This is a genomic window from Mycobacterium sp. UM_WGJ (assembly GCF_000455125.1).
Classification (GTDB): Bacteria; Actinomycetota; Actinomycetes; order Mycobacteriales; family Mycobacteriaceae; genus Mycobacterium.
In genome coordinates this window covers 1-57,671 of record NZ_AUWR01000020.1, presented here as the reverse complement: position 1 = coordinate 57,671, position 57,671 = coordinate 1, and the positions used below count along the sequence as shown (strand labels likewise).

46 protein-coding genes and 1 riboswitch (1 of these 47 running past the window's edge) are annotated in these 57,671 nt (G+C 67.3%); of the genes, 24 read left to right on the top strand and 22 right to left on the bottom strand.

Going from position 1 to position 57,671, the window contains the following annotated elements:
• Window positions 1–312: the 5' portion of a TetR/AcrR family transcriptional regulator gene (locus tag N416_RS0108370; RefSeq protein WP_231384016.1), read on the bottom strand. The gene continues 306 nt to the left of window position 1, outside the view; only the first 312 of its 618 coding nucleotides appear in the window; the start codon lies at window positions 310–312; its stop codon lies off the left edge, out of view.
• Window positions 313–435: 123 nt separating this feature from the next.
• On the opposite strand from N416_RS0108370, the gene N416_RS0108365 reads away from it, so the two are divergent.
• The 3 genes from N416_RS0108365 (at window position 436) to N416_RS0108355 (ending at window position 4,642) form a co-directional block, all read left to right on the top strand.
• Window positions 436–882, top strand: a complete 447-nt coding sequence (locus tag N416_RS0108365) for an MmpS family transport accessory protein (RefSeq protein ID WP_231384015.1) — start codon at window positions 436–438, stop codon at window positions 880–882.
• Window positions 879–3,839, top strand: a complete 2,961-nt coding sequence (locus N416_RS0108360) for an RND family transporter (RefSeq protein WP_024441660.1) — start codon at window positions 879–881, stop codon at window positions 3,837–3,839. The genes N416_RS0108365 and N416_RS0108360 overlap by 4 nt, the downstream gene beginning before the upstream one ends.
• Window positions 3,840–3,970: 131 nt before the next feature.
• Window positions 3,971–4,642, top strand: coding sequence for a maleylpyruvate isomerase family mycothiol-dependent enzyme (locus N416_RS0108355; protein ID WP_024441659.1), 672 nt, complete (start codon window positions 3,971–3,973; stop codon window positions 4,640–4,642).
• Between the two features lies 1 nt (window position 4,643).
• On the opposite strand, the gene N416_RS21460 is transcribed toward N416_RS0108355, so the two are convergent.
• Window positions 4,644–5,207, bottom strand: a complete 564-nt coding sequence (locus N416_RS21460; protein ID WP_231384014.1) for a hypothetical protein — start codon at window positions 5,205–5,207, stop codon at window positions 4,644–4,646.
• A gap of 130 nt (window positions 5,208–5,337) precedes the next feature.
• Between N416_RS21460 and N416_RS21455 the strand changes: the two genes are divergently transcribed.
• A complete protein-coding gene (locus N416_RS21455; protein ID WP_036457550.1) occupies window positions 5,338–7,386 on the top strand; it encodes an MMPL family transporter in 2,049 nt (682 codons plus the stop codon).
• Window positions 7,387–7,389: 3 nt separating this feature from the next.
• Here N416_RS21455 and N416_RS0108340 read toward each other — a convergent pair whose 3' ends face one another.
• Window positions 7,390–8,847: an aldehyde dehydrogenase gene (locus N416_RS0108340; protein ID WP_024441658.1), complete on the bottom strand. Its 1,458-nt coding sequence runs from the start codon at window positions 8,845–8,847 to the stop codon at window positions 7,390–7,392.
• A 140-nt stretch (window positions 8,848–8,987) separates the two neighbouring features.
• Here N416_RS0108340 and N416_RS0108335 point away from each other — a divergent pair, with 140 nt between their 5' ends.
• Window positions 8,988–9,608, top strand: a complete 621-nt coding sequence (locus tag N416_RS0108335; protein ID WP_024441657.1) for a TetR/AcrR family transcriptional regulator — start codon at window positions 8,988–8,990, stop codon at window positions 9,606–9,608.
• On the opposite strand, the gene N416_RS0108330 is transcribed toward N416_RS0108335, so the two are convergent.
• From N416_RS0108330 to N416_RS0108320, 3 genes are read right to left on the bottom strand one after another with little or no spacing between them, the layout of a single operon-like run.
• Window positions 9,577–10,521: an oxidoreductase gene (locus tag N416_RS0108330; protein WP_024441656.1), complete on the bottom strand. Its 945-nt coding sequence runs from the start codon at window positions 10,519–10,521 to the stop codon at window positions 9,577–9,579. The genes N416_RS0108335 and N416_RS0108330 overlap by 32 nt on opposite strands.
• A complete protein-coding gene (locus N416_RS0108325) occupies window positions 10,522–11,025 on the bottom strand; it encodes an SRPBCC family protein (RefSeq protein WP_024441655.1) in 504 nt (167 codons plus the stop codon).
• Between the two features lie 36 nt (window positions 11,026–11,061).
• A complete protein-coding gene (locus tag N416_RS0108320) occupies window positions 11,062–12,825 on the bottom strand; it encodes an amidohydrolase family protein (protein WP_024441654.1) in 1,764 nt (587 codons plus the stop codon).
• Window positions 12,826–12,905: 80 nt separating this feature from the next.
• Between N416_RS0108320 and N416_RS0108315 the strand changes: the two genes are divergently transcribed.
• Both N416_RS0108315 and N416_RS0108310 read left to right on the top strand, forming a co-directional pair.
• A complete protein-coding gene (locus tag N416_RS0108315; protein ID WP_036457549.1) occupies window positions 12,906–13,508 on the top strand; it encodes a TetR/AcrR family transcriptional regulator in 603 nt (200 codons plus the stop codon).
• Window positions 13,495–14,634, top strand: a complete 1,140-nt coding sequence (locus N416_RS0108310; protein WP_024441652.1) for an epoxide hydrolase family protein — start codon at window positions 13,495–13,497, stop codon at window positions 14,632–14,634. Before N416_RS0108315 ends, N416_RS0108310 begins: the two co-directional genes overlap by 14 nt.
• 4 nt (window positions 14,635–14,638) lie before the next feature.
• Here the strand turns inward: N416_RS0108310 and N416_RS0108305 are convergent, their stop codons facing one another.
• Entirely contained in the window at window positions 14,639–15,811 is a 1,173-nt protein-coding gene (locus tag N416_RS0108305; protein WP_024441651.1) for an aromatic ring-hydroxylating dioxygenase subunit alpha, read from the bottom strand.
• A gap of 92 nt (window positions 15,812–15,903) precedes the next feature.
• On the opposite strand from N416_RS0108305, the gene N416_RS0108300 reads away from it, so the two are divergent.
• Window positions 15,904–16,500 (top strand): TetR/AcrR family transcriptional regulator, encoded by a 597-nt coding sequence (locus N416_RS0108300; RefSeq protein ID WP_024441650.1) that lies wholly within the window; start codon window positions 15,904–15,906, stop codon window positions 16,498–16,500.
• On the opposite strand, the gene N416_RS0108295 is transcribed toward N416_RS0108300, so the two are convergent.
• The 3 genes from N416_RS0108295 to N416_RS0108285 are packed head-to-tail and all read right to left on the bottom strand — an operon-like array spanning window position 16,487 to window position 20,219.
• Window positions 16,487–19,321, bottom strand: coding sequence for an RND family transporter (locus N416_RS0108295; RefSeq protein ID WP_036457548.1), 2,835 nt, complete (start codon window positions 19,319–19,321; stop codon window positions 16,487–16,489). The genes N416_RS0108300 and N416_RS0108295 overlap by 14 nt on opposite strands.
• Window positions 19,318–19,761 carry an MmpS family transport accessory protein gene (locus N416_RS0108290; protein ID WP_024441648.1) on the bottom strand — a complete coding sequence of 148 codons (444 nt, stop codon included), beginning with the start codon at window positions 19,759–19,761 and terminating at the stop codon, window positions 19,318–19,320. The genes N416_RS0108295 and N416_RS0108290 overlap by 4 nt, the downstream gene beginning before the upstream one ends.
• Window positions 19,758–20,219 (bottom strand): hypothetical protein, encoded by a 462-nt coding sequence (locus N416_RS0108285; protein WP_024441647.1) that lies wholly within the window; start codon window positions 20,217–20,219, stop codon window positions 19,758–19,760. Before N416_RS0108285 ends, N416_RS0108290 begins: the two co-directional genes overlap by 4 nt.
• A 148-nt stretch (window positions 20,220–20,367) precedes the next feature.
• On the opposite strand from N416_RS0108285, the gene N416_RS0108280 reads away from it, so the two are divergent.
• The 10 genes from N416_RS0108280 to N416_RS21450 all read left to right on the top strand — a co-directional run bounded on the left by N416_RS0108280 (window position 20,368) and on the right by N416_RS21450 (window position 32,753).
• Window positions 20,368–20,940, top strand: a complete 573-nt coding sequence (locus N416_RS0108280; protein ID WP_024441646.1) for a TetR/AcrR family transcriptional regulator — start codon at window positions 20,368–20,370, stop codon at window positions 20,938–20,940.
• 115 nt (window positions 20,941–21,055) lie between these two features.
• Window positions 21,056–22,525, top strand: a complete 1,470-nt coding sequence (locus N416_RS0108275; RefSeq protein WP_024441645.1) for a cytochrome ubiquinol oxidase subunit I — start codon at window positions 21,056–21,058, stop codon at window positions 22,523–22,525.
• Window positions 22,526–22,545: 20 nt separating this feature from the next.
• The gene (gene cydB / locus N416_RS0108270; protein ID WP_024441644.1) at window positions 22,546–23,589 is read left to right on the top strand and encodes a cytochrome d ubiquinol oxidase subunit II; all 1,044 of its coding nucleotides are present in this window, start codon (window positions 22,546–22,548) and stop codon (window positions 23,587–23,589) included.
• Window positions 23,590–23,645: 56 nt separating this feature from the next.
• The gene (gene cydD / locus N416_RS0108265; RefSeq protein ID WP_024441643.1) at window positions 23,646–25,259 is read left to right on the top strand and encodes a thiol reductant ABC exporter subunit CydD; all 1,614 of its coding nucleotides are present in this window, start codon (window positions 23,646–23,648) and stop codon (window positions 25,257–25,259) included.
• Complete coding sequence (gene cydC / locus N416_RS0108260) at window positions 25,246–26,952, top strand: thiol reductant ABC exporter subunit CydC (protein WP_024441642.1); 1,707 nt, start codon at window positions 25,246–25,248, stop codon at window positions 26,950–26,952. The genes cydD and cydC overlap by 14 nt, the downstream gene beginning before the upstream one ends.
• Window positions 26,953–27,005: 53 nt before the next feature.
• Window positions 27,006–28,034, top strand: coding sequence for a fused (3R)-hydroxyacyl-ACP dehydratase subunits HadA/HadB (locus N416_RS0108255; protein WP_024441641.1), 1,029 nt, complete (start codon window positions 27,006–27,008; stop codon window positions 28,032–28,034).
• A 473-nt stretch (window positions 28,035–28,507) separates the two neighbouring features.
• A complete protein-coding gene (locus N416_RS0108250; protein ID WP_024441640.1) occupies window positions 28,508–29,776 on the top strand; it encodes a PPE family protein in 1,269 nt (422 codons plus the stop codon).
• Window positions 29,777–29,844: 68 nt separating this feature from the next.
• A complete protein-coding gene (locus tag N416_RS0108245; RefSeq protein WP_024441639.1) occupies window positions 29,845–31,173 on the top strand; it encodes a PPE family protein in 1,329 nt (442 codons plus the stop codon).
• A gap of 51 nt (window positions 31,174–31,224) precedes the next feature.
• Complete coding sequence (locus tag N416_RS0108240; RefSeq protein ID WP_024441638.1) at window positions 31,225–32,400, top strand: sodium-dependent bicarbonate transport family permease; 1,176 nt, start codon at window positions 31,225–31,227, stop codon at window positions 32,398–32,400.
• Between the two features lie 35 nt (window positions 32,401–32,435).
• Window positions 32,436–32,753: a DUF732 domain-containing protein gene (locus N416_RS21450; protein ID WP_036457547.1), complete on the top strand. Its 318-nt coding sequence runs from the start codon at window positions 32,436–32,438 to the stop codon at window positions 32,751–32,753.
• 5 nt (window positions 32,754–32,758) lie between these two features.
• Here N416_RS21450 and N416_RS0108230 read toward each other — a convergent pair whose 3' ends face one another.
• From N416_RS0108230 to N416_RS0108215, 4 genes are all read right to left on the bottom strand, one after another.
• Window positions 32,759–33,883, bottom strand: coding sequence for an acyl-CoA dehydrogenase family protein (locus tag N416_RS0108230; protein ID WP_024441637.1), 1,125 nt, complete (start codon window positions 33,881–33,883; stop codon window positions 32,759–32,761).
• Complete coding sequence (locus tag N416_RS0108225) at window positions 33,883–35,115, bottom strand: acyl-CoA dehydrogenase family protein (RefSeq protein WP_024441636.1); 1,233 nt, start codon at window positions 35,113–35,115, stop codon at window positions 33,883–33,885. Before N416_RS0108225 ends, N416_RS0108230 begins: the two co-directional genes overlap by 1 nt.
• Window positions 35,116–35,219: 104 nt before the next feature.
• Window positions 35,220–35,714, bottom strand: a complete 495-nt coding sequence (locus N416_RS0108220) for a nuclear transport factor 2 family protein (RefSeq protein WP_024441635.1) — start codon at window positions 35,712–35,714, stop codon at window positions 35,220–35,222.
• Entirely contained in the window at window positions 35,711–36,577 is an 867-nt protein-coding gene (locus N416_RS0108215) for an LLM class F420-dependent oxidoreductase (protein WP_024441634.1), read from the bottom strand. The genes N416_RS0108220 and N416_RS0108215 overlap by 4 nt, the downstream gene beginning before the upstream one ends.
• A gap of 120 nt (window positions 36,578–36,697) precedes the next feature.
• Between N416_RS0108215 and N416_RS0108210 the strand changes: the two genes are divergently transcribed.
• Entirely contained in the window at window positions 36,698–37,537 is an 840-nt protein-coding gene (locus N416_RS0108210) for an SDR family oxidoreductase (RefSeq protein WP_024441633.1), read from the top strand.
• Window positions 37,518–38,135 carry a TetR family transcriptional regulator gene (locus N416_RS0108205; RefSeq protein WP_024441632.1) on the top strand — a complete coding sequence of 206 codons (618 nt, stop codon included), beginning with the start codon at window positions 37,518–37,520 and terminating at the stop codon, window positions 38,133–38,135. The genes N416_RS0108210 and N416_RS0108205 overlap by 20 nt, the downstream gene beginning before the upstream one ends.
• On the opposite strand, the gene N416_RS21445 is transcribed toward N416_RS0108205, so the two are convergent.
• Genes N416_RS21445 through N416_RS0108180 form a run of 5 tightly spaced genes read right to left on the bottom strand, consistent with a single transcriptional unit; the run spans window position 38,085 to window position 42,382 of the window.
• Entirely contained in the window at window positions 38,085–38,816 is a 732-nt protein-coding gene (locus N416_RS21445; RefSeq protein ID WP_024441631.1) for a hypothetical protein, read from the bottom strand. The genes N416_RS0108205 and N416_RS21445 overlap by 51 nt on opposite strands.
• Window positions 38,813–39,613, bottom strand: coding sequence for a DUF1906 domain-containing protein (locus N416_RS0108195; protein WP_081654504.1), 801 nt, complete (start codon window positions 39,611–39,613; stop codon window positions 38,813–38,815). The genes N416_RS21445 and N416_RS0108195 overlap by 4 nt, the downstream gene beginning before the upstream one ends.
• Window positions 39,614–39,641: 28 nt before the next feature.
• On the bottom strand, window positions 39,642–40,562 hold the full coding sequence (locus N416_RS0108190) for an LLM class F420-dependent oxidoreductase (RefSeq protein ID WP_024441629.1): 921 nt from the start codon (window positions 40,560–40,562) through the stop codon (window positions 39,642–39,644).
• Window positions 40,563–40,586: 24 nt separating this feature from the next.
• On the bottom strand, window positions 40,587–41,408 hold the full coding sequence (locus N416_RS0108185) for an SDR family NAD(P)-dependent oxidoreductase (protein WP_024441628.1): 822 nt from the start codon (window positions 41,406–41,408) through the stop codon (window positions 40,587–40,589).
• Entirely contained in the window at window positions 41,408–42,382 is a 975-nt protein-coding gene (locus tag N416_RS0108180; RefSeq protein ID WP_024441627.1) for an acyl-CoA thioesterase II, read from the bottom strand. Before N416_RS0108180 ends, N416_RS0108185 begins: the two co-directional genes overlap by 1 nt.
• 470 nt (window positions 42,383–42,852) lie before the next feature.
• A riboswitch (M-box (ykoK) riboswitch) is annotated at window positions 42,853–43,025 on the top strand.
• Between the two features lie 288 nt (window positions 43,026–43,313).
• Between N416_RS0108180 and N416_RS0108175 the strand changes: the two genes are divergently transcribed.
• Both N416_RS0108175 and N416_RS0108170 read left to right on the top strand, forming a co-directional pair.
• Window positions 43,314–43,613: a PE family protein gene (locus N416_RS0108175; RefSeq protein WP_024441626.1), complete on the top strand. Its 300-nt coding sequence runs from the start codon at window positions 43,314–43,316 to the stop codon at window positions 43,611–43,613.
• Between the two features lie 14 nt (window positions 43,614–43,627).
• The gene (locus N416_RS0108170; RefSeq protein WP_024441625.1) at window positions 43,628–44,836 is read left to right on the top strand and encodes a PPE family protein; all 1,209 of its coding nucleotides are present in this window, start codon (window positions 43,628–43,630) and stop codon (window positions 44,834–44,836) included.
• On the opposite strand, the gene N416_RS0108165 is transcribed toward N416_RS0108170, so the two are convergent.
• Window positions 44,833–45,651, bottom strand: a complete 819-nt coding sequence (locus tag N416_RS0108165) for a carotenoid biosynthesis protein (protein ID WP_196805119.1) — start codon at window positions 45,649–45,651, stop codon at window positions 44,833–44,835. The genes N416_RS0108170 and N416_RS0108165 overlap by 4 nt on opposite strands.
• A 228-nt stretch (window positions 45,652–45,879) precedes the next feature.
• On the opposite strand from N416_RS0108165, the gene N416_RS0108160 reads away from it, so the two are divergent.
• Together N416_RS0108160 and N416_RS0108155 are read left to right on the top strand one after the other, a co-directional pair.
• Complete coding sequence (locus N416_RS0108160) at window positions 45,880–46,674, top strand: DUF1906 domain-containing protein (RefSeq protein WP_046302122.1); 795 nt, start codon at window positions 45,880–45,882, stop codon at window positions 46,672–46,674.
• A gap of 359 nt (window positions 46,675–47,033) precedes the next feature.
• Window positions 47,034–47,948, top strand: coding sequence for an MBL fold metallo-hydrolase (locus N416_RS0108155; protein WP_024441622.1), 915 nt, complete (start codon window positions 47,034–47,036; stop codon window positions 47,946–47,948).
• Here N416_RS0108155 and N416_RS0108150 read toward each other — a convergent pair.
• Window positions 47,942–55,264 (bottom strand): beta-ketoacyl synthase N-terminal-like domain-containing protein, encoded by a 7,323-nt coding sequence (locus tag N416_RS0108150; protein WP_024441621.1) that lies wholly within the window; start codon window positions 55,262–55,264, stop codon window positions 47,942–47,944. The genes N416_RS0108155 and N416_RS0108150 overlap by 7 nt on opposite strands.
• A 21-nt stretch (window positions 55,265–55,285) precedes the next feature.
• A partial coding sequence (locus tag N416_RS0108145; RefSeq protein ID WP_024441620.1) for an SDR family NAD(P)-dependent oxidoreductase occupies window positions 55,286–57,671 on the bottom strand: 2,386 nt, incomplete at its 5' end.

Genomic DNA, 57,671 nt, shown 5'->3' with positions numbered 1-57,671 from the left:
GAACGACACGTACACCCGACACCCGATGAGCAGGCGTTCCCGCGGGTCAGTGGCCTGCTGGACGTATTCGGCGATCTCTTCGGAGACCTGAACCCAGCTCGACTCGGCGACCGACTCGAGGACCCGCTCCAGGTCGTCGAAGTGCGCATACACCGACGGCGCTGCGATGCCGGCCTCCCGGGCAATGCGGCGCAGCGAAACCTCCGCCTCGCTGTCCGCGCTATCGATGACCCGGACAGCGGCGGCCAGGATCTCGTCGCGCAGCAGCGCGCCGTGACCTCGCATATTGCGCCGACGAGGGGGAGTGGGCACGCGGTGATCCTAACGGTCTGTGAGTTGTCCCCACCTGCGTTCCGCATAACATCTTCCGCGCAAGTGTGAGCTGGCACCTTTTAACTTTACACGCGTTTATTTACGGTCGTAAGGTTAAGCGTCATGAGGGCAATGGAAAAGCTGCGCGGTCCGCTCGAGCGGCTGTGGATCGCGCTGGTGATCGTGCCGGTCGCCGCGATCGGCGGACTGGTCATCTACCGGCTCCACGGCGTATTCGGCGCAGACGGAGCGGCGGTTGCCCGTGGCGCCGGTGGCGAGATCGTCTCCACCGTGCCGAAGTACGTCACCTATGAGCTCTACGGACCCGAGTCGACGTCGGGCATGGTCAGCTACGTCGACGAGCGCGCCCAGTCCCGGGAGACCCGGTTCCACTCGCTGCCCTGGTCGCTGACCCTGACCACCACGCAGCCCAGCGTGTTCGCCAACGTCATGGCGCAAGGTGACGGCCACGAATTGGGCTGCCGGATCACCGTCAACGGCGAACTGCGCGACGAGCACCAGTCCGATGGCCACAGCGCCGCGGCGTTCTGCGTGGTGAAAGCGGCATGAGCGGCCTCCACAGCCCGACCGGCCCGGGAGCACCGCGGTTCCCGCGGCTGATCCGCGCGTGCGCCATCCCGATCATCCTGTTCTGGCTTGCCGCGGCCGCCGCGACCAATCTGCTGGTGCCGCAACTGGAGAACGTCGGCGCCCGCAACGCCGTCTCGCTCTCCCCGCAGGACGCGCCGTCGGTGATCGCGATGAAGCACATCGGGGAGAAGTTCGGTGAGTTCACCAGCGACAGCGTGCTGATGATCGTGCTGGAGAGCGACGCCGAGTTAGCAGAAGACGCCCACCGCTACTACGACGAGCTGGTGACGACCCTGCGGGCCGACACCACCCACGTCGAGCACGTGCAGGACTTCTGGGGCGACCGAGTCACCTCGGCGGGCTCGCAGAGCGAGGACGGCCGGGCCGCCTACGTGCAGGTGCATCTGGCGGGCAACCAGGGCTCGGCACAGGGTGTGGAATCGGTGGACGCGGTGCGCAAGATCGTCGAGGACTCCGACCCACCAGCCGGTCTGCGTTCCTACGTGACCGGTCAGGCGGCCCTGGTCGCCGACACCAACGAGGCCGGCGACGCCTCGATGGTGAAGATGACCGGTATCACCATGGCCGTCATCGCGGTGATGCTGCTGGTGGTCTACCGCTCGATCGCGACCACGCTGATCGGGCTGGCAGTGGTTGTCACCGAGATGAGCGTGGCCCGCGGACTGATCGCGGTGTTGAGCGATTCCCACGCATTCGCGATCTCGACATTCGTGGTCAGCATCCTCACCGCGCTGGCCATCGCGGCCGGAACCGACTATTGGATCTTTTTGATCGGGCGCTACCACGAGGCACGCAATGCCGGCGAGGACCGTGAGACCGCCCAGAACACAACGCTGTCCAGCGTCAGCCACGTCATCGCAGGCTCCGGCCTGACCATCGCCGGGGCGATGCTGTGCCTGCACTTCACCCGGCTGAACTACTTCAACACCCTGGCGGTGCCCTGCGCTCTGGGCATGTTCACCATCCTGGCGATGGGCTTGACCTTCGCTCCGGCGGTCCTCGCGATCAGCAGCCGCTTCGGGCTGCTGGACCCCAAGCAGGTCGCCAACACCGGCGGGTGGCGCAAGGTGGGCACCGCCGTGGTGCGATGGCCACTGCCGATCCTGGCCGCTGCCAGTGCCGTTGCCGCCGTGGGCGTCCTGGCGCTGCCCGGGTATAAGACCAGCTACGACAACCGGCACTACATCCCGGCCGACGTACCGTCCAACATCGGCTACGCCGCAGCCGAGAAGCACTTCAGCTCCGCGCGGATGAACCCCGACATGCTGATGGTCGAATCCGATCACGACATGCGCAATCCCCGCGACATGCTGGTGCTGGACCGCATCGCCCGCAACATCTTCCGGGTTCCCGGCATCGAACGGGTGCAGAGCATCACTCGGCCGCTGGGCCCGCCCATGGAACATGGATCGGTGCCGTTCCAGATCAGCGCCCAGGGCGTCACGATGGCCGAGAACCTGCAGTTCTTGCGCGCCCGCCTCGATGACACCCAGACCATGGCCGACCAGCTCTCGTCGATGATCACGGTGATGGACCGGCTGCACGGGCTCACCGTGCGACTCTCCGATGCCACCCACGGCACCGACGAGGCGACCCACGACATGGAAGGCACCATGGCCGAGGTCCGAGACCGCATCGCCGACTTCGACGACCAATTCCGCCCGCTGCGCAACTACTTCTATTGGGAGCCGCACTGCTTCGATATCGGCGTCTGCAACGCGTTCCGAGCGGCGTTCGACGCCACCGACGGCTTCGACAAACTGGCGGAGAACACCGCGGCGCTGGCCCAGCAGATGGACCGGGTCGACGAGATCACCCCGGCAATCGCCGATCAGATCCCGCCGATGATCGCCATCACCACCAACATGCGCGACCTGATGTTGACCATGCACAGCAGCTTCAGCCAGGTGGTGACGCAGCTGGAGCAGATGACCGACACCGCCGCGGTGATGGGCCAGGTATTCGACGACGCCCGCAACGACGACATGTTCTACCTACCGCCGGAAGCGTTCGACAGTCCCGACTTCCAGCGCGGGATGGAGTTGATGATGTCGCCGGACGGCTCGGCGGCCCGCATCCTGATCACCCATGACACCGATCCGGCGACCGTCGACGGCATCTCGCACGTCGGCGCCGAACTGCAAGCCGCCAAGGAAGCCGTCAAGGGCACGCCGCTGGCCAAGGCGAAGTTCTATCTGGGCGGAACCGCAGCCACCTACGCCGATATCGCGACCGGTGCGCACTACGACCTGCTGATCGCGGCGATCGCGGCGATCGTGTTGATCTTCGTGGTGATGCTGCTGATCACCCGGGCGCTGGTGGCCTCGATCGTGATCGTCGGCACCGTGGTGCTCTCGCTGGCCTCCTCGTTCGGGTTGTCAGTGCTGTTGTGGCAGTACGTGTTCGGCATCGAACTGCAGTGGCTGGTGATCGCGATGTCGGTGATCGTGCTGCTGGCGGTGGGGTCGGACTACAACCTGCTGGTGGTCTCGCGGATGAAGGAAGAGATCAACAGCGGCACTGCCACCGGCCTGCGCACCGGGCTGATCCGGGCGATGGGCGCCACCGGCAAGGTGGTGACGGCGGCCGGCATGGTGTTCGCCTTCACCATGATCGCGATGATCGCCAGCGACCTGCGGTCTGTCGGCCAGATCGGCACCACGATCGGATTGGGCCTGTTGTTCGACACGTTCATCGTCCGCAGCCTCATCACCCCGTCGATCGCGGCGCTGCTCGGCCGGTGGTTCTGGTGGCCGATCAACGTGCACCGCCGCCCGACCCCGATCACGGCCGTGTCCGCCGCCCGCGCCGAGCGCGCGGCCACCGTGACTGCCGCCGCCGAACAGGAAGACACCTTCACGCCCGCGCCGAAGCCACCGGCCCCGATGGCACCGCCGGCCGTCCCCGCCGGCTAAGGATCTTACTGTTACGCCAAGATAGTCTTATTTTTCTTAATTTGTCTGTATCGTGGGTCCCATGCGCCACGGAGAGGGGCTTGCGATGGTCAATTCGGGTACGTCTGCGGCGGTGCGGAGAGGAAGCTCCCTTGCTTGACGCCTGCTACCGGGCCGCACGCGCCAGGATCAGCAGCCTGGCGGCCGGGCTCACCGAGGACCAGTTGCAGCTCCCGGTTCCGGCGACACCGGGATGGTCGGTGCACGACGTGTTGGCCCACCTCACCGGTGGCGCCGCGGACGTCTTGGCGCAGCGACTCGATGGCGCGCCGGGTGACTCGTGGACGGCGCGGCACGTTGCCGAACGTCGCGACCGCCCGGTTGAGGAACTGCTCGACGAATGGGAGCGCGCCTCCCCGGCGGTCGAGGCCAGTCTGCCGGAGCGGTTCACCGGGCCCAACCTCGCCGCCGACGCGATCTGCCATGAAGCCGACCTGCGCGAGGCGCTGGTCCTGCCGCGGATCGACCGCGAACACTGGCAGCCGTTTTTGGACGTCCTGGGTTATCTGCCGGGCCGACGCCTGCCCGACACCAGCACCTTGGTGATCAGCGACGAGCTGGGGCAGCAGTGGCGGTGTGGTTCAGGTGAATCCGTCACCGTGTTGCGGGCTGAAGGTTACGAGCTGATGCGCGGGCTGTTCAGCAGGCGCTCCCGCAGTCAGATCGCCGGATGGGACTGGTCGCCCGAGCCGTCGGCGCACCTGATCGACAGCTTCGGGATTTTCGGCCACCGCGACGACGATCAGCCGATACCGGTCTGCTGATTCATACGCCGCAGGAGGCCAACCGCGGCGGGGAGAACGCGACCGAACCGACCCCGCCGTCGACGGCTCCGTTGTTGGCGAGTCGCATCGTCGTGACGTAGGTACAGGTTTGAATCTCGGTGGATGAATTGAGGTAGACCACGTTGTAGGTGTAGGTGAACGTGCGCACCAAGTGCTTGACATCCCAGGGCACATCCAGCACGAATCCGAGCGACGAGTCCATCGTCCGGATCCAGATCGCCCGGTCACCGGTCTCGCCGATCGACGGCACCACCGAGAACGCCGAACCGTCGGGCCTGATGCCGGCGATGCTGAGGCTGTCGATGCGGTAGCCGGTGGCGTCCGCCGGCACCGGCGGACCGGGCTGAATCCTGGTGGTGAACTGGATCGCGTAGTTGGTTCCACCGCCGATCGCCCTGGTGGTGGAGAAGCTGGTCCAGCTGAATTCCTCCGGCAGCTCCACTGCGCAGTTGTCGATCAGCTCGTGCGGATCGCCGCACCCGGGCGAACCCGCCGGCGCCGCCAGCGCGCGCGGGGCGGCGAACGCTAGGCCGAAAACCGGCACCGACTAGGCGGCACCGCGCAGGAAGATGCGGCGCGAGATCGCTGTCTTCGCACGGCCGGGCACGAGCTCACAGTAGGCGATCTGAGGGCATTCGGTTGTTTGGCCGTTGATTCGGTGCCATGCTCGCCGGATGCTGTGGGAGCGCTTGTCCACGGCGGTCAGCGCCCGCCGTTCCTGGCTCGTTGCGCTGGTTCCGATCCTGATCGCCGTCGCACTGATGGCGCTCGGCAACGACAACGCGTCCGCGACACAATCCCCCGAGGCGCTGCCGCCCAGCGCCGAATCCGCCCGTGTCGCCGCGGCGCAGTCCACCTTCGCCGGTGGGGACCAGGCGGCCGCGCTGCTGGTCGCCACCCGCAGCGATGGTGGGCCCCTGACGCCGGCCGACGTCGCAGCGGTCAATGCCGCACGTGACCGTATGACGCAGGTGCCCCAAGTGCTCGACGGCCCGGCACCGCCGGCGATGCTGTCCACCGATCAGCAGGCGGCCCTGGCGACGGTGCCCTTGGCTGCCGACTTGTCCGGCTTCGAGCTCACCGATGCGGTCAAAGCCCTGCGAGCGGCGGCCGCCGACGGCTTGCCTCCGACGCTGTCAACCCACGTCACCGGCGGGCCGGCGTTCGGCGCCGACATCGCCGATGCCTTCACCGGCGCCAACGTGACCCTGTTGGTGGTCACCGCGCTGGTGGTGGCACTGCTGTTGATCGTCACCTACCGGTCGCCGGTGTTGTGGCTGGTACCGCTGCTGGTGATCGCGTTCGCCGATCGGGTGGCCACCGTAGTGGGCTCCGATGTCGCACGCGCCGCGGGCGTGACCTTTGACGGCTCCACCGCAGGCATCACCAGCGTCCTGGTCTTCGGGGCCGGCACCAACTATGCGCTGCTGCTGATTTCGCGCTACCGCGAAGAACTGCGCTCACAGCCCGACCATCGGACCGCGCTGCGCCGGGCGGTGGCCGCCGCCGCCCCGGCGATCCTGGCCAGTAACGCGACCGTGGTGCTGGCTCTGCTGACGTTGATCTTGGCGGTGACCCCGAGTACCCGCAGCCTGGGGATCTGCGCCAGTTGCGGGCTGGTGGTGGCCGCCGTATTCGTGCTGTTGGTTTTACCCCCGTTGCTGGCGTTGGTCGGCCGGAAGGTGTTCTGGCCGTTCATTCCCCGGGCTGTCGACAATGGAGCCACCCCGGCCGGCCCGTGGTACCGCGTCGCCGCGGCCGTCTCGCGCCGCCCGGCCGTGGTGTGCACGGCGGCGATCGCCGTCCTGGCGGTGTCGGCCACCGGCCTGCTGGGCGCCGGTATCGGGTTGTCGCAGACCGAGCAGTTCCGGTTACAGGCCGACTCGGTGACCGGATTCGACACGCTGGCAGCGCACTTTCCGGACGGTGCGGTCAGTCCGACCGTCGTGATCGGCCCCACCGCCCGGTCGCAGCAGCTCAAGCGGGCGATCACCGCGGTTCCGGGCGTCGTCTCGGTGGTCCAGACGGGTATGTCCGAGACCGGCCGAACCATGTGGTCTGCGGTGCTCGACGCCGCCCCGGCAACCGAAGCCGCCTTTAACACCGTTGCCGGACTTCGAGATTCGGTCGGCGCGGTAGACACCCGCGCGATGGTGGGTGGCGCCGACGCGCAGGCCCTCGATGTGCGCGACGCGGCCGTGCGCGACCGCGCGGTGCTGATCCCGCTGATCCTGCTGGTGGTGCTCACCGTGTTGTTCGTGCTGCTTCGGGCCGTGTTGGCCCCGCCGGTCCTGGTTGCGGCGACGGTGCTCAGCGCGGTCGCCGCGCTCGGGTTGGGCTGCTGGGCCAGTCTGCACCTGTTCGGATTTCCGGCGCTGGACAACAGCACTCCCCTGTTCGCTTTCCTGTTCCTGGTGGCGCTGGGCGTGGACTACACGATCTTCCTGGTGACCCGCGCCCGCGAAGAGACGCCCGCACACGGCACCCGCGACGGCATGGTGCGCGCGGTGTCAGCCACCGGCGGAGTCATCACCAGCGCCGGCATCGTGCTGGCTGCGGTGTTCTGCGTGCTCGGGGTGCTGCCGTTGATCGTGCTGACTCAGCTGGGCATCATCGTGGGCTTGGGAATCCTGTTGGACACCTTCGTCGTTCGCACCCTGGTGATTCCGGCGTTGTTCGCACTGATCGGCGGCCGGGTCTGGTGGCCCAATCAGCCACGCTGACCGCTACAGGGCCGCCCAGATCGATTTGGTCTTGAGGTAGCCGTCGATGCCCTCGTAGCCGAACTCGTGGCCCATGCCGGACTGCTTGTAGCCGCCGAACGGCACATTGTGGTCGAAGACCAGCTGACAGTTCAACGTTACGGTGCCGGCCTGCAGGCGCTTGCCCAGGTTATGCGCGCGTGCCAGGTTAGTGGTCCACGCCGTGGCCGCCAGACCGTAGCTGGTGTCATTGGCCATCGCCACGGCTTCGTCGTCGTCATCGAACGGCAAAACCGTGACGACCGGTCCGAAGATCTCTTCCCGGTACAGCCGACTGGTGGCCGGGTCGACACCGGTCAGCACGGTCGGCTTCACGAAGTAACCCTTACGGTCCACCCGGTAACCGCCCGACACCACCTCGACACCGTCCTTGCGTCCCTGGTCGATGTAGCCCATGACGCGCGCGAGCTGCTTGGCGCTGACCAGTGGGCTGATCATGGCGCCGTCGTCCTTGGGCCCGCCGAGCACCAAGTTCTCCCCGATCATCGCGATGCCGGCGACCACTCGCTCATAGACGCTGCGCTCCACGAAGATCCGCGAACCGCAGACACAGCCCTGACCCGAATGCACGAAGATGCCCATCGCGGCCATCATGATCGCCATGTCCAGGTCTGCATCGGCATAGATCAGCACCGGGGACTTCCCGCCCAGCTCCAGCGTCACCTTCTTCAGGTTGTCCGCGGAGTTGCGCATGATCTCCTTGCCGACATCGGTCGAGCCGGTGAAGGCGACTTTCTCCACATCGGGGTGGGCGGTGATCGCCGCGCCGGCGGTGGCGCCGTAGCCGATGACGAAGTTGGTGACACCGTCGGGAACCCCGGCCTGCGCGATCAGCCGCTCCAGCAGCACCGCCGACAGCGGCGTCTCCTCCGCCGGCTTGACGACGCTGCTGCAGCCGGCCGCCAGCGCCGGGGCGACCTTGGCGCAGGCGTTGAACAACGGGCCGTTCCACGGATAGATCAGGCCCACCACGCCGTAGGGTTCCTTCACGGTGTAGGCGTGCATGTTGGCGTAGGTGCTGTTGACGCCACCCTCCATCTGCACCTGGTAGCTGCTGCCGTTGAGCTTGGTGCACCAGCCCGCGTAATACCGGTAGAACTCCGCGCAGGTGGACACGATCATCTCGGCCTGCGCGGGCGGCATGCCGGCGTCCAGGGACTCCAGCTCGGCGAACTCCGCGGCGTGCTCATCCATCAGGTCAGCGAGCCGCCACAGCACCTTGGCGCGCTGGCGAGCCGGGAGATCAGTCCACACACCGGATTGGTAGGCCGCCTTGGCGCGGGCGACAGCCTCGTTGACGGCTTCGGGTCCGGCGTCGCGGAACTCGGTGATCTGTTCCTCGGTGGCCGGGTCGATGACCGGGATGACTTCACCGGTACCGGGCCGCTTCGCAAGATCATCGATCACCGACTGCACGGTCATGGGCGGGTCCTTCGGTCGCGACGGCAGATGCTGTGCACCTGCTTAGCATTGCGGACGCGGCGTGGTCAACAGTGGGCATCGGCCACCGCGGTTACGGTTCCGGCTATGAATCGGCGTCGAAGCAGGGCACGGAGGTTCTGATGCGCACCCGCGGCTGGGCCGGCAATGTGCCCGCCAGCGACGAGGAGGCGGTGGCACGGATTCTGCAAGCCACCCGCCGAACCATCGACGAACGCGGTGAGCAGACCAGCATCGCCGACGTCGCGCGCACGCTGGGCGTCACCCGGCAGACGATCTATCGCTACTTCCCCAGCACCGAGGAACTGCTGACGGCAACGGCCGCCGATGGCGCCGGCGCCTTTCTGGATCAGTTGGCCGAAGCTTTGGCCGGAATAACCGATCCCGGCGAAGCCGTCGCTGAGGGCGTCGCACTCACCCTGGAACGCCTCCCCCACGACCCGTACGTCGGCCTGCTGCTGCGCACCCAACAGGCCAGCGCCTTCGCGGTGACTGTCACGACCGACACCGGCCGAAGCTTCGGGCACTCCCTGCTGGACCGTCTCGACGTCGACTGGTCCGGCTTCAACGATCGGGACGTCGAGGACATCATCGAGATGGTGCTGCGCACGTTGCAGTCGTTCATCCTGGCCCCGTTGCCCGCATCGGGCGACGAACTACGGCGCCTGTTGCGCCGGTGGATCGGCCCGGCGGTGAGCGCGGCGCGCAGCGCTACGCCGGATCGCTCGTCAGCGAGTAGGTGACGCCGGTCAGCGCTTCGGCGACCTTCCACAGCCGGCGCTGCGCCTCGGTGTCTAAGGCTCGGCCGGCGGCCCGCACCAACACCGGCGGGCCGATCTGCTCGAAACGCCCACCCGGACCGTAGAACTGACCGCCCCTCGCGGCCGGGTCGGTGGCTGCCCGCAGCATCGGCAGGGCCCCCTCGGCCGGGCCCTGGGTGAACCACCCCGTCACATAACGAGACCGGCTGTTGAACACCCAGCGCACCGCCCTGGACTGCTCGCGCAGGATCGAGGTGCGAGTCCCACCGGGGTGCGCCGCCAACGCGATCGCCGAGCCGGCAGACGATTCCAGCCGCCGCTGAAGTTCGTAGGTGGCCATCAGTTGGGCAAGCTTGGACTGGGTGTAGGCCCTCGACGCGGTGAACGACGTGGCCAACTGCAGATCGTCGAACGCGATCCGGCCGCTGCGGTGGGTCTTGCTGCTCACCGCGATGATCCGTCCCGCCGCGGAGGCGAGCACGCGATCCAGCAGCAGTCCGGTCAGCGCGAACGGCCCGAGGAAGTTCGTGCCGAAATCACCCTCGAAGCCGTCGACGGTCAGCTGGCGGGTCTGGTGCATGACACCGGCGTTGTTGACCAAGAGGTCGATGACCGGGTAATCGGCCCGCAGCTCGGCCGCGCAGGCCCGTACCGACGCCAGGTCGCTGACATCCAGATGCACCACGTCGACGCGGGCGGCCGGCGCCGACCGGAGGATGTCTTGCCGGGCCGCGGCAGCCGCGTCGGTGTTGCGGCAGGCCAACACGACAGTGGCGCCGAGGATCGCCAATCCCCGCGCGACTTCGAGGCCGACTCCGGTGTTGGCACCGGTCACGACCGCGGTCCGGCCCGCCTGCGGAGCTGCCTGCTCCAGTGACCATCCGGACGCGCTCATCTACCCGCGGCTCGCCGTCTCGAAACGCTTGTCGGTGTAACGGCGCAGGTTGGACAGAAATCGGCGAAATCCGAGATTCATCAGTGGCCCGCTGATCGGCGAGAACCACGCTGCCGGGCCGGTCAACCGATTGGCCAGGGTCCAGGTGAGCCGGCACCCCCGCGGGATGGGCTCGATGAGGTAGTCCTCGACGAACACCGCCAGCGCCGAGGTCGAGCTCGCATTGAAGCGAAAGGCCATGTGCCGTCCGGGTTCCCAGGCCAGGAACTCCTCGTCGCCGACGATACCGCCCCGCATGTCGACGACCCGGGTGGTGCCGACACCGTGCGGTTCCGGGCTGGTCCAGGTCACGTTGGTGATGACACTGGCCCAGTGCGGCCAGGCTTCGGCGTCGGCCAGCACCTCCCAGATCTCCTCGGGCGTCACGGCCAGGTCAACGCTGTTGCTGAACCGCTGCGGCGCCCGCTCGAGGAAGTCGAGGCCGACCTGCTCACATGGATGCATCCGAGACAAGTGCTGGTTCCTTTCGGTGATGGCCGACTAGCGCGCTCCGCGCACCAGACGGCCCGGCCGTGCACCGGTGTCGACGCCGTTGCGCCGGGTGACGGTACCGCTGACGATCGTCGCAACATACCCGCTCGCGCCCTGCAGCAGGCGGCGCCCGCCGGCCGGCAGGTCATAGGCCATCCGAGCCGGGAGCAGGTTGAGCGCGTCCATGTCGATCACGTTGATGTCGGCCTTCTTGCCGACCTCGATGACGCCGCGATCGCCCAGGCCGAACAACTGCGCGGTGTCGCGGCACTGTTTGCGCACCACGTACTCCAGGGGCAGCTTGTCGCCGCGATGGCGGTCGCGCGCCCAGTGGGTGAGCAGATAAGTGGGGTAAGAAGCGTCGCAGATCATTCCGCAGTGCGCGCCGCCGTCGGAGAGACCCAGCACACCGGCGGGGTGGGTGAGCATCTCGCGGATCGCGTCGTGATTGCCATCGGCGTAGTTGAAGAACGGCAGCATCAACATGGCACCGGCGTCGGCCTGCAGCATCAGGTCATACAGCGTCGACAACGGATCATCACCGCGCGCCGCGGCGATCGCGGCCACCGAGCGGTCCGGGGTCGGCTCGTAGTCCGGCGGGTCACCCAGGTCATAGATCCGGTGCAGTGAGTGCTGCACCAGAGCGAACATCGCGTCGAACTGCAGCGAGGTGTCCACGGGCAGATCCTGTTCGGACAGGATCGCGGCCTTGACCGCCGGTTCGGCAAGGCGTTGTGCGAGTTCCACGCGGCTGCACTGGGCCTTCAGCCGCCGGTAGGTCGGCCGGTGGGTGAAGGCGTGATGCCCGGCGAAACCGAGCAGCATGCCGAACGGGCGGGCGGCGACCTGTGGGTACAGCGCACTACCGGCCTGATGTGCGGCCGCGGAGATGTCGAGTTGCTCACGCCACAGGTTGGGGTCGGCGTCGACCTGGATCAGTGCGAACGACACCGGACGGTCGACCTCGGCGGCCAGGCGCTGCATCCACTCGAGTTCCTTCTTCGGCGCGACGATGTCCTCGCCGGCCGTGCCCTGCGGCGCCAGCTCGAATACGGCTTGACCGCCGGCGGCCATCGCCCGGCCCAGCCCGAACAGTTCGTCTTCGGCGGCGAAAGTTCCCGGCACCGGCTCGCCGTCCATCGCCCGGTGGGTCAACGTCCGTGACGTCGAAAAGCCCAGCGCCCCAGCCTCGATGGCCTGCTGCACCAAGCGGCTCATGGCCGCGATGTCATCGGGAGTCGCCGGCTCGTTGCGGGCACCGCGCTCGCCCATGGCGTAGGCGCGGATCGCCCCGTGGGCGACCTGACTGCCGACGTCGACGGCGAAGTTCTTCCCGTCAAGTACGTCGAGGTACTCCGGATAGCTCTCCCATCCCCAGGTGATGCCTTCGGTGAGTGCGGTGCCCGGAATGTCCTCGACGCCCTCCATCAGCTTGATCAGCCATTCCTCGCTGCCGGGCCGCACCGGGGCGAACCCGACCCCGCAGTTGCCGCTGACGATCGTGGTCACGCCGTGACCGCTGGACGGCTCCAGGAGGTTGTCCCAGCTGACCTGCCCGTCGTAGTGGGTGTGGATGTCGACGAACCCGGGTGCGACGACTTTGCCGGTGGCATCGATCGTTTCGGCCGCCGGCCCCGTCAGTCCCGGATCATCGGTTCCGGTACGGCGCTGCACCGCCACGATGCGTCCGTCCCGGACGCCGACGTCGGCGAGGTAGCGCTGTTCTCCCGTCCCGTCCACGACGGTCCCACCGGTGATCGTGAGGTCGTACACAGCCGTCTCCTTCACTGTGGTGTCGCGCGCACCCAAGAACGGTGTTGATCAATTTGTACACATCTCGATAATGTGTGCAAGTGCCCGGTGAGAAGTCGTCGAAACCGCTCCCCGCGCCGCTGCTCCTGGCCGCCACCGAAACCCTGCGCCATCTCGGCCCCCGGCGTTTCAGCCTGACCGCGGTCGCCGAAGCGGCGGGCGTGTCCCGCGGCACCGTGCACAACGTCTTCGGCACCCGCGATGAGGCCATCGCCGCCGCACTCGATCATCTGTCCGCGGCATTCATCGCGACCATGGCCGCCGAGGTCAACGAGCTGGACACCCTGGCCGAGCAGGTTGCGGCCGCGGCGGTGTTGATCTCGGCGCATCGGCGCAGATCGGCGGCCGAGCCGCGCACGATCAATCAGAGCGTGCTGGTCCTGCTGCTCGAGCACGGCGGCGACGACCTGATGCAGCGCTCGGTGGCACTGTGGATGCCACTGGTGCGTGCCGCGCAGCGGCGCGGTGAAGTCGAGGACACTCTCGACGCCGGCCGCGCCGGGGAATGGATCGTGCGGATGCTGTTCAGCTTCGAACTGCTGCCGCCGATGCGGGTGAACCTCGACAACCCCCGCGCCGTGCGCCGCTTCGTCAGCGACCACATCATCGACGGACTGACCGGAGGCCACCGTGACTCACCCTGAACCGTTGCCGCTACACGTCCCCGAAGCCGAACTCGATGATCTGCGCCGCCGGCTCGCCAACACCCGCTGGCCGGCGGAGATCGAGGGCGCCGCATGGGATTACGGCACCGACCAAAGCTTCCTGCGCTCTGTGGTGGAGCACTGGCTGCACGCATACGACTGGCGACGCGTCGAGTCCGAGGTCAACGCGCTCGGCTCGTTCGTCACCGAGGCCGCCGGGCAGCGCGTGCACTTCCTGCACATCCGGTCATCCGAGCCCGACGCCATCCCCCTGCTGATCACCCACGGCTGGCCCGGCTCGATTGTGGAGTTCCTGGACGCGGTGCCGCTGCTACGGAAGCGATTCCACGTCGTGGTCATCTCGATGCCCGGCTACGGGTTCTCCGGGCCCACCCGTCGGACCGGTGTCGACGTGGCGGCCGTGGCAGCCGCAGCAGACGACGTGATGGGGCAGCTGGGCTATGACCGTTACGTCGCCCAGGGCGGCGACTGGGGCGCGCTGGTCACCCGCCACCTCGGCGAGCACCACGCGGGCCGCGTCGCGGCCATCCACACCAACATGTGCTTCGCCCCGCCCGATCACGACAACCCCGAACTGATGGCCGCGGTGACACCGGCAGAGCAGGCGGCGATCATCGACTCGGTGCAGCGCACCGCCGACGGCACCGCCTACCTGAATCTCCAGGCCACTCGTCCCCATTCGCTGGGCTTCGGCCTCGACGACTCCCCGGTGGGCCTGGCCGGCTGGATTCTGGAGAAGTTCCACGCCTGGTGCGACATTCGCGAGGGCATGCCGATCAGCGCCGATCGGCTGATCGACAACCTGATGTTCTACTGGCTGACGGTGACCGGGACGTCATCGGCCCGGCTGTACTGCGAGTCCGCCCGCGCCGGCAACGGCGCGCTCAGCTCGTGGCGGGGGCGGGTCAGCGTGCCGACCGGCTACGCGGTTTACCCGTATGAGCTGCTGCAGACACCGCGGGCGTGGGCTGCCAACCGCTACAACCTCGTTCATTACAGCGTCGCGGACCGCGGCGGGCACTTCGCCGCCTTCGAGCAGCCCGCAATCTTCGCCGCTGACCTGGCGGCATTCGCCGACGTCCTGGTGGAGCAGGCGGTGTTCTAGTTCGTCAGCTCAGCGCGATACCCAGTTCGTCGGCGAACGTCCGGATCATGTGCTGGACGCCGATTTCGTTGCGGCCGATGATCATATGGTCGTGCTGGCCGTGGCGGACCCCCTCGCCACATTGCGGCAGCATGGTGAAGTCCTCATCGCGCACCGCCGCGTGGACCGCGGCGAAGATCATGTCGTAACCGGAGCGGGTGGCGTCGTCGACGGCCGGAACCCGGGCCAGCCAGCTGTGCCGGACCGTGCAGCGGGTCGGGGATCCGGCGGGCAGGATGTCGATGACTTCCACGCCGACGGAGCTGTTCGCCAAGATGATGTTCGGGTAGATCCAATAGATCAGCCCCATGTTGTCGCGCACATCCCACGAAGCGTTCGCGTCGCTTTCCAGGTTCGTGATCCAGTTGAACGGGAAGCCCATTCGGTGGTGTCTGCCGAAGCGGTCGTGGATCGACGTGTTCGCCAGGGCGTTCTGACCGATGAGGCTCTCACCGTGCACGAACGGGAAGTGGTAGCTCTCGGCGAACGCCTCCAAGGCGCCCTTCCACGACACCTCGGACTCGAATTCGCGGTAGTCGTGGTAGCCGAAGGAGGTGTAGTTCAACGCTTCCAGGTCGGGGCCGACGTCGCCGAGGTGCGCCTCGACATCGATGTCGGCACCGACCGTCAGCACGGCCCAGATGAATCCGTGGCTCTCGGTGTTGGGCAGTTCGACCAGCCCATAGTCGTCCTTGGCCATTCCGGTGAAGCCGGTGCTGCCTGGGACGCTCAGCAGCTTCCCGTCGTTGCGGTACGTCCATGCGTGATACGGGCAGGTGAACCGCGCCGCACTGCCCTCCCCGCAGGCCGGCTTGGCGCCGCGGTGGCGGCAGTAGTTGAGGAAGACGTGGCTGCGGCCATCCTTGTCCCGAGTGACCAGGAGCGAATCCCCCAGCACCGACCGCACGACGTAGTCGTTGGGCGCCGGTACCTGCACGCTCGGCACGATCGCCAGCGGGGTGCGCCGCAGGATCTGGGACTCCTCGATCTCGGTGACCTTTGCGTCCCGGTAGTAGTGCAGCGGTACGCGCAGCACGTCATCTGCCATCTCGGTGGTTTTGTCGAGCACCAACCGCAGTGCCCGCCGGGTGAGTTCGGTGTCCAGTGCACCGGTGCGCTCTTGCGGAGGGATCGTCACCAGAAGCTCCTTTCGGCATCGCCGCCCTGACCATACACATGATAGATATGTATGGTCCAGTGGGAGCGCCGGGCGGGCGGTAACGTTCGCACATGCGCACCCACGGGTGGTCGGGCGCAAAGCCGGCCGACGATGACGAGGCCATCGCCCGCCTCCTCGACGCGACCCGGCGGCGAATCGATCAGTCCGGGATGAACTTCGGGATCTCCGATGTGGCCAAGGACGTCGGCGTCACCCGCCAGACGGTGTATCGCTATTTCCCCAGTACCGAAGCGCTGCTGATCGCGACCGCAGTCGCCGAGGTCGGCCCCTTCCTCGACGGCCTGGCCGACCACGTCCGCGGTATCCACGATCCCGCCGAGTCCGTCGTGGAGGGCATCGCGCACACCCTGGAACTCCTTCCCGGAGAGCGCTACATGAGCCTGCTGATGACGCCCGGCAAGGCCAGCGCGTTCTCCGCCGGAGTCACCTCGGATGCGGCGCTGACATTCGGGCGCTCGATCGTCGAACGGTTCGACGTCGATTGGGCCGCCGCGGGTTTCGCCAGCGACGACCTGGATCAGCTGGTGGAGTTCATGTTGCGCGTGCTGCAGTCGCTGGTCATCGACCCAGGCCGTCCACCGCGTCGTGGCGCGCAGCTGCGCGCCTTCTTGCGACGCTGGGTGGCTCCGGCGATCACACCGGCGTAGTCACCTGCGGCCGCTGCCGCAGTGGCCGTTTCCGCACGATCGTCGGCCACCAGAACCACGGCCCGTAGATCCGCACCAGCGACGGCACGATGAACGACCGCACGATCAGGGTGTCCAGCAGCAGGCCGATGCACACCGTCGATCCCAGCTGTCCGATGGTGCGCAGATCGCTGGCGAGCATCGCCAGCATGGTGAAGGCGAACACCAGGCCGGCCGAGGTCACCACCCCGCCGGTGCTGCCCAGCGCCCGGATCAGACCGGTGTTGAGCCCGGCACCGAGTTCCTCTTTGAGCCGGGCGATCAGCAGCAGGTTGTAGTCCGAGCCGACCGCCACCAGGATGATGAACGTCAGCGGCAGGATCAGCCAGTGCAGATGCAGCCCGATCAGATGCTGCCAGATCAATACCGACAACCCGAACGCGCCGGCATAGGAGAATGCCACGGTACCGGGAATCACCAACGCCGCCACCAGACTTCGGGTGATGACCAGCATGATCAGGAAGATCAGCACGAAGGCCGCGATCGCGGCGATCAGCAGATCCGATCGTGAGTACTGCTGAATGTCTTTGTTGTTCGAGCCCGATCCGCCGATGTAGATCTTGGCGCCGGCCAGCGAGGTCTCCTTCAACGCGATCTTGATCGCGTCGGGGAACCGCTCCACGTGCTCGACGCCCTCGGGACCCATCGCGTTACCTTCGTGGGTGACGATGAACCGAGCGGCCTTGCCGTCCGGGGACATCATCAGCTGCATCCCGGTTTTGACGTCCTCGTTGTCGAATGCCGGGCGGGGTATGTAGAAGAAGTCGTCACTTCCAGAGGCGTCGAAATCGTTGCCGACATTGATCATGTCACCGAAGGTCTGATCGGTATTCTCGGCCTGAATGCTCGTGGGGCCGTAGGTGTTCACGATCAATGCTTGCAACGCGATCTGGTCGTCGGCCATCTTGTTCAGTTGCGCGACCATCGGCGGCAGCAGCGTATCGACGACTTCCAGATGCGATACCGCGTCTTTGATGTTCGCCGCCAGTTTGTCGACGCTGTCCATCATGTCCCACAGCGATCGGAACGCCCAGCAGACCGGGATATCGAAACAGTGTGGTTCCCAATAGAAGTAGCTCCGGATGGGCCTCATGAAGTCATCGAGATTGGAGATCTCCTCATCCATCTGTTCGGTGAGCGCCTGCATCTCCTCCATGGTGAGCACCGTGGCATGCATCTCGTCGGCCAGCGTCTGCGTCAACACGATCGTGCTCTGCAGCACCTCCACCGAATGCGCCATGATCTGCGCCTGCCGTTCGGTGTTGGCGTTCTGCTCCCGAGTGAACGGCAGTTGCTGGCCGTTGCCGCTGCCTTGGGTGGTGAACAGGTAGGGCAGCGACGCGTGTTCCAGTGCGCGCCCCATGGGCCGGGTGATGCTCTGCACCATCGCGACGCCCGGAAGCCTGATGAGCGCCTTGGCCACCCGGTCCAGGGTGATGAAGTCCGCCGAGTTACGCATGTCGTGATCGGACTCGATCATTAGCATCTCGGAGAACAATTTGCTTTGGGGAAAGTGCCGATCGGCGGCCGCGAACCCGAGGTTGGCGGCCGAATCGTGCGGCTGGTAACTGCGGTCGTCGAAGCTGACCACATAGGTCGGCACGAAGATCGCCCCCGCAGCCACCGCGGCGACGCTGGCCGTCAGGATCGGCTTGGGCCAGCGGACCACGCTGGTGGCGATTCGGCGGTACAGCCGTGCTTTGACCTGCTGGCGAGGATCGAACAGCCCGATCAGGCTGCCCACACTCAGAATCGCCGGTCCGAGCGTCAACGCGCCGGTGACCGTCAGCACCATGCTGAGCGCCACCGCGGGCCCCATCGTGTTGAAGTAGTTCAAGCGGGCGAAACTCAGGCAGAACGCCGCGCCGGCGATCGTGAGCCCGGAACCCAGGATCACGTGCGACACCCCGCGATACGCCGTGTAGAACGCGTCTTCACGGCTCTCGCCGTTCAGCCGTGCCTCGTGGTAGCGGCCCATCAAGAAGATGCCGTAATCGGTTCCCGCGCCCAGGGTCAGCGCAACGACCAAGTTCACCGCGAACGACGACAGCTGGATGTAGCCGAAGTGGCCGAGGGTCGCGATGACCCCCTTGGCCGCCAGCATCAGGATCAGCACGCCGAACAGCGGCACCAGCATGGTGATGTAGGACCGGTAGACCAGCAGCAGCATGAAGATGATGAGGAAGATCGTCGCGATCGTGATGTTGTTCAGGCTCGAATTCGCGATCGCGACGGTGTCGGCGGCCAGCGGTGCCGCGCCGCTGACGTAGACGGTCAGCCCCGCCGGCGGGTCGGAGGTGGCGACCGTGTGCCGTACCGCGGCCACGGAGTCGTTGGCCTGCAACTGCCCGATGTCGCCGGCCAGTCGCAGCAGCACATAGGCGGCCTTGCCGTCGACGCTCTGGGCGCCGGCGGCGGTGATCGGCTTCCCCCAGGTGTCCATCACGTACTGGACGTGTTCGGTGTCGGCCTGCAGCGTACGCACCAGTGCGTCGTAGTAGCGGTGGTCCTGCTCCCCCAGTAGACGATCGGCTTCCAGCACCAGCATCGTCATGCTCGTCGAATCGGACTCCTGGAACTTCTCCCCGATCGCCAGCATCGCGGCCTGCGAGGGCGCATAGGTGGGGACCATCGGGCCGGCGAGTTCCTCGGCGACCCTCTCCACCTGCGGCACAAAGGTATTGGTCACCACCGCCAACAGTGCCCAGAACACGATGATCGGAATGGACAGCATGCGGACCAGCCGGGCCGCCAGTGGGCGGGCCGCGCGATGTCCGCTCATGCGGACTTCACCCGGCAACTGATGTCCGCGTTGGGATGGGCATTGGTCCGCTCGTCGCGAATCACGTCGTCGACCAGGATCCGGCAACCGACATAGTCGCCGCGCACCTGCGCCGAGATACTGCCGGAGACCACCGTGAGCATCGTCGTCTCCTCATGGGTCCACGGCAGGGTGTCCAGCTCGACCGTGTGCGGGTGCCCGTCGATGTCGACGTAGGACAGCAAGGCGCCCGCGCCGACGGAGCCGAACACCTCATAGGTGAGCTTCTTCGGGTTGAACTTCTCTGCTGCCTGGGGCGGATTGACGGTCAGTACCGGCCCCGGTGCCGACATCTGGTGAACCTTCCACATGCCCAGCGCGCCTAAGCCGAGCGCGATGACCGCGACCAACGGCATCCAGGCGCGTGCCAGCAGTGACCGCCGCGGTGCACGGGGGCTCATTCGTCCGCCTCGCCGGGCAGCGCCGGGAGCCTCTTCTTCAGTTTCGCCGTCCGCAGCAGCTGGGCGGTCACATTGAATGCGCCGAGCATCGGAATGAGCCCCAGGAAGGTCCGCTCCGACGGAGTGGCACCGTGTAGCTGCTCCAGGCTGCCGAGGACGTAGAAGCATCCGAGCGAGAAGATCGTGGCGGGAATGCAGAAGGCCAGCGGGCTTCGCTGATCGTCGATCGTGCGAGTGGCGAACTCCAGCTCCTGCGGTTCCAGCGCCTCGCCCTTGCGGACCTTGGCCAGTACGAATTTTCGGGCGCCGATTCCTTCGCTGATCGGGAGGGGCGGACGGTTGCGCAATCGCCGGATGTAGCGAAACGTCCCGGTCGCGAAGACCAGTAACGCCACGAAAGCGACCACCGCAAGGTCACCGAAGAGGTGCCAATTGGTGCCGAACATGGTCCAGCTCATGGCAACGCCCGCCCCCGATCTGTAGCGCGCACGCAGTGCGCGGCCGCACTCTCTGGATGGACAACTCCACCCGAACGCGGACACTATACGTCCATTAATGAGACGTCAACGTCCCATTAATGGACGCGCGACAAGATATCATCCGGTCATGGACGTCGATGACCGGACGCTGACCGGTTCGCAAGCACGCACACGGGCGGCGATCCTCGAGGCGACGGCGTCGGTGCTCGCCCGCGACCGCACCGCCACGTTGCCCGAGATCGCTGCGGCCGCCCAGGTCGCTCGCTCGACCCTGCACCGCTATTTCGCCGACCGAGAGCGGCTGATTTACGAAACCACTCTGGATTCGGTCCGCATCATCAGCGACATCCTCGCGACGGCAGCGACAGCCGAGGGCCCGGCCATCGAGGCGATGCGGCGGGTGATCACCACCCTGGTACCCGAAGGCGATCGGATCGTGTTCCTGTTCGCAGACCCCGCGGTACTGCGCGATGTCCCCGCCGAGCACCTGCCGAACTCCGCGCCGATCCTTGAACTCATCGCGCGCGGTCAAGAAGAAGGCGTCTTCGACCCCGGACTCAGCACGGAATGGATCCGGATCGCGTTGTTCGGGATGATGGTCAAAGCCTGCAGCGACGCAGCACACGGCCTCATCTCCCGCCACAGCATCGTGCCGACGCTCACCCGAATCTTCGAGCACGGCGTGACCGCCCCGTTTTAGCAACTCAAGTCACGTCGCGGTGGCATCGTTATCCGCATAACAACGGTCTGTTGCCACCCGCCAGAGCTACTACGCTCTGTCGTAGTAGTTGCCCTGCAGCTCCGGGAGATCGCCCATGGATGTTGTCGACGTATCGCGGTGGCAGTTCGGGATCACCACCGTCTATCACTTCATTTTTGTGCCGCTGACCATAGGTTTAGCCCCGTTGGTCGCGGTCATGCAGACGGTGTGGGTGCTCACCGACAACGTCGCCTGGTATCGGCTGACGAAGTTCTTCGGCAAGCTGTTCCTGATCAATTTCGCGCTGGGGGTCGCTACCGGGATCGTGCAGGAATTCCAGTTCGGCATGAACTGGAGCGAGTACTCGCGGTTCGTCGGCGACGTGTTCGGGGCACCACTGGCGATGGAGGGACTGGCCGCCTTCTTCTTCGAGTCCACCTTCATCGGGCTGTGGATCTTCGGGTGGAGCCGATTGCCGAGGGTGGTGCACCTGGCGTGCATCTGGGTCGTCGCCATCGCCACCAACGTGTCGGCGTTCTTCATCATCGCCGCCAACTCCTTCATGCAGCACCCGGTCGGCGCTCACTTCAATCCGGAGACCAAACGCGCCGAACTGGACAGCATCATGGCGCTGTTCACCAACAACACCGCCCAGGCCGCCCTGTCGCACGCGGTTGCCGGCGCGTTCTTGACCGCCGGGACGTTCGTCGCCGCGGTCAGCGCCTGGTGGATGGTCCGGTCCCGTGCCGACGGCGCCCCGCAGACCGCCGGCAGTGACGCGGCCACTCTGTACCGGCCGGCAACGATCCTCGGGTGCCTCGTCGCACTGGCCGCCGCGGTTGGACTGTTCTTCACCGGCGACATTCAGGGCAAGCTGATGTTCGTCCAGCAACCGATGAAGATGGCGTCGGCGGAATCGTTGTGCGACACCGCCACCGACCCGAGCTTCTCAGTGCTGACCGTCGGACGGCAGAACAACTGCGACCACCTGACCCGGGTGATCGAGGTGCCCTATGTGCTGCCGTTCCTGGCCGAGGGCCGATTCACCGGCGTTCGGCTCGACGGGGTCCGCGACATCCAGCAGCACTACGAGCAGAAGTTCGGCCCCGGCGACTATCGGCCGAACCTGTTCGTCACGTACTGGTCGTTCCGCGCGATGATCGGCCTGCTGCTGTTACCGGTGCTGTTCGCGCTTGCCGCGCTGTGGTTGACCCGCCGCGGGCGGATCCCGAACCAGCGCTGGTTCTCCTGGCTGGCCCTGCTGACCATCCCGACCCCGTTCCTGGCTAACAGCGCCGGCTGGGTCTTCACCGAAATGGGCCGCCAGCCTTGGGTTGTCGTCCCCAACCCGACCGGGGACCCGAATGTACGGCTGACCGTCGCCGAGGGCGTGTCGGGAAACAGCGTGGGTGTGGTGGTCACCTCGCTGGTGATGTTCACCCTGGTTTATGCGGTGCTCGCGGTGATCTGGTTCTGGTTGATCAGACGCTACGTGGCCGAGGGACCACTGGAGCACGACGCCGAACCCGCTCCGCCGGCGCCGCCCGGCGAGAACGACGTGGCGCCACTGTCGTTCGCCTACTGACGTAGAAGGAGGTCATCGCGATGGACCTACAACAGGTGTGGTTCGTACTGGTCGCGGTGCTGTTTCTCGGATTCTTCGTCTTGGAGGGCTTCGACTTCGGGGTGGGGATGTTGATGGCACCGTTCGGCCGCGTCAGTACCGGTGGTTCAGCGGAAGCGCACCGTCGGGCCGCGCTGAACACCATCGGCCCGGTCTGGGACGGCAACGAGGTCTGGTTGATCACCGCCGGCGGCGCGATGTTCGCCGCGTTCCCGGGCTGGTATGCCACGGTGTTCTCGGCGCTGTACCTGCCGCTGCTGGCCATCCTGTTCGGCATGATCGTGCGGGCCGTCGCCATCGAGTGGCGCGGCAAGGTCGACGACCCGAAGTGGCGAGCCTGGGCGGACTTCGGCATCGCCGCCGGTTCCTGGCTGCCGGCGATTCTGTGGGGCGTGGCGTTCGCGGTCCTGGTCCGAGGCCTGCCGGTAGACGCCGATCACCATGTCCGCCTGGCGTTGCGCGACGTGATCAACGCCTACACCGTGTTGGGGGGTCTGGCCACCGGCGGACTGTTCCTGTTCTACGGCGCGGTCTTCACCGCGTTGAAGACCTCCGGGGCGATCCGTGATGACGCGCACCGCTTCGCGACCCGGCTCGCGCTACCGGTGACCGCGCTGGTCGGCGGCTTCGGGGTGTGGACCCAACTCGCCTACGGCACCGGGTGGACGTGGCTGGTGCTGGGCGTCGCGGTGGTGGCGCAGGTGGCGGCGGTGGCGCTGGTGCGGCGCCGGGTGTCCGACGGCTGGGCTTTCGCCTGCAGCGCCGTCGTCGTCGCGGCGGTGGTCGTCTTGCTGTTCGGCGCCCTGTACCCGGCCCTGCTGCCCTCCACGTTGGATCCGCAGTGGAGCCTGACGATCTACAACGCCTCGTCCACCCCGTACACCTTGAAGATCATGACCTGGGCCGCGGTGATCTTCGCCCCGCTGGCGATGGTGTACCAGGGCTGGACGTACTGGGTGTTCCGGCAACGGATCTCAGCGGATCAGATTCCGCCGTCCATCGGGCTGGCGAGGCAGCCGTCCTGAGCGCCCGGGGAGCTCGGGCGCCGCTGGACCCGCGGCTTTGGCAGGCATCGACGGCGGTGCGCCGCTTTCTGCTGGCCATGGTGGGCTGCGGGGTGGTGATCTCGGCCTGCGCAATCGGGTCCGCGATCGTGTTGGCCGACATCGTGTCTGGAGTGATCACCGAACCGTCGACACGCAGCATCGCGCACTGGTCACCGCTGCTGGCGGCACTCGCGCTGTTGTGGACGGCGCGCACCCTGGCGCACTGGCTGCAAGCCCGCCTGGGCCAGCGCGGAGCCAGCGCGGTGATCGCCGAGCTGAGCGGACAAGTGCTGACCGCGGTCACCGCGCGCTCCCCCCGCCGGCTGGCCACCGAACGGGACGCCGCCGCAACCGTCGTCACCCGGGGACTGGACGGACTGCGTCCCTACTTCACCGCCTACCTGCCCGCACTCCTGCTGGCGGCGATCCTGACCCCGGTGACCGTGCTGGTGATCGCCTGCTACGACCGGCGCGCGGCGGTGCTCGTGATGATCACGCTGCCGCTGATCCCGGTGTTCATGGTGCTTATCGGCCTGGCCACCGCGGATCGCTCGGCGGCGGCCCTGGCGGCCATGACGACCTTGCGGGCGCGGCTGCTGGACCTGATCGCCGGCATCCCGACCCTGCGCGCACTGGGGCGGGCGGCCGGGCCGGAGCGCCGTATCGCCGAACTGTCCGATGCGCAGCGCCGGTCGACGATGGCCACCCTGCGGATCGCGTTCCTGTCGGCGCTGGTGCTCGAATTGCTGGCCACGCTGAGCGTGGCGGTGGTGGCCGTCAGCATCGGCCTGCGCCTGGTGTTCGGCGAGATGACGTTGACCGCCGGGCTGACGGTGTTGCTGCTGGTACCCGACGTGTACTGGCCGCTGCGCCGGATCGGGCTGGAGTTTCACGCGGCCCAGGATGGGCGCGCCGCCGCCGAGAAGGCCTTTGCGCTGATCGGTGAACCTCCCCGCCAAGCGCCGGGAACCCGCACGGTAGCCGCGCGTGGTGCCCCGATTCGCCTCGATCGGCTCAGCGTCGCCGGCCGAGACGGCGCTGCGCCGGCCGGCCTGACCACAGTGATCGAACCCGGCCAGGTCACCGTGCTGACCGGAGCCAACGGCGCCGGCAAGAGCACCACACTGGCGGCGATCGCCGGCCTCACCACACCCAGCTCCGGACGCATCACGGTGGGCGGCGTCGATATCGCCGCCCTCGACCAGCCGGCGTGGTGGGCCCAACTGTCCTGGCTGCCACAGCGTCCGGCGCTGATCCCGGGCACCGCGGCGGACAACCTCGCGTTGTTCGGCAATCTCATCGACACCGATACCGCATGCGCCGCTGCAGGTTTCGACGACGTGATCGCTGGGCTGCCGGACGGGCTGCACACCAGGTTGGGTCGCGGTGGTGTCGGCTTGTCGTTGGGGCAGCGGCAGCGGCTGGGGCTGGCGCGAGCGCTGGGCTCGACAGCGCCGGTGCTGTTGCTCGACGAACCGACGGCCCACCTGGACGCCGCCGCCGAACGACGGGTCCTGGCCGAGTTGGTGCGACGCGCGCGCGCCGGAGCGACGGTCGTGGTGGTGGGCCACCGAACACCGGTGCTGGCGATCGGCGACCGGGTCGTCACCGTGCACAGCGTGGGAACCGCAGATCATGCGCCGGCCTGATCCGCTGCGGGAGGCCGTCGCGCTGCTGCGCCCGCGCCTGCCGCGGCTGCTGTTGGCCGGCCAGCTCGCGACGTTGTCGCTGTGCAGTGCGCTCGCGTTGGCCGCGATCTCGGCCTGGCTGATCACGCGGGCCTGGCAGATGCCGCCGGTGCTGGACCTGTCGATCGCGGTGGTGGCGGTGCGGGCGTTCGCGATCTCGCGCGGCGTACTGCACTACTGCGAGCGGCTGGTGAGCCATGACGCGGCGCTGCGGGCCGCGGGCACCGCCCGTGGACAGCTCTACCGGCGACTGGCCCGTGGCCCGGTGCAGAACGCCGTGCGGTTGCACAGTGGTGAATTGGTGGCGCGGGTAGGCGCCGATGTCGACGAGCTGGCAGACGTCCTGGTACGTGCCCTGCTGCCGATCGGGGTCGCCGCGGTGCTGGGCGTGGTCGCCACCGCGGTGATCGCGGTGATCTCGCCGGTGGCAGCGATGGTGCTGGCCGTCTGCCTGCTGGTCGCCGGTGTCGTGGCACCATGGCTGGCCGCGCGGGCCGCCGCGGCGCAGGAACACACGGCCCGCGACCACCTCGCCCAGCGTGACGTCGCAGCCATGGACGCACTCGACCACGCCCCCCAGCTCCGGATCGCCGGGCGGCTGCCCGCCGTCATCGGCGAATCCCAACGCCGGCAGCAGGCGTGGGGCGCGGCTCTGGACGGGGCCGCCGAACCGGCCGCGATCGCCGCTGCCCTGCCCACCGCCGCGATCGGGGTCAGCGTGTTGGGCGCCGTGGTAGCCGGGATCGGACTGGCCGATGCCGTGGCACCTACCACCGTGGCAATTCTGATGTTGTTGCCGCTGTCCGCGTTCGAGGCGACCACCGCCCTGCCGGGCGCCGCCGTCGCCCTGACCCGTGCACGGATCGCGGCGACGCGGCTGCTCGACCTGGCACCGGCCGACCCCGTGACGGCGGACACGCCGGCAGCCCTGCGGGCGGATTCGGCCACCCCGCCCTCGCTGCACGCCGATCTGCGGTCCGGATATCGACGGGATCAGTCCGTGCCCGTGCGGCTTGAGCTGGCGCCCGGAGACCGGCTGGCCATCACCGGTCCCAGCGGAGCCGGCAAGACCACGCTGCTGATGACCCTGGCCGGACTGCTGGCACCGCTGACCGGTCACGTTTCCGTCGGCGGGACCGTACTGCAGGAGCTTTCCGAAGCGGACCTGCGATCCGCGATCAGTTTTTTCGCCGAAGACGCACACGTCTTCGCGACCACAGTCCGGGACAATCTGCTGGTGGCGCGGGGCGATTGCCGCGACGACGAGCTGGTCAGCACATTGAGCCGGGTGGGGCTCGGGCAGTGGCTGGCGGGTCTGCCGGACGGTTTGGCCACCGTGCTGGCCGGCGGCGCCGACGCCCTGTCGGCGGGGCAGCGGCGGCGCCTGCTACTGGCCCGGGCCCTGCTCTCGCCGGCCCGGATCGTGCTGCTCGACGAACCCACCGAGCACCTCGACGCCACCGACGCGAACAACCTGCTGCGGGCCGTCTTGGCCGCGCCCGGGCTGTTCGAAGCCGACCGGACGGTGGTGGTGGCCACCCATCACCTGCCCGACAACGGCGCAGCGCCCGGCTACGCCGCGCTCGCGGTCCCCGCTGACCCAACGGCGGCGACCCGCAGCGCCCGGCTACGCCGCGCTCGCGGTCCCCGCTAGGGTGCTTTAGTCGGCTTTCCGCAAACCAGCCGATAGAACGGTTGAGTCAACTCATGACCACAGCAGAGACGTCGGCGCTGGAATCGCGGGTCGGCCACTACTACCAGATGGACGGCACCTACGTGGTCGGCCGGGAGAAGGTCCGCGAGTACGCGCGCGCCGTGCAGGACTATCACCCCGCACACTGGGACGTCGCCGCTGCCGCGGAAATGGGCTACTCGGGTCTGGTGGCGCCGTTGACGTTCACCTCGACCCCGGGCATGGCGTGCAACCGGCGCATGTTCGAATCCGTTGTCGTCGGCTACGACACCTACATGCAGACCGAAGAGGTCTTCGAGCAGCACCGCCCGATCGTCGACGGCGACGACCTGACCATCGACGTCGAGCTGACCTCGGTGCGGCGAATCGCTGGCCGCGACCTGATCACCGTCACCAACACCTTCACCGACACGGCTGGGGAAGTGGTGCACACCCTGCACACCACCGTCGTCGGTGTCACCGCCGAGGACATCGGCCCGGAGGTCAAGACCGCGGTGCAGCGGGCCATGATGCACGACGTCAACATCCTTGACGTCGGCGAATCGGCCGCCCGCTACGAAAAGACGGTGCGGCCCGCCGGCGAAGTCCGGATCTCCGAGGGCGGCCTGACCCGCACCCCTGCCACACCCTCCTTCGACGACGTGAAGGTCGGCGACGCACTGCCGGTGCATCACACCCGGCTGTCCCGGGGCGACCTGGTGAACTATGCCGGTGTCGCCGGCGACGCCAACCCCATCCACTGGGACGAGGAGATCGCCAAGCTGGCCGGTCTCCCCGATGTGATTGCCCACGGCATGCTCACCATGGGCCTGGGCGCGGGCTTCGCCTCCTCCTGGACCGGCGACCCGGGCGCGGTCACCCGCTACGCCGTACGACTGTCCGCGCCCGCGATCGTGTCCGCCAAGGAAGGCGCCGACATCGAATTCAGCGGCCGGATCAAGTCGCTGGACCCGGAGACCCGCAGCGGTGTCATTTTGGTCGCCGCGAAGTCCGAGAGCCGGAAGATCTTCGGCCTGGCGACCATGAACGTCCGCTTCCGCTGACCTTCGGCTCGGTACGAGGATCTTCAAGCCTGGCAGGACGCCTGCAGTACAGCGACAGGGAAGAGCCAGTTCGCTGACAGCTAGTTTCCAGTAAACACTGCGTACGATCAGTCCGACTGAGATGACGCTTGTGAAGAACAATTTCGCCGAACGTAGAGGCGTAGACCGGATTCGACAAACCGGCTGATGACGCAGCCGGATAACTCGAATCGGCTGCGATTTCTCTCGTTTGGAAATTAGGGCATTAGAGCCGTCAAAAAGCTTGATGTAAGCGGGGAATCGCCGCGGATAGCCTGATGACAGCTGCCTCACAACAGTTTTCGAAGATGTACTGCTACCACTATCAACTGAAAAAGTCGCACGCTGTTTACATCGCAGGAACCTCGAATAGACAACGGCCGTCTAGCGTTCGGGTTTCTACGCGAGTTTCGAGCGTCGACAGTCAAGACGCGTGACGTAAGGAGTCACCCGATATGGATTTTGCTGCATTGCCGCCGGAGATCAATTCCGGACGGATGTACGCGGGTGCGGGCTCCGGCCCCCTGCTGGCGGCCGCTTCAGCTTGGGATGCGCTCGCCGCGGAATTGGGTTCGGCGGCTTCGTCCTACGAGTCCGTGGTATCGAGCCTTACGGGCGAATGGTCCGGCCCGTCGTCCACTTCGATGGCCGCCGCAGCCGAGCCGTACGTGACCTGGATGAGCACGACCGCCGCCCAAGCCGAACTCTCAGCCAACCAGGCCCGCGCCGCGGCAGCAGCCTACGAGGCGGCCTTCGCGGCCACCGTGCCACCGCCGGTGGTGGCAGCGAACAGGATGCAGCTGGTAACCCTGATCGCGACGAATCTCCTCGGGCAGAACACGCCGGCGATCGCAGCCACCGAGATTCACTACGCGGAGATGTGGGCGCAGGACGCGGGGGCGATGTACGGCTACGCCGGCTCGGCCGCGGCGGCAACGCAGCTCAGCCCGTTCAGCCAGCCCCCGGAGACCACCAATCCGGCCGGCGCGGCCAACCAGTTGGCAGCGACGGCAGAGGCAACCGGAAACTCGGCGGCCTCCAACATCTCGCAGCAGGTCTCCCAGCTGCTGAATGCGATGCCCCAGGCACTGCAGTCGCTGGTCTCCAACCCCATGGGGACCGCGGCGGCGACAACACCATCGGATCTCTTAGCCAACTGGAACTTGATCTTTTCTACACTGACCGGGCCCACAACCCCGCTCGGCTGGTCGACGATCCCCGGTGGCTATTGGCTGGCGTTCGGGCAGCTGTACTCCTGGATCATGAACTCGATGGCTGCGCAGTCCTTCTTCGCCGGCCCGAAAGCCATCACCGGAGCGCTGCTGCCGCTGGCACCGCTCGCACAAACAGCACTACCGGCGGCAAGCCTGAGCAGTGCCACAGGTGTACTGGGCAACGCGGCGTCGGTCGGCAAGCTCTCGGTGCCGGCATCATGGACAGTTGCGGCACCCGCGACCAAGTTGGTCAGCATGGCTTCGTCACTGCCGGCAACCCTGGAGGCCGCCCCGATGGCGGCCGTCGCCGGTCAGGACGCCATGTTCGGCGAGATGGCACTGTCCAGCCTGTTGGGCCGCGGCCTGGGCGGCACCGCGACCCAGTCCGTCGGCGCGGTGACCCGGTCGCTGCGCAACAGCGGCGGGTCCGATGCCTTCGGCCCCATTCCGCCCGGTGAAGCCGATCCCGCGGCGGCCACCATCATCGTCATTCCGGCACTCGACGAATGACCCCGCGATGACGAAACGTGGCCTCCCCCAGCCGACTCAGTCGCACTCGACCAGATAAGGGTGTCGAAATGTACTTCTCTTTTCTCCCGCCGGAAATCACCTCGACCAACATGTACGCCGGCCCCGGCTCCGGGCCGCTGATTGCCGCCGCCACGGCGTGGGGTCGTCTCGCCAGCGAATTAAGCACCGCGGCATCTGAATACGACGCGGTGCTCGCCTCGCTGACCGGTGAATCGTGGACCGGTCCGTCGGCGGCGGCGATGACGGCGGCCGCCCAGCCCTTCACCGCCTGGATGTCGACGACCGCGGCCACCGCGGCGCAGGCGGCCGCCCAGGCGCAGGCCGCGGCCACCGCCTACGAAGCGGCGCACGCGGCGGTCGTTCCGCCGGAAGTCGTCACGGCCAACCGGACCCAGAACCAGATGCTGTACGCCACGAACTTCCTCGGCCAGAATCTCGCGGCCATCGCGGCCAACGAAGCCCAGTACCTGGAGATGTGGGCGCAGGACGCCGCTGCGATGCAGACCTATGCCGCATCGGCCGCCGCGGCCACCAAGATCACCGCGTTCACCGAGCCTCCGCAGACCACCACCGGGACCGCCGCAGCCACCTCGGCGGCCAGCACGGGGTCGGCGGCAGCCACCTCGGGCAGCAACTCGATCCTGGATTTCCTGGCCGACCTGGCGACCCAGTACAACACCTTCGTCAACAACCTGCTCGTCCAGCTGACCGGCAACCCGAGTGCTCCAGCCAACTTCGCGTCGCTGTTCGCCGCCTTCAAGGGTCCGGCGGGGCTGACCACACCATTCAACGACGTCTCGCTGCTAGTGAACTTCCCGATCCAGAACTTCCTCAAGTTCGGAACTCCGATAGGCCGGGTTTTCGAAGGCCTGCCGCTCAGCGGGCTCGGCGCCGGGCTTCGTGCCGGAGCCGCCTCCGCAGGTCTTGCCTCGACGGTGTCGGCCACCATGTCGGAGGCGAACCTGGTGGGCAACCTGTCTGTCCCGCCGAGCTGGGCCTCTGCCAGCCCGGCGATCCGGCTGGCGGCCACCGGCGCGCCCGCCGCGGGCCTGGCTGCCGCCCCGGCCGCGGGAATGGCCGGCGGCCTGCTCAACCAGGCGGCACTGGGCAGCATGGCCGGCGGTGCCCTGGGCAGTGCCAGCCCCCGGACCGCGAACGCCGGCTCCGGGCGGATCCGGATCCAGGGCGGCAAGGCCAAGACTCCGGTCAAGCTCGACGCGGTGATCGCCAAGCTGCAGAGCCAACCCGAGGCGGTCCAACACTGGAACGTCGATCAGGCCGGACTCGACGAACTGCTTGACGAACTGTCCCGCAAACCCGGCGTTCACGCCGTGCACCTCAAGGGCGCCAAGAAAGCCGCAACGCCCCACAGCTGACGCCCACCAACGGCGCCAAAAGCCTTCCCCCTTCCCCGAAAAGAGAGAGTAATGCTTCTCGAGTTCTGGCAGAACTTCACGCACAACCTGTTCAAGCCACTGTTGTTGTTCTTCTACTTCGGCTTCCTGCTCGCACTGGCCAAGGTGCCCTTCGAGTTTCCGAACGCGATGTATCAGGGCCTGACGATGTACCTGCTGCTGGCCATCGGCTGGCACGGGGGCGAGGAGCTCGCCGGCATCGACCTGTCCCAGGTCGGCGGAATCCTCGGATTCATGCTCACCGGCTTCGTGCTGAACTTCCTGATCGGCACCATCGCCTACCTGTTGCTGAAGTACCTGACCAAGATGCGGGAAGTCGACCGCGCAACGGTCGCGGGCTACTACGGCTCCGATTCGGCCGGAACCTTCGCCACCTGCATGGGCGTACTGGCCACCATCGGCATGGCCTTCGACGCCTACATGCCGGTCATGCTGGCCATCATGGAGATCCCCGGCTGCTTGGTGGCGCTGTTCCTGGTCGCCCGGTTGCGCCACCGCGGTATGGACGCGTCGGGCAACATGCCCCACGAGCCGGGCTACACGGTGCCGGCCGTTTCGGTCCCGACAGCCGTGGGCGCCACGCAGGCCGGTGACCCCACCGGCGGCCTGGCCATCGAGACGAGCCCCGAGCGTCGCGTGGAGACCGGGGTGGCCTCGAACGGGCGCCTGATCAGCCGGGAACTGGTGCGAGAGGTCTTCCTCAACCCGGGCATCTGCCTGCTGCTCGGTGGCATCGCGATCGGTTTCATCAGTGGCCTGCAGGGCTCGAAGGTCACCGGTGTGGACGACCCGGTCTTCGTCACCGCGTTCCAGGGCGTGTTGTGCCTCTTCCTACTCGAGATGGGGTTGACCGCGGCGCGCAAGCTGAAGGACCTGAAGTCCGCCGGCCGTGGTTTCATCCTCTTCGGCCTGCTGGCTCCCAACCTCTTCGCAACGCTGGGTCTGTTTGTCGCACACACCTACTCGCAGCTGACCGGCGTCCATTTCCAGCTGGGCACGTACGTTCTGTTCGCCGTGCTGTGCGCCGCGGCGTCGTACATCGCGGTGCCGGCGATCCAGCGACTGGCGATCCCGGAAGCCAGTCCCAGCCTGCCGTTGGCCGCATCGCTGGGTCTGACATTCGCCTACAACGTCACCATCGGCATTCCCCTCTACATCGAGATCGCCCGTCTCATCACGTCGCAGTAGGGGGATTGCACAGCATGCAACGTAGGAGGAACGATATGCGCAGCGTGTTAGCGATCTTGGGCATTGCCGCCGTCATCGGGTGCGCCGCGCCGGCGTACGCGGATCCCGGCGACGGCGACGGCGGTGACGCCGCTTTCCTGTCTGACCTACGAGCCGCGGGGCTCACCTTCGCCGGTAGCGATCAGGCCATTGTGGCCGGCCATGCCGTCTGCAGCATGGCCAACAACGGCGAGACGGGTTTGCAGGTCGTCAAACAACTCACGGCCGACAATCCCGGGCTGACGATGGACGGCGCCGCGAAGTTCGCGGCCGTCTCCGCCAATGCGTACTGCCCGCAGCACTTGCGGAAGTAGTCGGCCTACGCCTTTGTGAGCTCCGCGTAGCGGGCGATGTGGGCGTCGGTGGTTCCGAACTCGTATTGAATTGCGGTGAGCCGCTTGAAGTAGTGGCCGATCGCCAACTCTTCGGTCATGCCCATCCCGCCGTGCAGCTGCACCGCCTCCTGGCCGACGAATCGGGCCGCCCGGCCGATGGTGGCCTTGCCGGCCGACACCGCACGGGCCCGGGTTGCCTCGTCGGCCTCGAGGTTGAGGATCGCCAGGTAGACCGCGGCAGCCGACTGCTCCACCTCCATGAACATGTCGACCATCCGGTGTTGCAGAACTTGGAAGCTGCCGATGGGCTGCCCGAACTGCTGGCGCTGCTTGCAGTACTCGACGGTGTCCGCCAAGACTTTCCGCATGCAGCCCACCGCCTCGGAGCAGATCGCCGCGGCGCCCTCGTCCCGGGCCTGCGCCAATGACGGCCACGCACCGCCACGCTCGCCCAGCAGGGCGTCGGCGCCGAGCCGCAGATCGGTGAAGGTGATGTCGGCCGCGCTGCGGTCGTCGATGGTGCGATACGGATGCAGGGTGATTCCCGCGGCGTCGGCCTCGGTGAGGAACAGCGAGATTCCGTCTTCACCCTCGATGCGGGCGGTGATCAGCAGGTGCGTGGCCAGCGGTGCCGCCACAGCCATGATCTTCGAGCCGTTCAGCACCCAGCCGTCCCCATCGGGGCGCGCCAGGGTCTCCGCATCCTGCCACCGGTCGGCCGAACCCGGCTCCGCGGCGGCCAGGGCCGCCACCGCGGTACCGGCGACCAGCTCCTTGAGCACGCCGGCTGCGACCGGGCTGCCGGAGCGGTGCAGCAGACCGCCGGCGACCACCACAGTGTCGACATAGGGCTCAATCACCAGCGCATGCCCGAGCGCCTCAGTGATGACCATGAGTTCGACTGCGCCGCCGCCAATTCCGTCGAACTCTTCGGGGAGTGTCGCGCCAAGGATGCCCAGTTCACCGGCGAAGGCGCGCCAGATCTCGGGCTGCCAGCCGGCTCCGGTCTTGGCCGCGGCGCGGCTCGTCTCGAGGTCGTAGCGCGCGGCGAGGAACTTGGTGATGCCGTCACGCAGCATCTGCTGCTCAGTGTTCACGTTGAAGTCCATTAGAGCCCCAATGCCGCCTTGGCCAGAATATTCCGCTGAATTTCGTTGCTACCGGCGTAGATTGAGCCGGCCCGGTCGTTGAAGTAGCGCAGGGGAGCCACCGCCTGCCACGGTTCGCCAGACGCATATCCGTCGGCGGGCGGCTGGTAGTCGGCGATCGGCCCTCCAGGCGCGGTGACATGCGGCTGATAGATGCGTCCGCGCGGTCCGGCCGCCTCCAACGCCAGCGCGGTCAGTTCCTGGCTCAACTCGGTGCCCAAGATCTTCAGCATCGACGACGACGCTCCGGGATTACGCCCCTCGGCCACGGCGGTGAGCACCTGGTATTCCAGGATCTCCAATACCTCGGCGCGAATCCGCGCGTCCGCCAGCTTGCGCATGAAGGCGTCGTCGTCGGCGAGCTTGCCACCGCGCGGTCCCGGCTGGTCCTTGGCCGCCGTGGCGATCTCCTCGGCCACCACCTGCAGGCCCGGGGCCACCGCGCCGCCGCCGCGCTCGAATTCGAGCAGGTACTTCGCGACGGTCCAGCCGCTGTCGATCTCTCCGATGACGTTCGTCTTGGGGACCCGCACCTCGTCGAAGAACACCTGGTTCTGGATCTCTTCCCCGGAGGTCATCACCAGCGGCCGGATCTCGATGCCGGGCGAGGTCATGTCGATCAGCACGAACGTGATGCCCTGCTGCTTCTTGGCGGTCCGGGAGGTCCGTACCAGGGCGAACATCCAGTTCGCCTCGCCGGCGTGGGTGGTCCAGATCTTGCTGCCGGTACAGACCAGGTCGTCACCGTCGACGGTGGCGGCCATCGACAAAGCGGCCAAGTCCGATCCGGCTTCCGGCTCGGAGTACCCCTGACAGAAGAACACCTCACCGGTGAGAATCCGGGGCAAGAAGTAGTCCTTCTGTGCGTCCGTTCCGTACCGGACGATGGCGTGCGCGACCATCCGGATTCCCATCGGCGACAACGACGGTGCACCGGCAAGCGTCGACTCGCGGCTGAAGATGTAGTGCTGGGTCAGGCTCCAATCACAGCCGCCGTGCTCCACCGGCCACGCGGGCGCCGCCCAACCCCGCTCATGCAGAATCGCCTGCCACGCCATGCTGGCCTCGTGATCGGCGTAGACGCTGGTCATCAGCCGACCCGCGCGCCGCAGCTCCGGGGTCAGCTTTTGGTCGAGAAAATCCCGCACCTCCGCTTGAAACGCCCGGTCTTCCTCCGACCACCGCAGATCCATTAATCTCCCCTGCCGTATCGGCGGATAGACGCTTTTCCGCGAAGTCTAGCCGCCGTGCTGTGCGACCCGACTCCCGCCGCCTCGGCTGATACGCGCGGGCTTGCCTAACGGATGCGCCCAGCGATGCCGTCCACCAACAGCGCACGACCCTGCTCGGTGCCGTCGAGCATCCGGGTGATCCGCCTGACGATCTGCCACCGGCCGGGCGCGCCCGCCACCCGGCCGAGGTGAAAGTAGTTGGCGCCGCCGCGCGCGACGCGAAACTGGTTGCCTTGTTTGACCAGCAGCATCGAGTCACACACGGCGACCGCCTCGTCACCGGTCACGGTGACCACCGCCGGGCCCAGAAAATGCATACATCCGCGAGCGATCAGATCCTGGTGACCACGAGAGTGCACCATCGCCGCAATCTCCTCGCGGCCGTTCATCAACCAGTTCTCGACGTCGTAGACCCCATCGTGTTGCCACAACGCCGCAGTCGATTCGGAGTCGCCGGCGTCCACCAGCGGGCCGTAGGACGCGATCAGCCGCTCGATGGCGCGCTCGTCCTCGACCTGCTGCAGGCGCCGCTCCAGTTCGGCCAGCCGTTGCTCGATCATCGCCCGACCCGGGGCGACAGGTCGGCCAACTCCGCCAGTGCGATCAGCTGGTCACGGAAGTGCGCCGAAGAGCGCGCTGCGATCATACAACTGACATCGGTGGCACCGACGTCAGCGAGCCTGCCGATCCGATCGAGGGTCTGCTGCGGGGACCCGATCGGGTCCAGCGGCGGCGTCGACAGCACGACTGCGAAGCTGTCCGGGAGATCCACAGAGCCAAGGTGTTTCGTCAGCTCCTCAATACGCAGGCCGAACGGCGTCCAGCCGTCACCCAGGTCCACCGCCCGCCGAAGCGAACGGCGGGTGTGTCCGCCGACCCAGATCGGAACTCGCTGCTGTACCGCGCACGGCTGCACGACCATCGAGTCGAAGCTGTAGAAGGCGCCGTGATAGGCGGGGTGGGTGGTCGATAGCGACGCCCGCAACGCCTTCATTGCGTCATCAGCCCGGGCGCCGCGGTCATCCCACGCGCAGCCGAGCAGGTCGAACTCCTCACGCAGCGATCCGACCCCGACGCCGAGGGTCAGCCGGCCGCCGCTGAGCCGGTCGAGGGTCCCGTACCGTTTGGCGAGCTCCAGCGGATGGTGGTAGCCCAGCACCACAACCGATGTCACCAACCGAATGGAGCGGGTGCGGGCGGCCAGAAACGAGAGCGTGGCCAACGGGTCCCAGTAGGTCGTCCCGCGACCGGCCGCGGCCTCGGCGGGCACCGCGACATGTTCCGAGCAAGTGAGGTAGGCGAAGCCGAGTTCATCTGCCGCCGCGGCGATCTGGCTGATGTCCTCGACGTTGCCGTCGGCTTCCCAGCTCGAGGCTGCGCCAGGGACCTGGATGACGACCGGTGTCGCCAAGCCAAGCCGCATCAGCGGGACCGAATCCGGGGACCGTTGTACCGCAAGGGCTCTACGCCTTTCGTTGCGCCGCGCGAGTGGGATAGCCTCATGGAGCTAAACTAGAATGAATTTTAGTTATGGAGGCGTCTCTTGTCTAGCGGTGGTCAACCCGGGTGGGTACAGCAGTACGGCCCCTGGGCTGTGGTCGCCGGCGGCTCGGAAGGCGTCGGCGCCGAGTTCGCCTTCCAGCTGGCCGACGCCGGCATCAATCTGGTCCTGGTCGCGCGCAAGCCAGACCCGCTGCGCGACACCGCCGATCAATGCAGGACGCGTGGCGTGCGCGTCCGTGAGCTGGCCGTGGATCTGACTGCCGCGGATGCGGTCGCCCGGATCGGCGAGGCGACGTCGGATATCGAGGTCGGGTTGCTGATCTACAACGCGGGCGCCAACACTCACAGCACACAGTTCCTCGACGGCGACCTGGCGGCCTTCGAGCGAGTGCTCGACCTGAACGTTCGGACGCCGCTGGCGCTGATCCACCATTTCGGGAAACCGATGCGCAGCCGGCGGCGCGGTGGCCTGCTGCTGGTCGGGTCACTGACCGGGTATCTCGGTTCAGCGCGGCAGACCGTATACGGGGGCGTGAAGGCGTTCAGCAGGATCTACGCCGAGGGCCTGTGGCTGGAGTTGCGCGACTACAACGTGCACGTCCTGGAGTTGGTGCTCGGGGTGACCAGGACGCCTGCGATGGCACGGGCCGGCCTCAACTTCGACCTGCCGGGGCTGCGCGTGTCCGATCCGGCCGATGTCGCCCGTGAAGGGCTCGAACAGCTTCCGCGGGGACCGGTGCACGTCATCTCGGCCCACGCCGACAGTCCTGCGGTGCACGCCATCACAGATCGGGCCGAAGCTGTGCTCGCCTCGCATCGGCTGATGCAGAAGTTGCTCGCAACGGCCCCCCGAGCTTCTGATGCCCCGCCCGCCGGTTGAGCGCGACGCCGCTGTTCCCACCACGGCCGCGCAACGGCAACGCTGCGAACGCATCCTTGCCACGGCGGCCCGGCTCGGTGCCAGCGACGGGCTGGAAGCCGTTCGGATGCAGGATGTGGCCGACCGGTCGGCGGTGTCGATCGCAACCCTCTACCGCTACTACCCCACCAAGCATCACCTGTTCAGCGCGTTGTTGTTGCACTACACCCGGACCGCCGGCCCGTCGCACTCGCCGACGGGCTGCCCGGCGGCCGACGTCACCGACCTCATGGTCGGCATCTGCCGTTCGATGCTCGCGCGGCCTCGGCTGGCTCGCGCAATGGTCATCTCGGTCAATGCCCGCCGGTCCGAGTCGCCGGCAACCGGGGACTTCAACCTGCGTGCCCGCATCTTGTCGGTGGCCGGGATCTCTCGGCCCGCACGGCGGGACACCCAGTTGGCGCTACTGGTCGAGCAGTGCGCCTACGGCATCTTGTCTTGGGCGGTGATGGGTGAGACGACGCCGGCGCAGGCCGAACGCGACATGCGGCGCGCCTGCGAACTGCTGCTAGCGCCCTGGCGAGGTGATCCGCACGCCGGACCCGCGACGTTGCGCTGACGCCGTGCCCGGGGGTGCGCCAGCGCTGGAGCGGGGCATTGCCAGCGCCGTCCCGAGGATCCAGGCGAACAAGAATGCCGGCATCGCGGTGATCGAGTAGCCCTCCAGCGACAGCGGGCCGCTGCGGAAGACGAACGTCAGGAGCAGCACCGGATGGACCACGGCGGCAGCCAGTGCCAGGTGACCGGTGTAGGCCGGCAACGCCTGGCGCGCATAGACCGCGATCACGAACGCGCCCAGCGCCACCACCAGGGGCATCCCCGACATGGCCAGCAGTCCGAACGTCAGGTCGTAAAGCAGTGACGCCGCGTCGGCACTGCGGCGCCGGTACAGCAGGAGGTCAAAGGCGGTGAACCCGCTGAGCAGCAGCGTCAGGCATCCGATGAAGCCGGCGGCGAAGCAGGTCGGAAGGATCGACTTCATGGGCAGCCGATCCCGCAGGTAGGCCCACACCGCGGCCCCGAAGACGAACCAGAGCGTGACGCCGATGGTGTTGAGCGCCATCGCCACAACCAACCGGTCGTGGTGAACCATGGTCCACCGCGCCACGTCGACGGCCTGCGTTCGGGTTTCCGGGAAAGACCAGATCGGGTAAGCCAGCAACGTGGCCGCGGGCAGGACGGCGCCCAGTATGCCGGACCACCGGGCCACCCGTGGCGCGTCCCAGGATGTGCCGATCACGAAAGTTCCCCCTGTGGTCGGGCGAGGTCCCATTGACCGAAGTCCGCTGCGAGGACGTCGTTGACATCCACATGCGCGCCGTCGATGACGAAACCCGGCTCGGTCGCGGTGACGATGTCTCGTTGGAAGAGTACGGCTGCCGGTTCGCGGTCTCCGTGCGACCATGCCCGGGTCTGCCATGCCCACCGGTGACCCGGGCTGGTCGACTGTCCGATCACCCCATCGTTGATCGCCCAGGTGCATTGGCGCGCGCCGCCGTAGATGCCCGTGCGGTCAACGCCCAGGACGGAGTTGATCCCGCGAAACCATTGGAGCGCCAGCTTCCTCCATGTTGTGGCGTCGATGTCCTCGTCGACACTGAAGTAGATCGGCGCCGACGGGGGTCCCCCGGCCGCGGCATGCAGCCGCAGCGCCGTCTGCGCATCGGCCACGCCGCCGTCGTAACCCCGGGTGAAGTCCGACGGCGACTGTGTCCAGCCTGGTTTGCCGAACTGGTAGCAACTGGCGACCTGCAGGCCGGCGGCACGCAGCCCGTCGGCGTAGTCGCGGGTGACGGGTTTGAAGTCGAAGGTGGCGCCCGGACGGAGCTCGGAGACGTACACCATCGCCCCGTCGAATCCGGCGGCCTTGATCTGGTCGGGCGGCACCAGCCGGTGGGCGAAATCAATGACCTGCAGCCCGTTCGCACGGGACCTCGGTGCGCCGACCGTCGCCCCGAGGACGCCGGGCACGGCCAGCGCCGGGGGAAGTAACGCGGCATACCTCAGCAGGTCGCGGCGCGAAGCGGAACGCGTCACAACTGGCAAGGGTACCGGCGAGACGTTCCTACAATGTGCTGATCACCGATTCGCCGAACTGGCCCAGTGCCTCGACCGTATGGCTGAGGCTGTCGCCGGGAACGGTGACCTGTACCCAGGTCACGCCGGCTTCGGCCAGCCGGCCCAGGCCGTCCAGGTAGGCGCCGGGATCGAAGCCGTCGTAGCCGGGACGGCCGCCGACGAGGTTCGAGAAACAGATGTCGATGGCGGCCCAGTCACGGCCGGCCTCGTCGCAGCGCCGTTTCAGGTCGTCGATGCCCGCGGTCAGGGCTTCGACCGAATTCATTTCGGCAGTGCGGGCGGTGCTGGCCAGGCCGGGCGACGCCGGGAACGGCGCCCAGCCCTGGCCCCGTGTCGCGACCCGTTGACGCGCTTTGCCGGTGTTTCCGCCGATCCAGATCGGCGGATGGGGGCTGCTGACCGGTCGCGGGTGCGCGGTGATCCCGCGGGCGCGAAAATGCCGGCCCTCGAATGAGACGTCGTCACCGGTCCAGATGGCTCGGATGACGTCCAGGCTCTCTTCGACCAGTGCGGCGCGCTCCTCGAAGTCCACCCCCAAAGCGGCGAACTCGCCCTTGAGGTAGCCCACACCGACGGCCAAGGTGAACCTTCCCCCCGACAACAGATCCAGGGTCGCACCCGATTTCGCCACCACGAACGGGTTGCGGTAGGGCAAGACAACGACGTTCGGGATGAACCGGATCGTTTCGGTATGCGCCGCGGCGAATCCCATCGCCACGAAGGGATCGAGACTGTCGTGGCCGCCGGCGTCGAGCCAGCGCTGTGTCGGTGCCGGGTGGTCGGTGAAACCCATGGCGTCAAACCCGGCGGCTTCGGCGGCCCGCGCAACGGTGCTCACCGCCTGCGGCGAAACCAGCTCCGGATGGCAGGGATGGGTGATGATCGGGTAGGTGAACGCGAACCGCATACGCCTCTCCTTCGCGTGGAGTTGCTAAGTGGTCGTCGGCCGTGGCGGGCCGAGGATGTAATCGCCACCGTCGGGATGGTGGTACCAGCCGCCCGCGGCGTGGGTTCCGCCGTCGACGTGAAGCGTCTGGCCGGTCACGTACGAACTCAGGTCGCCGGCCAGAAAGACCGCGGCCCCGGCCATCTCGTCGACATGGCCGGGGCGGCCCATCGGAATCATGTGGGCCACGCCGGCCAGCATCTCTGCCGAGCCGACTCGTTCGATACCTTCGGTGAGCGTGAGGTCCGGGGCCAGGCAGTTGACCCGGATGCCGTGCGGCGCCAACTCCAGAGCCGCCGTTTTAGTCAGGTTGATGACACCCGCTTTCGCCGCCGCGTAGGCCGCATAGCCAGGCGCGGCACGGGTGCCTTCGATGCTGGCGACATTGATGATGCTGCCGGCCGCGCCGTGTTGGACCAGTGTTTGCGCGACGCGCTGCGTGCAGAGCAGGACCTGGGTGAGGTTGGAGCGGATCAGGGTGTCCCACCCCTTGGGTGCGGTTTCCAGCAACGGGGAGAAGAACACCCCGCCGGCATTGTTGACCAACACCGTCGGCAAGCCCACCGTGGCAAGGGTTTCCGCCATTGCCGCATCGACCTGGCCGGAGTCGCGGACATCGATTGCGCAGGCATGACCGCCGACCAGCTTCGCGGTCGCTCGGGCCGCTTCGGCGTCGCGTTCCCAGATCACCACCCGAGCGCCGAATTCCGCGAAGCCCTCGGCGATACCGCGGCCGATTCCCGAACCGCCGCCGGTGATGACCGCTACGCGTCCATCGAGTGTCGCCGTCTCTGCGCGCAGGACCACTACTGGTCCCCGGGTTTCTGCCGTCCCGGCGGCTCGGCTATCGGCCGGACGAGCACTTCTTGTGCGGTGCTGGCCACATGGCGGCCGGTGTCATCGACCATGGTGCCGTGCACCAGGGCGCGGTGTCCGGCCGTTGCGACGGTCTGCTGGGTGTAGAGGTGCCATCGATCGAAGTGGACTGCACGGTGCAGCCACACGCTGTGGTCCAAGGTCAGGCCGGTGTGCGTGGCATGGTCGACCGGCTGCGGGTGGGCACGAAACGCGGTATCCACCAGCAGGTAGTCGCTGGCGTAGGCAAGCAGCACCGCGTGCAGCTGGTGATCGCCGTCGATTCCACGCGGCAACCGCATCCAATGGGCACGCGGACCCGGCGCTTGGGCGCCGCCCAGGAAGACCGGGGCTTCGGCGGTGCGAACTTCCAGCGGCGGGGGCCGTTCTATCCAGGTGTTCCCTCGCCCGGCCAGGTATGGCGGGGCGTGCTGCACCCAGTGCTGTAGCAGCGGAAGGGCTTCCGGTGCGGGCCCGGGCAACGGCACGGGGTCGGCGTCTGTGCTGTCCGGGCTGGTGTCGAAGGACACCGTCGCCACCACGAGGGTGCGACCGCCCTGCTGGATGGTGACCTGCCGTGCCGACATGGTGCGCCCGTCGCGAGTGCGGTCGACGACGATCTCCAGTGGTACGCCCGAGTCGCCGGGACGCAGAAACGACGCGTGAATGGAATGGGCGGTCAGCTCGGGGACCGTGGCCGCGGCCGCTGTCATCGCCTGGGCGATGAGCTGGCCGCCGAAGATCCGGCCGAACCGGCCGGCCTCGTTGTCCGCCCGGAATCGGTCCTCGCCCAGTGAGTGCAGCGTCAGCACCTGCTGCAGCCGGTCCAGCGCGTCGAGCGTGGCGCGTTCCAGTTGACTTCCCGACCCGAGCAGGGGACCGCCGTAGTCGGGGTGAGCGGAGACCTCGGACGCCGACGTCTGCACAAGTTCCTCCTCACCCGCTGTGGCCCGTCCGCGGCGGACTGCCGACACGGGTAGCCGGTGATGTGACTGCTAGCCCATTTAAGTAAATCTGAGCGACATCGGTCAAGGGTCGAACCCGAACCGTGCTCAGGCGACCACGCGCACTCAGATCGACCGAGGGCACTTTCGAAGGTAGCAGGAGCTCTATCCGGATCGGTCTACCGAATCGCCTTGCTACGAGGCATTCCGGAGTTCGGGTCGAGTACTTGGCGTCGGGATGCATTGGTAATTCTGGCCGTTCACCCTGTCACCGCTTTGACATTCTCAGCAAGAGCACATCAACCGCTGCTGGGCAAACTTTTCGCACCCACGAAACATGTAGAACACCAGTATCATTCGCGATGCTCGTTACATTTTGGGCAACTCATCGGGCAGCGCAGAGGTTCACATTCGAGTTGACTATCCCCCACGGTGATGCCACCATGGCCGCGAACGCACCTCGCTAGGTGAGGCGTCTGTACGGATACAGGCCACTGACCTCAAACGTCGAGAGACGCCCAGGGTCAGGACAGCTCTTCCCGGCTTAAGGGTTGAGCCCAAGTGGCTTTCGGCATACGACTGGATACGCCGTGCAGTGCCAAAACTCTGTCGAGAGGGGTGCCGTCCGGCCGACTCTGCGCTGGTTCGGTAGTCCCGCTGTGCCCGCTGCAACGGCATCCCCGTGTGCCCTGGCCGTGAGGAGGTGAGAGCGACATTGAGTACGAGCGATAGTCCTTATCCGAGATCGACGACCATTTCGTTCGAACCCTGCCCCGGCGCCGCCTTCACCCCCTGAATCGGTTCGCCCGCACCGCATCAGCGCTGTCCGAAACGTGGACCTGCGCCGCTTCGGCACGCGACCGTTCTTGTAGGACGGCGAAATTCGTCATGTCCTCTCGAAGGAGAGTCTCCGATGTCTTTTGTGTACGCACTGCCCGAAGATCTCATCGCGACAGCGGCCGATCTGCGCGGTGTCGGCGACACGGTATCCGCGCAAAGCGCCGCTGCCGCAGCGCCGACCACCGGCGTGATTCCCGCCGCCGCCGACGAGATTTCTGCACTGACCGCGGCGCAATTCGCGCGGCATGCACAGATGTACCAAGCGATCAGCAAGCGCGCCGCGGAGGTGCACGAGATGTTCGTCAAAACGCTGCTGCACAGCGCAGAGTCGTACGCAATGACCGATACCGCAAACGTTATCTCCGTCTACTGAAAGGGTTTTGGCCAATGGACTACGGATCGATGCCACCAGAGATCAATTCGGCGCGCATGTACGCCGGAGCAGGATCAGGGCCGATGCTGGCGGCTGCGGCGTCATGGAATTTACTGTCCGCGGAATTGCGTTCAGCGGCAACGTCGTTCGAATGGCTGGTGGCGAGCCTGGGCAGTCAAGGCTGGTGGGGCCCATCTGCATCGGCGATGGCTGCGGCTGCCCAGCCTTACTTCGTGTGGTTGAGCGTGACCGCCGAGCAGGCTGAGCAGACCGCGGCACAGGCCTACGCCGCGGCCGAGGCGTATGCCGAGGCCCACGCTATGACGGTGCCCCCGGCTGCGATCGAGACCAACCGCGTGTTGTTGGCGTCATTGGTCAAGACCAACGCGCTGGGCCAGAACACACCGGCGATCGCAGCGGCCGAAGCGCGCTACGGCCAGATGTGGGCGCAAGACGCGGTGGCGATGTATGGCTACGCCGCGGCTTCCGCCACCGCCACCCAACTGATCCCCTTTGCCAATGCGCCGGAAACCACCAATCGAGATGACGGCAGGCAGGCCGCGGGCGGTGTGGACCCCACCGATGCCCACACCCAGCTGCCCGATGCGCTACGGAGCCTCGCGTCGCCGGCGGAGGGCTCGCGTCCTACGGATCCGGACTGGCACTGGACGAAGTTCTTCGACGGCCTCTTCGACGGAACTTGGGGCCACGACGACGGGTCGGGTTTGAACATCAATGCCCAGCTGTGGAACACGATCGCCGCCACCGGCATTTTCGACCCCGGTGGCAACATCGAGGGGTTTTCCGGGTTAGCCACGCTCGGCTTTCTTGCGCGCGGCATGGATGGCGGCACGGCCGCCCTGGCCCGCGGCGGGGTCGGGACCATGCCGGGCATGACCCTGGCGTCGACGGCCACTGGTGAGCTGGAGACCGCGGCCCGCGCTGCCGGTGGCAGCAGCTCCCCGGTGGCCGCGGGAGTGGGCCGGGCCACCCTGGTCGGCTCGTTGTCGACGCCCCCGAGCTGGGCGGCAGCCACCCCGACGGGACCTCCTACCGCTGGGATGGGTAGCGGCTGGACCGTAGCCCCGGAAAACCGGTCGATGACCGCGATGCCTCCCCCGATTCCTCCGGGCGGCGCCGGCCGCCACGGCAGCTATGGTCTGGGCACGCCGCGCTATGGCGTCAAGCTGACCGTCATGCCGCGGCCCGTCGGGGTCGGTTAGCCGGCGCGGTGTGCGCTCGAGTCGGCGATCTCCGGCGAGGTCGCCGGCGTGCCCTGATAAAGCCGTATCACGCTGATCACCACCACCAGGCCCATCATGAACCAGGTCATCTCAGCGGACGTCTCATAGATATCGGCCAGAGCAACGGGCACACCCTGGATGGTCGTGGTGGCATCGCCGGCGCGCAGCAGCCCGAGATTCACCTGCAGGCCCAAACCGAACCAGATGATGGACGGCATCAACAAAGCCGATCGGGTCGAGGTTGCGGGGTCGCGTCGCCACCGCCGTTCGATCAAGGCAAAGGTCTGAAACAGCACCCACCCGGTGATCAGCCAGCCGATGTAGTTGCTCAACGGGACACCCAGGACCCCACTCGGTGATCGGTAGGCGAACATGTGACGCACGTAGGCGCCGATCGGATCGATCACCAGGTCATAGCCACCGACGATGAGGGTGGCCACGACGGGTGTCACCACAACGGACAGCCGCCGATTGTGGATCTCGCCCACAATCACCCGGGCCAGAATCCACGCCAACCAGGCCAGAATCACCCACGCCGCCACGACAACCACCGGAACGTCGAACGCGCGAGGCCCTTCCGCGTAATGGACGTAGAAGCCGAACGGGAAGCCGGTCGCAGTACTGCACGCCTCCAGGCCGAGACCCACCGTCGCGGCCGTGGCGAAGTAGGCGACGGCTCCGGCGGGTTTATAGAGCGCCAACGTATGGAGCACCACGAACGCCGCCAATGCGGCACCCGAGATTGCTTCGGCTACAGCGGATATCGATCCGGCACTCAATGCCGTCGTTACCATCGCGGCGATGTAGATAGCAACGAGGCACCAGCCCGCAACCACGAGCGGGGCTCTAGGGGCGCGCGGAGTCGTCGGCGATGATGTGCTGGTGACGGGCGTCGACACGCACCGAATCGTAGCCGTCGGCGACTCGTTCTCCGGGCAAAGCAAGGATGTTCGGGGAAAAGCATTCAGGGTTCCCGGCGCGGGCGACACAGTTAACAGCTGCCACATTGTTAACATCGGCCCGTGCCTGACTCGCCGCGGACTTCCCACCCTCGGAACCACGTTTCCCGACGGGACGCGCTGCGGTACGCATCCGCCGCAGCGCTCACCGGGCTGGGCGCGGCGTCGGCCGGTGCACCGACGGCTTCGGCTGCGGCTCCCACGCTGATCGACTACGCCATGCGTCAGATTCCCGCGCAGGACATCCGTGCCGCGGGCCATGCCGGCGTCATCAACTACGTGTCGACGTCGCGGCCCGGCTCCAACTTCGGCGCCAAGCCGATCACCCGGCCCTACGCCGAGTCACTGACCGCCGCGGGACTGGTGATCGTCAGCAACTTCCAGTACGGCAAGCCCGGCGGGACGGCCCCGTCGGACTTCACCCGGGGCTACCCCGGCGGGGTTGCCGACGCACGCACCGCCTGGCAGATACACACCGCCGCCGGCGGGGGCCAAAGCGCGCCGGTCTTCTTCAGCGTCGACGACGACATCGACCGCAACACCTGGAACACCGTGGCACTGCAGTGGTTTCGCGGAATCAACTCGGTACTGGGAGTGCAGCGAACCGGCGTCTACGGGGGCGTGAACGTGTGCCAGTGGGCGGCCGCCGACGGTGTCATCGGAGTCTCACGCACACCCGGTAAGCGGTGGGCCTGGCAGACCCGATCCTGGTCACGTGGTCAGGTCGATCCCGGGGCAGTGCTCTACCAGCGCATTGTGAGTACCGCCTCGAACCCGGGGCCCATCGTCGGTGGGATAGAAGTCGACGTCAACGACGTCCTGGCCCAGGACTGCGGCCAGTGGAATCTACATCCGTGAGGTCGTGCGACCGATCAGGACCCGCTGGCCCAGAAGAGTGCCAGGGTAAGCAGCACGACACACGCGAGGCACGTGTAGACGCCCAGAGATGCTGACGCCATGAGTGGGCTCCTGTCTGCGAAGACTTGGTCGGTCTCGATTCGTTGACGGCCGATCTACGTCCAGCTGCGTAGCTGGACGGCCGTGCCGCGATCGCCACTAAGTTAGCCGTCCACCTCGGCCGCAGTCAACAAACGCTCCAGAGCCCCCGGGGGGCGCCAAGGACTACGCGGTTTCCAGGGTGCGCAGACCGACGCTGTCGCGCGATTCTCGATCCGAACGATCCGGGCAGGCGCAGACCGACGATCAAGGAGACGCAGATGAGCTTGAACACCGCCGTACGTGCTGAGAGTCACGAGCCGAACGATCTGGTTCCATCGCGATACGCGGTACAGGTCGGCGACATCGAGGTGCTGGTGATCAGTGACGGCGTGCTGCCGATCAACGCCGCGACCATGGCCACCAACGTCGACTCGTCCCGCCTGGCGGGCTGGCTCGACGACATGTTCCTGCCGCCTGACGTCATCGACTGGCCGTTGAACGTGGTCGTGGTGCGCTCCGGTGACCGGACCATCCTCGTCGACGCCGGCCTCGGGATGGAGTTTCCGGACTTTCCGCGTGCAGGCCAGGCAGTCCGTCGGCTGGAGGCTGCCGGCATCGATCTGTCTGCCATCACCGACGTGGTGCTGACCCACCTACACATGGACCACGTAGGGGGACTGCTCACCGACGGGGTCAAAGCGCGACTGCGTCCGGACCTGCGGATCCACGTCGCGGCCGCGGAAGCCGAGTTCTGGGAGGCGCCCGACTTTTCCGGGACCAACATGCCGGCTCCGGTTCCGGACGCGCTGCGATCGATCGCCTCGCGGTTCTTGGACGAATACCGTAACCACCTGGTCCCCTTCGAGAAGTCCTACGAGGTGGCCCCCGGCGTGCTCGCCACACGTACCGGCGGGCACACCCCCGGCCACAGCGTGGTCCGGCTAGCATCCGGTGATCACCGACTTACCTTCGCCGGCGACGCCATATTCCAGGTCGGATTCGACAACCCCCAGTGGCACAACGGATTCGAACACGACCCGGAGCAGTCGATCGAGGTCCGGGTCGGCCTGCTGCAGGAGCTGGCATCGACCGGCGAAGCGCTGGTGGCCACTCACCTCCCGTTCCCGTCGGTGTGCCACGTGGCCGCCGCCGGCAACGCCTTTCGGTGCGTACCGGCGGTGTGGGATTACTGAGCTGTGCTCGCTGACTGCCGAAACCCGGCCAGCTCCCAGTCCTCGTCGGCGATCAGGTTTCGCCAGTCGACCGGCAGCGAGTCCAGCGCGTCCTCGATGCAGAACCACACCGACTCCAGCGGCGAGGCACCCGGGGCGGCGGCCGTAATCCGGCTCTCCACATCGTAGTTCGGGGCGTGCGGTGCGTCACTGAACGGTGCGAGCGCGTTGATCGCGTCCATGACGTAACGCCGCAGCTCGGCGTAGGGACGACCGCGCAGCTCTTCGGGCAGAATCGGCCTGCCAAAGATGTAGTCCTGCGCGGCATGGCCGTAGGGAACTTCGAGCTTGTGCGGCAACGGCTCCTCGGGCAGGCCGCCCGCGAAGTACACCGGCACGATCGGCATCGCCATCTCGATCGCCATGTCCAGCAGTGTCGACGTCAGCCTCTCCACCCGCTGACTCGAGCTCACACTGCGGGTCCCGTCGGCGTGCACCATGACCGACACCCCCAGCGCCGCGGTCTCCCGCTTGAGTTCGTCGACCAGACCGAAGAACTCCTGGGGCTGCTGCTGGTCGAAGTAGCGGAGATGGCCCAACTGTTTGCCCGCCGCCGCGTCGATCATCCGCAGCAGATTGCCGACCCAGCCGGTCTCGTGTTTGGCGTGGCCGATAGTGACGACTTTCGTGCCGGTCAGCCACGATCCGATGGTGGTGCCCAACAGTGATTCGACCTGCACCTGGTGGTTGGCCAGCAGCAACACCGGCCGGCCGTGCACGGCCGCCATCGCGGCCGGATCGGTGACCACCACGTGGCGTACATAGCGCGACAGCACCGCTCCCAGGGCCAACTCGCCGAACCAGCCATCCGGCATGCCGGCGCTCTCGGTCCACCAGGCTCGGACCGGCTCCCAGTCGGTTTCCGCTGACGCGCTCGCACGGCACGCACCCGGCCCGAGCTTCTCGACGTCGACCGTGATGCGCTCCAGCGGCAGCGCGGGGCAGCTCACCTTTCCGTCGATGACCTGAACCTGAGCGGGGTGGACCGCATTGTGAACTGCGTCCGCGACCGCTTCCTTGGTCACGATGTCGACCATCAGCGAATCGCCTTGGCTGTCGGTGCCGTACACGGCCTGCAGAGTGCCCTTGAACCAGTCGAGGGTTGCCATCCGGGCGGTGTCGAGCTCCAGCACGCCGCGCCCGAGTCGTTCGCTCAGCGACAGTCCCGGGACCGCCTGCCGGTCACCCATGAAGGCGCGTCGTTCGGGCCCGCCGACCTCGGCCAGCGGTCCCTTGCTCAGCAGGAACTCGGCCATCCGGATACGGGCCCAGGGTTTTCCGGCGACGCTGAGCCACAGGTCGAAGATCGGCATACGGCGTTCGTCGTCGTCGAAGCCCACGAATCGGGCTTCGACATCCACGGTTCCGGCCACCGGGGTGTCGGAGTAGAACCGGGCCGAGAGGATGCGGCGCGGGAACCCGACGTCGGGGTCGTTGGCATCGACATACGATGCCGGATCGGCGGTGTCGGTGGTCCACACGCTCATCGCGGTGTGCGGTACGACATGCAGCGCGCCGTCCAACAGCCCCGGCTGCAGTTCGCCGACCGGAACGGCGCAGCGCTCGATCGCGAGCGTTCCGGTCGAGCCGTTGCGGCCGATCCGGGCGCCCTCGGTCAGGGTCGCGAACGCCGGGCCGTGAAACACCGTTCCGTCATAGGGATCGGCGTAGGGCACCGCACCTTCCAGCGGGGCGGGCGGCTCGGGTTCACCGCTGTACTGTGCGGCGGTGACGACAACGGCGTGCGCGTGAATTTCCCAGCGGGACAACTCTGCTCGCGGCGCATCACGCCAGACTTCGAGGCGGCCCCGAGAATGTCCGGCCTCCGGCGTCTGCTCCAGCACGACCCGCAGCTGCTTCGGGGCGTCGACCACGACCCAGCGAACCATCTGGACATCGGTGATCTCGACGACCTTGGCTCCGCCTGAGGCACGGGCCGCCGCCTGGGCGAACAGGTCCATGACCGACATCATCGGCAGCGACGGGATCACGTACGTGGGGCAGTGATCGACGACCCAGGAGTCGTTGACCGGATCGAGCGTGACTTCCATCGTGGTGGTCACGGGCGCGGTGTTCTGCACCGCGGCAGCAGTTTCCGCCGACGGCAGCGATGCCGGAGCGGCTGCACCCGCCGCGCTCCCCGGTACCGCTGCCGATGTGGTGATGGCCCCGGCAGCTGCCGGCGACAGCCGCTCCTCCGGGCCTGCCACGATGCGCATGCCCAGGTTGCTGGCGGTGTAGATGCGCTTGTCGTCCACCCACAGCGATGCCTCGGCCACCGCGAGGATGCCGGCGTCCTCGCGGACGATCCGGGTGATCTCCACCTGTGCGGTGATCTGCTTGTTGGTGGGGATGATCTGGCCGCGGTACCGCCAGGTCATGGCGTCGTGCAGGGCGGCCGGCTCGAAGCGGGCCGACGGTCCGGCTTCCTTGCCGAGTCCGAGGTCGAGCATCCCGAACTGCAGGAGCTGCAAAAGCATCTCGATGCCCAGGGACCCCGGTTGGACCGGGTCGCCGAAGAAGTGCGCCTTGAAGTACCACTCGCCGGGGTTGACGTCTTTAACGCCGCGCCATTGGCCCAGGCCGGCGGCGCCTCCGGTGGGCCAGCGGCCGGTGACCCGATCGACCATCAACAGCATCGGGTCTGCCAACCGCGCTCCCGCCCCGAAGAACTCGGCGGGCTGAGTGGTCAAGTCGACCAGCGGAGCCTCGGAGGGCTGCGCCAGAGAGGCGCGTTGCGAGTCGCTGACCGGGAGACCGACCTGGTTTTGCAGCGCTTCGCGTTTGAAGTAGCCGAACACGGTGTCGAAGGTGTAGACCGGTCCCTCGTCGGCCACGATCTCCCCGTCGAAGCCGACGATGATGGTTCCCGCGGCCTTGGCGAGGCTCTTCAGCTTCACCTTGATGCGCAGTGTTCCCGTCGCCGGGGTCACCTCCCGGTGTTGCGTTCCGGTCCCGTCCAGGTTGCGGAAGAACAGGTCCGCGTCACCGTCCAGCGGGCAGCCGACGTAGCTGGCCAGCCAGCCGCAGGGCTGCAGCGCGACTTCCATGAGCACCGCGTTGGGCATCGTCTCATGGCCGTTGGCGGCACCGTTCTCGGCGAAATACCAGGCGTCGGCGGGTACGTCGTACTCCACGACGACTTCGGCGCCGGCCTTCATCACGCCGGTCTCACCGACCAGTTCGGTGACCCGGGACATGAAGTGATACGGCGGGCCGGGCAGGCGGGCCGCCTTGCGGGGAGAGTCGAACTTCTCGAACAACGGTCCGAACGCCATGGACGGCTTGGCGATCGCACTGGCGAGCATCGCCTGGTAGTCATAGCGGAACCCGTTGACTTCGGCGACCGCTTTGAGCTCGACGTAGCCTTCGAGTTCCTTGGCGCCGAGGTCCATCGGCCAGCCCGGTGACAGCTTCAGGCCCATCCGCTCGCAGTGGAAGGCGGGCAGCCCGTCGACGGTGCACAGCAGGTCGGCGAACAGTGTCGGCTCGGGTCCGGCGATCACCTCGCGGACGAACACTTCGTAGACCACCTCGCGCGACTGCGGGGTGACCTGGCCCCGGCAGCGCAGCTTGTAGGTCTCGAAGGGAACCGGTTCGAAGCGCCAGCCGTCGCAGTCGAGTGTCATGCCCAGGGCGGTCATGTAGATCGCCATGGTCTGCATGGTCGCCTCATACATCAGCGTGCCCGGCATGCAGGGATCGTTCTTGAAATGGCCGGCGAAGAAGCAGTTCTCCGGCGTCACGGGCGCGACGGCCCGCAGATATCCGCGGCCCCACGGCCCACCGGTGAAGTCCAGATCCGTCACTTCGTCGACGAAGAGCATGTCGCCGGCGTGGATGCTGGGGGTGCGAGTGTGGCTGCCGGCGCGCTCGAATCCCTCGCCGAACGTACGCCAGATCTCACCGGACGCCATCGCCTCCAGGTCGGCGCGCTGCAGCGAGGTGCGCGACGTCTGGGCGGGCGTCTGCTCCATCGGTCCGCTGACGGTCTGTTCCTCAGGCCGCCACAACACCCCGCCGGATGCCGCCAGCTCCTCGTCGGTGAAGAAACCGGCCTGGCCGTTGCGCATCGACATCCGCTCGACACCGTCGATCGTGCAGTCGTAGTGGAAGAAGAACAGCCGCACATCGCCTTGCCGGGCGTGGCCGTCCACGTGGATGTCGAAGCGCAGGGTGTCGCCGATCTCGGGCAACCCACCCAGGTAGGTGACCTCGCAGCCGAGCAACCGATAGACCCGCTCGCTCTTGTTGAGCAGATCCGCGCCCATCCAGGAGATAAGCATCAGGTCGGCCTGCCCGCTTTCGATCATGATACCGGCGGGCATCCGGCCCTGCTGGAGCCACCAGGAGTCGGCGGTGACATCGGTTTCGGTCCACAGCGTTCCGGTGCCGTGCCGAGCCGGCTCGGCGTCGATGCCCAACAGCCGATCCGCCAGCAGCAGTGGCGGTTCGGGCATCCGGACCTGGCGCGGATATTGGTCCTGCTCGGCGAAGGCCGGGCCGAAGATCTCGGAGATGTTCCCCGAGGAGTGCACGCGCAACCCGTCCTTGTCGAGCTTGAGGCCCACCGGCTCACGCTTCACCGTCGGGGTCGGGACCACCTTGTCGGCAGGTTTGACCGGCTGGATCGCCCGGCTTGCGCCGGCGGGTGCGGTGGCGGGCGTCGCGGGGGCAGCGTCGGCCGCAGTCGGCTGCGGTTCCGGTAGCGCCGGTGTCGCCGCGGCGACACCCAGCGGCAGCCGGGCCAGCGACTCCGCGACCGTTGCCAAAGCCGGAGGCATCGGGAGTTGTATCGGCATGAATTGCTCCAGTTGATCAGGGGGGTTCGTTCCTGGGGCCGGGACGCGTGGGGGCAGGTGGACCGCGGGCAGGTGCGCGGGGAAGTTGAGCCGGATGGGTTTCCCGGCACCGTTGGCTGCTGCCGGCGCCGTCAAGGCCGCGGCCTCCGGCCCGGTTGCCGAGGACACCAGCGTGATGTGTTGTCGCTGGCCGGCCAGTCCGGTGAGTTCGACGGCGACGCGCCGTTGCGCGGATGTCCAGGGCTCGCCGTCGGGCCACACTCCGAGGGCTGCATAGAGCACGCCCGCGGCCACATGCAGCAGTCCCGAGGCGGCGTGCGCGTGACCCAACAACGCCGACAGGCTCACCGCACCGGGAACGGTGCCCAGGTGCAGACATTCGGCGTCGACCGGCTGATCGGGCAGCAGGGTTGCGTACACCGGGTCGCCGTCACGGCGCGCGTCGGCGGCGCGCTTGAGCACCAGGACGACGGCGGCGTCTGCGGGTGTCTGCTCATCGGGGTGCAGTAGGGCGCGCGCCGCCGCCTGATGCACGGGTTCGCAGCTGAGATCCACCGCCCCGACCACGGCCGCGTCGACCTCTCCGCGGCGTAACGCCCGCGCGGCCATCTCCAGGGCCGTGGTGCCCGAGAGCTGTTCGCGCGACACCGTGAAACTGGGCCCACGTAAATCGAATTGGCTGTTCAGTCGGTTCGCGACGATGTTGGGCATGGCTCCCACGACCCCCGCGGCGGTCCACCCCGCGACGACATCGTCGCGAGCGGCGGCGAGCCGGCCGGGGTCGTCGAATTCATCGGCCAGCCGCCAGCGCTGGCCGAACCGGTTGACTTCGGCGTCGCAGCCCATGCCGACGACGACGCTGGTGGTGTCCGGCGGCAGGCTCTTGATCAACTCGCCGATGCCCAGGGCCGCACCGAGCAACGCCAGTTGTTGAGGCTGGGTCTGTTTGAGATCGGCCGGTGGGAAGCGGGTCTGGGTCAGATCCAGGCAGACCTCGTCCATGCGTGCGCCGCGGGCTCCGTCGGCCAGGCCGGTGGGTATCGGCTGACATGTCTTCAAGTGCTCGGCGACGGAGGCCGTTCCGTGACCGTCGCCGATCAGGAGGCTCAGGCCGACGATCGCGATCTCCTGCTCGGCCCGGGGCGCGGCGACCGGAGGAGCCGGCGTGGGACCGGGTCCCTCGACCCATTCTTCGAGCAGCAGGTGGGCGTTGTTTCCGCCGAAGCCGAAGTTGTTGACCGCGGCGCGACGCGGCCCGTCGGTGTCCCAGGGCTCGGCCTCAGTGAGCAACCGGAACGGCGAGTCGGCGATGAACGGGAGCGGATCTTCGGCGTGCAGGGTCGGGGGACGTATCCCGGCACGCATCGCGGCCAGTACTTTGATGGCTCCCGCCGCGCCGGATGCCGTGATCGAGTGGCCCAGATTGGATTTCAGTGAACCGATGGGCACGTCGGTCATGCCGGTGAAGATGCTCGCCATGCTCATCAGTTCGGTCAGGTCACCGCGCGATGTCCCGGTGGCGTGGCATTCGATGAGGGAGATGTCGCGCGGCTCAAGTCCGGCCATCTCGTAGGCCAGGCGCATCGCGCGTTCTTGGCCGTTTTGGGAGGGCACCAGAAACCCATGTCCCCGACCGTCATTGCTCAAGCCGACGCCCCGGATGACGCCCAGAATGGAGTCGCCGTCGACGATCGCGTCGTCAAGCCGCCGCAGCACCAGGATGGCGGCGCCCTCGGCGGGGACCAGGCCGTCGGCGCCGTTGTTGAACGGTCGTGACCTCCCCGTTCGGCTCAGGGCCTGTAAGGCGGTGAAGCCGACGTGCAGCAGCAGATCACTGGCGCCGTTGATGCCGCCGGCGAACATCACGTCGGCGGTGCGGTCGTGTAGCCGATCGCAGGCCAGCTTGATGGCATACAGCGACGAGGCGCAGGCGGCGTCGAGGGCCGCGGCTCCGCCAGTCAGGCCCAATGCCTGCGCGATCAGGTGAGCCGGCAGGCCGGACATGAAGCGGTTGCGCCAGTCGACTCCGGGTTCTTCTCCCCGCCAGACTGATTCGGCGAGGTCGGTCATCTTCTTGGTCGGATAGCTCAGGTTGCCCAGGACGATCCCGGCGGAACCCGGCACCTCACCTGCCCGCCATCCCGCACTGTCCAGGGCTTGTCTGGCCGCCTCGATTCCCCACCGGTAGAGCGGGTCGAGTCCGGCCAGGTCGTCGGCGTCGAGGAACAGTCCGCGCGGATCGAAAAGGTCGTCGAACCCGCGGACGTAGCCGCCGCGGTCCGACCAGGTGTGGTCGAGTTCGGGCACGTCCGCCGGGGCGCACAGGACGCGCTCCGGGGATACCCCCCAGTAATCCGGCCCGGGTGAGCCCAATGCGTCGCGGCCGTCGTGCACCGTTGTCCAGAGCTCACCCGCGTTCAGTCCCCCGGGCAGGACACACCCCTGCCCGACGATCGCGATCGGATCAAACTTCACTTCGAATCAGCCGCCGTCGATTCAGCCGCCGTAGGGATACAACTCGAGTCGTTTGAGACTGATCACCAGCTGGTTGTCGGCGTCGACCAGGTCAAGATCGCAGACGGCACGGCTGGTCTTGGCGTCCCCACCGGTGAGCACGCACTGCAGGCCGGCACCCAGCGCGCCGGACCGGTAGCGGACGATCTCGCCCACCCGCAGCGGAAGGACATTGCGGCCGAGCAGTTCGTAGCTCCAGACCAGTGCCGCCTGCAGGCATCCGTCGACAGCGGCCGGGTCGGTCGCCCAGCCCTCCCCCGCCCAGCCCACGGACGTCAATCCGGACAGATACGCCGTCGCGGTGGTCTCGGCGCAGTCCATGCCGTCGAGCACCCGGAATGCGGCACCGTGGAACAGTGCCCCACCGGTGTAGCAGGCTTCGCGGTCGATCCTGCGACCGTCCGAGGCCGGGGCCAGGGCGCCCGGGACCACCGGTGCGCCCGAACGCATCTCGAGTTTGGCTGAGTAGTACACGGTCGAGCCCTCGATGTCGGAGAGCGTCACGGTCAGCAGTTCGGGCCGATCGTCGACGGGCACACACCGCACGATCAGGGGATTGCCGTGCCTTTCGAACTCGTAGAGCGTGACACCACGCAGCACCTTGAGGTCGAGCACCCGATCCACGTGGTGGCCGGGCCGGCATGCCTCAGCCATCCGGATGAACCATTCGAGCGCCTGCACCACGGGCAACACGACATTGCCCTGGACCCGGTGGTCGAGCAGGTAGGGCTGCTGCGTCACGTGGGCGAGCACCCGCGCGACCCTGCCTTCCGGCGGGATCGGATGCGTGGGCAGCCCTGCCAGTACGCCGTCGCCGAGAGTCACCTCGGAGCTTCCGCTCTCGCCGTCGAGGACGTCGGCGACAAACGCGCGCGCGCCGTCGGCGAGTGGGATCAGCGAGATGCCGCGGGACTCGAACATCGCCTTGAGGCCCGGGGTCACCATGCCGGAATCCCAAGGGCCCCAACCCAGTGCCCGCACCAGACAGGACGGTCCGCGCCGGGCCTGCTCCGCCAAGGCCACCTTGTTGAGGATTTCATTGGCCATGGCGTAGTCGCTTTGGCCGACGTTTCCGCTGCGCGCGGCCACCGACGAGAAGAGGCAGATCACCTTGAGCGCATCGTTGGCTGTGGCATCCAGCAGCGCGCACGCGCCGCCGACCTTGGTCTCGAAGACCCGGTCGAACCCGTCGAGGGTCTTCTTGTGCAGCGGCGCATCGGCGAGTACGCCGGCACCGTGCACCAGGCCGGTGATGGGACCGAATTCGCTTCGCACACTGTCCAGCAGCGCGCTCAGCTGCGCGGCGTCACGGACGTCGGCAGCGGCGTAGCGGACGCGGGAACCGGCCGCGGTCAGCGCGGCCAGAGTGGCCCGCACCTCGCGGTCGGCCAGGATGCGCTGCGCCTGTTGCTCCAACTGCTTGGGTGTGACCTTGAGTCCTTGCGCCGCAGCGCTGGCAAGCAGCGCCCGCTTGAGCTCCGCATCGGTGGTCAAGCCCTGGGCTTCCGGCGGTTCGTCGCTGAGTTCGGTGCGCCCGATCAACACGAACGCCGCCTGGGTCTGCTGCGCCAGGGCGATCACCGAACCGGCGGTCACCCCGCGGGCGCCACCCGAGACCACAATGACGTCCTGCCGGCCGATGCGGTGCGTGCGGGTGCTCACCTGCTGCTCGTCCGCGACGACCGTGGTTCGCCCGTGTGGACTACCGAGGCCCACTTCGAGCTCCACCCCGCCGGCTAGGACTTCGTCGGCGATCTGCTCGGCGACGACCAGCGGGGAACGATGTCCGACGGCGATATCGATCGCCTTGACCTGCGCACTGGTCCATTCCTGCGCAGCAGTTTTGGCCAGCGCACCGATCCCGCCCGACCAGGCCCGCAGGCCGGGGTCGGTGAGCAGACCGAAGGTGCCGCCGGTGTCTTGAACGGTGACGAAGACGCCACCATGTTCCGCGAATTGGGCTGCGACGGACTGCGCGTCGGCGAAGAGCACCCGGTTGACGGCAAGCGCCTCGTCACGAGTGGCGATTTGCCGCAGGCCGCCGAGATGGATGATCGCCTCGGCGTCGGCACTGGGTCGGGCCACGATCGCCGCGCGAATGCCGTGTGTGCGCAGAATTGCGGCCAGGGCCTCGGCCGTTTCAGTCAGCCCGTCCTGGACTGCCTCGGCCGTCACGATCTCGACGGTCCTGGCGGCATACAGACCGGGCATCCCCATCCCGCTCACCGGAGCGGCGGTGGCGCGTACCGCGTAGCGCGCCACCTCCGCTCCGGTTAACTCAAAAGGGGCGCGATCACCTGCCGGCAATCCGTTGGGCGCCACCAGATCCGGTGGTGGTGAACCTATCAATGACTGCAGGTAGTCGACG

What these genes read in the sequence shown, in the direction of transcription:
- N416_RS0108365 (WP_231384015.1), top strand. Translation starts at nt 436, where the DNA reads ATGAGGGCAATGGAAAAGCTGCGCGGTCCGCTCGAGCGGCTGTGGATC.
- N416_RS0108360 (WP_024441660.1), top strand. Translation starts at nt 879, where the DNA reads ATGAGCGGCCTCCACAGCCCGACCGGCCCGGGAGCACCGCGGTTCCCG.
- N416_RS21455 (WP_036457550.1), top strand. Translation starts at nt 5,338, where the DNA reads ATGCTGTGGGAGCGCTTGTCCACGGCGGTCAGCGCCCGCCGTTCCTGG.
- N416_RS0108340 (WP_024441658.1), bottom strand. Translation starts at nt 8,847, where the DNA reads ATGACCGTGCAGTCGGTGATCGATGATCTTGCGAAGCGGCCCGGTACC.
- N416_RS0108335 (WP_024441657.1), top strand. Translation starts at nt 8,988, where the DNA reads ATGCGCACCCGCGGCTGGGCCGGCAATGTGCCCGCCAGCGACGAGGAG.
- N416_RS0108330 (WP_024441656.1), bottom strand. Translation starts at nt 10,521, where the DNA reads ATGAGCGCGTCCGGATGGTCACTGGAGCAGGCAGCTCCGCAGGCGGGC.
- N416_RS0108325 (WP_024441655.1), bottom strand. Translation starts at nt 11,025, where the DNA reads ATGCATCCATGTGAGCAGGTCGGCCTCGACTTCCTCGAGCGGGCGCCG.
- N416_RS0108300 (WP_024441650.1), top strand. Translation starts at nt 15,904, where the DNA reads ATGCGCACCCACGGGTGGTCGGGCGCAAAGCCGGCCGACGATGACGAG.
- N416_RS0108295 (WP_036457548.1), bottom strand. Translation starts at nt 19,321, where the DNA reads ATGAGCGGACATCGCGCGGCCCGCCCACTGGCGGCCCGGCTGGTCCGC.
- N416_RS0108290 (WP_024441648.1), bottom strand. Translation starts at nt 19,761, where the DNA reads ATGAGCCCCCGTGCACCGCGGCGGTCACTGCTGGCACGCGCCTGGATG.
- N416_RS0108285 (WP_024441647.1), bottom strand. Translation starts at nt 20,219, where the DNA reads ATGAGCTGGACCATGTTCGGCACCAATTGGCACCTCTTCGGTGACCTT.
- N416_RS0108280 (WP_024441646.1), top strand. Translation starts at nt 20,368, where the DNA reads ATGGACGTCGATGACCGGACGCTGACCGGTTCGCAAGCACGCACACGG.
- N416_RS0108275 (WP_024441645.1), top strand. Translation starts at nt 21,056, where the DNA reads ATGGATGTTGTCGACGTATCGCGGTGGCAGTTCGGGATCACCACCGTC.
- cydB (WP_024441644.1), top strand. Translation starts at nt 22,546, where the DNA reads ATGGACCTACAACAGGTGTGGTTCGTACTGGTCGCGGTGCTGTTTCTC.
- cydC (WP_024441642.1), top strand. Translation starts at nt 25,246, where the DNA reads ATGCGCCGGCCTGATCCGCTGCGGGAGGCCGTCGCGCTGCTGCGCCCG.
- N416_RS0108255 (WP_024441641.1), top strand. Translation starts at nt 27,006, where the DNA reads ATGACCACAGCAGAGACGTCGGCGCTGGAATCGCGGGTCGGCCACTAC.
- N416_RS0108250 (WP_024441640.1), top strand. Translation starts at nt 28,508, where the DNA reads ATGGATTTTGCTGCATTGCCGCCGGAGATCAATTCCGGACGGATGTAC.
- N416_RS0108245 (WP_024441639.1), top strand. Translation starts at nt 29,845, where the DNA reads ATGTACTTCTCTTTTCTCCCGCCGGAAATCACCTCGACCAACATGTAC.
- N416_RS0108240 (WP_024441638.1), top strand. Translation starts at nt 31,225, where the DNA reads ATGCTTCTCGAGTTCTGGCAGAACTTCACGCACAACCTGTTCAAGCCA.
- N416_RS21450 (WP_036457547.1), top strand. Translation starts at nt 32,436, where the DNA reads ATGCGCAGCGTGTTAGCGATCTTGGGCATTGCCGCCGTCATCGGGTGC.
- N416_RS0108230 (WP_024441637.1), bottom strand. Translation starts at nt 33,883, where the DNA reads ATGGACTTCAACGTGAACACTGAGCAGCAGATGCTGCGTGACGGCATC.
- N416_RS0108225 (WP_024441636.1), bottom strand. Translation starts at nt 35,115, where the DNA reads ATGGATCTGCGGTGGTCGGAGGAAGACCGGGCGTTTCAAGCGGAGGTG.
- N416_RS0108220 (WP_024441635.1), bottom strand. Translation starts at nt 35,714, where the DNA reads ATGATCGAGCAACGGCTGGCCGAACTGGAGCGGCGCCTGCAGCAGGTC.
- N416_RS0108215 (WP_024441634.1), bottom strand. Translation starts at nt 36,577, where the DNA reads ATGCGGCTTGGCTTGGCGACACCGGTCGTCATCCAGGTCCCTGGCGCA.
- N416_RS0108205 (WP_024441632.1), top strand. Translation starts at nt 37,518, where the DNA reads ATGCCCCGCCCGCCGGTTGAGCGCGACGCCGCTGTTCCCACCACGGCC.
- N416_RS0108190 (WP_024441629.1), bottom strand. Translation starts at nt 40,562, where the DNA reads ATGCGGTTCGCGTTCACCTACCCGATCATCACCCATCCCTGCCATCCG.
- N416_RS0108175 (WP_024441626.1), top strand. Translation starts at nt 43,314, where the DNA reads ATGTCTTTTGTGTACGCACTGCCCGAAGATCTCATCGCGACAGCGGCC.
- N416_RS0108170 (WP_024441625.1), top strand. Translation starts at nt 43,628, where the DNA reads ATGGACTACGGATCGATGCCACCAGAGATCAATTCGGCGCGCATGTAC.
- N416_RS0108165 (WP_196805119.1), bottom strand. Translation starts at nt 45,651, where the DNA reads ATGGTAACGACGGCATTGAGTGCCGGATCGATATCCGCTGTAGCCGAA.
- N416_RS0108155 (WP_024441622.1), top strand. Translation starts at nt 47,034, where the DNA reads ATGAGCTTGAACACCGCCGTACGTGCTGAGAGTCACGAGCCGAACGAT.